The following is a 46,781-nucleotide window of genomic DNA, read 5'->3' on the forward strand; positions in this document are numbered from 1 at the left end:
CTGGACAGAGGATGGTCTTTCCGGTAAAGCAATGTTCATTAAGGTAATCAGTGAAAGCGTTCATTATATTTTAAGCAAATACTGCAGTTTTAAACAACAAAAAGGCGGTTCTAATTAACAGAACCGCCTTTTTTAAACAACTTATTTTTAATTACTGAAACTTAATTACATAATAACTATCCGGAGCGCCTTCACTGATTACCTTAATGAACATTGCTTTACCGGAAAGACCATCCTCTGTCCAGAGGTTTACAAAGCCTTTTTCACTCCAGTTTACATCAAAGTTCGGCGTGCCTTCAAAGTATTCGTTTTCTCTTGCATCGCAGTTTACTGCTAAAGCTTCATAGTCTTTGCTTTCAGGTGTATCAGTTGCTTCGCCGATTGCATACTCAAATTTTATACCGTCATCATCAACCGGTCCTTTACCCCAGAGACGCATATACTTTTCTGATGAATCAGGTGTTACTGTATATTCTTTTGTTTCCGGCGTAAAGCCTTCAATTTCAAAACCTGATGTTTCAAAGTAAGAAACCTCTGCTGCAGGAAGAACAATTTCAAATGAATAAATGGTTTCTTCACCTGCTGCATTCGTCAGCTTAATTTTAACTGACGTCATCTTACCTCTTTCTAAATCGAAGTAGAACGCATTTTCTTTATTTGCAGATTCAAATGCACCATTATCAATGCTGTATTCGATTTTTACGCCCGCATCAGCATATCCTGCAATTACATAATTATCATAACCAATTGATGCTTTAATGTCTTTATATTCTTTCGTATCCGCATCAAAGTCTGCTACTTTAAAGCCATCTGTAAAGATTGCATTCAGTTTCGCATCGCCTGTGGAAATCGGTGTGTAAACCGCATTAACCGTTGTTGTTGTTGTAATGTCTTCTTTGACATCCCAAGCTCCGGTGAATCCTGCTTTAGCAGGTACTTCGGGGAACTCGGATACTGCTACTGTTTCACCAACATTCTTTGTAATTGTGTCTACCGTCACGCCGTCGGCCACAAAAGTTACCGTAAACTTCTCTGCCGGCTTCGGTGTAGAATTTGGATATACAAAGTTCACTGTCATCGGTTCTCTTTCTTGCAAACTGTCTGTTACACCAAACTTACGCTCACTTCCATCTATCTTTACATTGAAAGATAACGGTGAACCGCCCGATGCCAATCCTGCTGTTATGTCTGCCGATGTCTGTCCCTCATACAGTTTAAATGTATTTTCATCAAAATCATCCACTGTTACGCCATCATTTGTCTTAAATACATAGCAACCTAATTCTGCATCTCTACTTTTTCCCTTTATTGCATCAGTATCAAATTCGCCCTTCATCGCTGCCCATGCCGTATATGCATAGCCACGATTATCTTCTGTTCCAAAGCCTGACTTTACACCACTTGCACCCGTCACTGATGAGTGTGCACTTGAATACCAAATCTCTGAATCTGACGTCGCTTCTGACCATACTTCGTCAATATCATCATAAGCCATCAGCGTTACTTTCGACTTGTCGTATGTAATTACAAACGTTCCGCCCAAAGCTGCTGTCGTATTGTCTGCCACCGCTGCTAATGGGAACAAACCGCTCTTAAAATCTGCCCATTCTCCACTATACAACACTACTCCGGCAGCCTTATTACCTGCACTAAATCCATTGCCTTTACCTGCTACAAAATTGTAAATCGGTGCGTCGGCACTGGGCACTACAGATGCCGGGGTATATACTGCTGTTACTGTTTTTGTTGCTGTAACTGCTTCTGTTGTATCCCATGCACCTGTGTAACCGGCTTTTTCCGGCACTGCCGGAAACTCAGATACTGCTACTGTTTCACCAACATTTTTTGTAATTGTATCTACCGTCACGCCGTCGGCCACGAATGTCACTGTAAACTTCTCAACAGGAATCGGTGTGTAAACCGCATTAACCGTTGTTGTTGTTGTAATGTCTTCTTTGACATCCCAAGCTCCGGTGAATCCTGCTTTAGCAGGTACTTCGGGGAACTCGGATACTGCTACTGTTTCACCAACATTCTTTGTAATTGTGTCTACCGTCACGCCGTCGGCCACAAAAGTTACCGTAAACTTCTCTGCCGGCTTCGGTGTAGAATTTGGATATACAAAGTTCACTGTCATCGGTTCTCTTTCTTGCAAACTGTCTGTTACACCAAACTTACGCTCACTTCCATCTATCTTTACATTGAAAGATAACGGTGAACCGCCCGATGCCAATCCTGCTGTTATGTCTGCCGATGTCTGTCCCTCATACAGTTTAAATGTATTTTCATCAAAATCATCCACTGTTACGCCATCATTTGTCTTAAATACATAGCAACCTAATTCTGCATCTCTACTTTTTCCCTTTATTGCATCAGTATCAAATTCGCCCTTCATCGCTGCCCATGCCGTATATGCATAGCCACGATTATCTTCTGTTCCAAAGCCTGACTTTACACCACTTGCACCCGTCACTGATGAGTGTGCACTTGAATACCAAATCTCTGAATCTGACGTCGCTTCTGACCATACTTCGTCAATATCATCATAAGCCATCAGCGTTACTTTCGACTTGTCGTATGTAATTACAAACGTTCCGCCCAAAGCTGCTGTCGTATTGTCTGCCACCGCTGCTAATGGGAACAAACCGCTCTTAAAATCTGCCCATTCTCCACTATACAACACTACTCCGGCAGCCTTATTACCTGCACTAAATCCATTGCCTTTACCTGCTACAAAATTGTAAATCGGTGCGTCGGCACTGGGCTCCGCAGATACAAGATTTAAACTGCACATGGTGCTCAAAATCATCATGAACGCCAATAAAATTGCAAGTTTTTTCTTCATTTCATTACCTCTCCTTTACTAATTTAATTTTAATAAAATAATTGTGTGGCTTTTTTGCCGCAACTCGTCCGAAAGGACGAAAACATTTTTACGCATCACTCTCTTTTCGCTTTTGTAAATTTTATTTCATTTTCATATAAAATTTTGAAAGCCATTATGGATACGCTTCGTACAAATATTTCTAAAATAAATATGATATATTTATACAATATTAATTATAACTGGTAAAATCAAAAAAATCAATAGTAATATGAAAGATTTTTTGATTTTTTTTTTGTGCAAGTTGTATAAAACTACATATAGTATATTTATGACAATATATTCACAAATTACATGCAAAAAAATAAAAAAAAGTCTTTACATTTCGCTGAGATTGTGGTAAAATAACATTCGTCAGTAAAAAATGCTGCTGTGGCACAGTAGGTAGCGCAACGCCTTGGTAAGGCGTAGGTCGGCGGTTCAAGTCCGCTCAGCAGCTCCATCGGCGAATGCCGCATTTTTAACGCATCTGCTTTTAAGCAGATGCGTTTTTTATTGCAAAAGGGAGAACCCTTGCGGTTCTCCCTTTTCTTTATAACGCAACTACATCAGTTTTTTCGGATAAACGCCGGCTTCAACCAGCTTTTTAAAGGATTCAACCACAACCGACGCATCTTCTTTATATGTAACGCCAAACCACTTATCGTTCGTTTCCAAAAGCTTAACGCTGGCCTTTCCAGATTTTATCATATCGTCAATGATAGTCGGAAGCAAGTATTCAGATTTCAAATCTCCCGGTTTCACCTTTGACAAAAAGTGAATAAAGTCCTCCTCCAGGCAGTCAATAAACTCCGGTGTAAGCCCCCAAAAATTCATAGACACATAGCTTTCAGCATCAATGGGAACAAGCGTTCCGTCCTCTGCCGGCACCGCTGCGCCGCCGGGGATTCTGGTGATATCAGAAGTTTCCACAACATCTACCAGCATATTATTATCATCAACCGTGCAAATGCCGCGGGTAACGCCGCCATTGTCGCTGAGCGTGTTTTTCAAAATGAAGCCGGCCATGCAGTAACTAGACGGATTTTTTCTTGCTTCTTCAGAAACCAGGTAATCATGCACCCGGACAAAGGCCTCTTTTCCATAGTAGTCGTCTGCATTAATTACGACAAAGGGAGTTTTTACAATTCCTTTGCAGGAAAGAATTGCGTGGCCGGTTCCCCATGGCTTTTTCCGTTCTGCCGGCGTTTTATAACCTCCGGGAAGGTTTTCCAGTTCCTGAAATGCATAGGAAACATCACAAATTTTTTCAATTCGATTGCCGATAACCTCACGAAAATCCTTTTCTAAATCGTGGCGGATGATAAAGACAATTTTATTAAACCCTGCCTCCAATGCGTCATGAATTGAGTAATCCATAATAATTTCACCGCTGGGGCCCACAGGTGCAAGCTGTTTGATTCCGCCCCCGAACCGGGATCCGATGCCCGCTGCCATAATTACTAATGTTGTGTCCATTAATTTGCCTCTTTTCTCATTAAATTTCGGATTCTATTATACCACAGCACAACGCCGTTTTCAAGTTAATTTTTCCAGCGAAAAAGAAAAACTGCATTGCGGAGTGTACACCGCAATGCGATTATATGATACTTTATTTTACAATCCAGTTGTCGTCTGTGTTTAAAACCGTAATATTTTTTACAAAAGGCGTAACGTCCGTCAGATTGTTCCAAACAAACAGCTTTGCCGAATCCGGCTGACCGCCGGTATAGGGCACGGTTTCTGAAACAGCTGTGTCCTCCTCTGTTACCGGAATTGAAACAACGCCCACCAATTCCTCGCCGCTGTAAACTGCCATAACCACAACGCCCTCGGCAGGTGCTTCTATAGCGAAATCAAAGGTACAGGTGCCGGCAGAAGCGTTTATCATTACAGCGTTGCGGCTGTCCGCCTTTTCAAATTCAACGGCTGCAATCCGCGTTGTGCCGGCCGCAGGATTTGCGGCAATGACTTGAACCGTATGATAGCCCGCCGGCAAATAGACGGTTTCATCAAACGTTTGTGCTGTGTATGCTGCTAACGGGCAGGAATAGCTGATAGAATTTGAAGCCGCCCCGCCGTCCACACTTAATTTTATTCCGGTTGCAGTTTTTGCGTCGCCGCTGTTGTCATTGTTCAGCAAGAGGCGGACGTTATAAAAACCGGCTTTTTCTACATTCAGCGCATAGGTAAAAGCCACGCCGGAATGGAACACGGCATTGTCGTAGGTTTCGCCGTCTACCTTATATTGGTCACCCCAAACCTGGTAGCCAAACCACCAGCCCTTGTTGTTAATATTTCCGGTTTTATATTCCCTTGCGCCAAAGCGCGTAATGCCGCTTGGCGATAAAATCTTATCAATTCTTCTGATTTCAAGCTTAGAAAAGACGCCGCCGTTTGCATATTCCAGCCGAAACGTATGCTCGCCCTGGTCCAACGTTACAGAATCCTCAACGATTCTCATCTCGCGTCTATCGGTGTGTGTAGCCAAGTTCCCCGTTTCTGCATACATGGGGTCAGTTTTGTTAACCCCGTCCACAATCGCCTGCGCGCTTCCCGGGGCACCCTGTGTGGAAGTCAGGAAAAACATATAGTCGCCCTTTTCCGAAATATTGAGTTTAAACTCTGCAAAACCATTGCTTTCAAACACAACGTCTACGCCGGAAATAGAGGTGCCAGAGCTGTTCACTGCCGCCGCAAAGGGAATTTTCGTTTTTCCGCTGGCTGCTACGTCCACCGCAGCAGCGGGAACTTTTTCAAGTTCAACTGCAAACAGTCTGGTGTCCGCCTGCACACCGGAGGTCTTTTTAAACGTGAGTGCGTGCGTTCCTGCCGTTAAATAAACCGCATTGTCAAATGGGTGTTTTGTCACCGCCGCGGCGGTTGTAAAGGTTGCAGTTCCTGACTCCGCGTCTGATCCGTCTGCATAAACAGACCAAACCAGGCTTTTGCCGGCCGAACCGTTTAGGTATAGGCTCATGTCATACCAGCCTGTCTCATTCACATTTACTTTATAGGTAATTAATGCTCCCGATGTATTATTGCAGGCAATAATATTATAATAGGTGCTGCCTGCAATGTTGAAACTACCGCCTTGAAGGGCCTGTCCGGCGGGCGACCACCAGTCGTTGCCGGATACGTAATCAATAAAATCATATCTTGCTGCAATCACTGTCTTACCGGTTGGTTTTACGGCAATGTCCGTGCGTTTTACGCAAACCTGCCAAACTTCCGTGTCAACCGTGAAAGAAAGTGTTATGCTGTGGGTGCCTGCTTCAAGCTCTTTTCCTGAAACGAGCGTCCAGGGCATTTGTTTCGTCATCTGGCTGCTTGCCGCATTGGTCATATACATTGCATGTGTATCGTTCTGAGTACTTCCGTCAAAATACATCTCGATACCGCCAAGAGCAGATTTCGCCTCCAGCAGCACGGAATAGGTTCCTGTTTCCAAAATATCAAACGTATATGTCACATCTGTCCCGGCGAGAAATTTTAACGCTTTGCTTTTTCCGCCCACCAGACCGTTTGCCGTGTAGCTTGAAGCAGATCCAACCGAAACATTTTCCTGTGGTGTGACGTCTGCATATTCATTTAACGCCAAGAACGTAGACCCTTCAGCGTTTACCGTTAAAACGTCTGTCCGTTCGGCAGTCAGTCCGTCAAAATAGCCTTCGCCGGATAAATTCAGAAAATAAATATCATTTGCGCCGGCGTTTAAATAAACTGCCGGGAACGATTTCGACACAACGCCCGTGTCGCTGTCTTTCAAATAGCAGATTTCACCGACCCTGTCGGAGTCTTCTAAACCATTGGCGTACAGCGAAACCATGTTGCTGTTGTTATAGATGCTGAGGCTGGGCGTGAACATATAGTAGCCTGCTGTTTGCACGTCTAAGGTATATTTTAAATATTTAGAGCCAGTAAAATATACGCCTCTGAATGTTTTCACCGGGCTAGTCAACTGGGAAGAGGTATAGTCGCCCACCAGTGGATATCCTTCCGGAACGGCTTTCCGTCCGCCGGACATCTGCTGGTCAACGTGCACGGTTCCGACATCTGCATCAATCCAGTCTGACGGGGAAAGAGATACCTTGTCAGATAAAATGGAAAGCTCAAGCTTCCTGACATCAATGTAATTTACCGTTGTATTTTCAGAAAACGAAAGGCTTATAGTATAGAGTTTGCCCGCTTCAAGGGCAAGATTGTTTTCACCAGTAACCAATTCCGATGTCGTGTCGCTTGTAGTTTTCTTGCCGTAGAGTCGCACATAGGCCGGATTACTGTAGTTTTGCACACAGTAGTGCGTAAAGCTGGCAATTGCTGAGGAGCCATCCGACACCTGAACCGTTGCTGTTGATGCGCCATTGTTTTTTAACGCAAAGAGCGCATAGGTTCCACTTTCGGCCGGGGTGAATGTAAAGGAACGCGCCGTGTCTTTTGCAAAAGCACCGTCAGAAAGTTCAATTCTTAAAAAGCCGTTATCCAGGGTTTTCACCGTGTCCCCCTCCGCGCTTATCTGCATAGAAACCATCGCATTCAGCACAAGAATTGCCGCAGCCGTAAAAATTGTAAAAAATCTTTTTTTCACAGTAATTTCTCCTCTCTCCCTATAGTGAAACAAACAGGAGGAAAAGGCCCTCCTGTTTGTTTCTTTTTGCGTACTAAATATATAAAAACTTAGTTTAAAATTGCAAGTTCTGTTTCCTTATCAAATAAGTGCACCCGGTTCATGTCAAACGCAACTTTAATATCGTCTCCAGCTTTTGCTGTAGATCTCGGATCAACTTTGGCAATAAAGGATGCGCCTTCAATCGTAAGGTGAAGCAGGGTTTCTGAACCCATCAGCTCTGTTACCTCTACATGTGCGTTTACAACGCTGGTAGGAGCGGAACTTAAATAAACCTCTTCATCGCGGATATTTTCCGACCTTACGCCCATAACAACCTGCTTGCCGATATATCCCTTGTCAATAATTTTTGAAGCTCTGCCGTCAGGGAATTTAACGGAAGCTTTCCCAAACGTAAAGTAAACGCCGTCTTCTTTCTTTTCCAATGTGCCATCAACAAAATCCATAGTCGGGCTACCGATGAAGCCGCCGACAAACATATTTACAGGATTGTCGTAAAGCACCTGAGGCGAATCAATCTGCTGGATAATACCGTCTTTCATAACAACGATACGGCTTCCCATTGTCATAGCCTCTGTCTGGTCGTGGGTAACGTAGATAAAGGTTGTTTGCAGTCTTTTATGTAATTTGTTGATTTCTGCTCTCATCTGTCCGCGGAGTTTTGCGTCAAGGTTTGAGAGCGGCTCATCCATTAAGAACACCTTCGGTTCACGGACGATGGCACGTCCCAATGCAACCCTCTGGCGCTGACCGCCTGACAAAGCCTTCGGCTTTCTGTCTAACAAATGTTCAATGTCCAGAATTCTTGCTGCTTCTGTAACTCTTTGCTTAATCTGCTCTTTCGGCATTTTACGAAGTTTTAAACCAAACGCCATGTTGTCAAACACCGTCATGTGCGGATACAGGGCGTAGTTCTGGAAAACCATTGCAATGTCCCTGTCCTTCGGGGGCGTTTCATTCATCAGTTTGTCGTCAATATAAAGTTCGCCTTCAGATATGTCTTCCAAACCGGCAATCATACGAAGCGTTGTTGATTTACCGCAGCCGGAAGGGCCAACAAGAACGATAAATTCCTTGTCTTCAATATCTAAATTGAAATCACCAACAGCGGTAACACCACCTGGATATCTTTTGTAAATGCCTTTGAGATTAAGTCCTGCCATTTTTTAACTACCTCCAAATTTAACTTTCACTTTATTTCACATAAAATTAGTAACAAATTAATTATACCATAATTCCAGCCCGATTGTTAGGCCATTATTGAACAAAATTTTGGCAATTTATTTGGTTAGTTTGCATAAAAGCATAAAACTAATCAAATTAACTAAGCCTCCTTCATAGACAGTGAAATTCTGTTTTTAACAAGGTCTACGGCTAGCACCTTAACAGAAACCACATCACCTACACTCAAAACTTCCTTGGGATGTTGAATGTAACGTGCGCAAATTTGCGAAATATGCACCAGTCCATCCTGGTGGACGCCAATGTCAACAAACGCGCCGAAATCAATCACGTTCCGAACGGTTCCGGTAAGAATCATTCCGGGCTTTAAGTTTTCAATGGACATCAGTTCCGATTTCAAAATGGGTTTTGGCAACTCGTCCCGCACATCGCGCATAGGCTTCTTAATTGCTTCGATAATGTCCATTATGGTAATTTCACCAGTATTGGTTTCTTCTGAGATCCGTTTTAAATCCAGTTTTTTTATTTCTGCGTCAAACTTACCCCGGTCAAGGGACACCACAGATGCGCCGGTTTTTTCTAAAATCAGTTTGGCGGTTTGATACGATTCCGGATGAACAGGTGTTGCGTCCAGCGGATTTTTCCCGTCTGTAATGCGCAGAAATCCAGCGCACTGCTCAAACGCTTTTGCTCCCAGCTTTTTTACCTTCATCAGCTGTTTGCGCTCGGTAAATTTGCCCTCGGTTTCCCGATAGGCCACAATGTTTTTCGCAATGGATTTATTAATTCCGGAAATATACGAAAGCAGCGGCACCGATGCCGTGTTCAAATCCACGCCCACGGCGTTCACGCAGGCTTCCACCGTTCCCGCAAGGGCCTCGCTGAGCCGTTTCTGGTTCATATCGTGCTGATACTGCCCCACGCCGATGGATTTCGGTTCAATTTTCACAAGTTCGGAAAGCGGGTCCTGCAGCCTGCGGGCAATGGAAACCGCACTGCGCTGCGCAACGTCGAAATCCGGAAATTCCTCCGTACCCAGTTCTGATGCGGAATAAACAGACGCGCCGGCTTCATTCACCACTGCATATTTCACTTCGTGCTTTGTTTCTTTTATTAACTCAGAAATAAATAACTCAGACTCTTTTGACGCGGTGCCGTTCCCAATGGAAATTACATCCACGTTCCACTTTTCAAGCATGTTAAGTAGCATTTTTTTTGCTTTTTTCTTGTCGTGGTGCTCCAGTGTAAAAAAGGCCACGGTTGTGTCGAGCACTTTCCCCGTTTCGTCCACCACCGCAATTTTGCAGCCCGTCCGGTAGCCCGGGTCTACCCCCATGACGATTTTCCCCTTCACCGGCGGCTGCATGAGCAGGCGGCCCAAATTATCGGAAAACACATCAATGGCAGATTCCTGCGCCCGGTCTGTTAGCTCCACGCGGATTTCGTTTTTCACAGATGGGGCAATCAGCCGTTTTAATGCGTCCTCCACGGCAGAAACCACCATTTCGGTAAGGCGGCCGGTGCCGTCTTTTTTCACATACAGCCTGGAAATACCCTGCACGATATCTGCGTCTTCAACGTCTAACGATACCTTTAAAAAGCCTTCATTTTCACCGCGGTTGATTGCCAAAATTCTGTGATTAGCAATTTTCCGCACCGGCTCTTGAAAGTCGTAATACATGGCGTAGGTACTGTCTTCATCTTTTGCTTTTTTCACCGTCATAAATCCGTCGTTCCAAATTTTTCTCCGGACAAAGGCCCTCACCTGGGCGTTGTCGGAAACGGTTTCTGCGATGATATCAAGCGCGCCGGCAAAGGCCTCCTCTGCCGACTCCACGGACTTGCCCACCAGCGCTGACGCGGCCTTTTCCACTTCCGCTACCGTGGCAGTTTGTGCCAAAATCAGCTCTGCCAACGGCTCCAAACCTTTTTCTTTTGCTATAGAGGCCCTGGTTTTGCGTTTCGGACGGTATGGCCTGTATAAATCGTCCAGCTCTGTCTGGGTCAAAGCCTTTTCAATCTTTTCTTTTAATTCATCGGTGAGCGCGCCCTGCTCACCGATAAGCCTCAATATGTCGTCACGCTTTTCTTCCAGGGCGCGAAGCTGTTTCAGACGCTCATAAAATTTTCTAAGCAGTGCATCGTCGGCAGAATTTGTCAATTCTTTCCGGTAACGCGCAATAAAAGGAATGGTGTTGCCCTCGTCAATTAAAGTGACTATGTTAGAAATCACCTTGTCTGACAGGGAAAACTCCTCTTTTAGCTGCTTAAATATTTTATCCAATGCAAATTACTCCTTTAATGAATTGACATATGCCGTCAGCATGCCATAAACCATCTTGGCTGCTTCCTGTCTTGTTGCGAACTGGTTTGGATTAAAGTTTCCGTTGTCGTCGCCCGAGATGATGCCCAGTCCAAAAATTGCAAGGACGTGGTCTTTCGCATAGTCGCTGATGGTTCCGTAATCTTTAAACACAGAACTGCTTGCCTTGTCTGCACGGATTCCGTTTGCTTCCAGCACAGTATTAATAATTTTTGCCATATCCTGACGCTTAATCTTCTGGCCGGTTCCAAACATGTTTTCACCAATACCGCTTACAATGTTGTTTTCATACGCGCTGGCAACATAGGAATAGTACCACGCTCCCTCAGCTACGTCTTTAAAATCAACCTTTAATGCTGTGTCGTTTAAATCAAACAGCTCAACCACCAGCTTTACAAATTCTTCCCTGGTGATGCTGGCATCCGGCTCGAAGGCGGTTTCGCTCTTGCCGTTGATAATGCCGCGGTTATAAAGCGCCGCAATAAAGCTTTTTCCCCAGCCGTTTGCATCTGCAAATGGATAGGATAGCGATTTTACAACATAAACGCCGTCTGCCTTCACCTGTGCTAATATTCCTTTTTCCGACGGAACGGAATATTTCACCGGAACAAGCTTTCCGCCGCTGAATTCATAAAGCATGGGGCTTTGTGCCTGTGTGGAAATTTCAATCACATTGGCGGTGTCTGCTTTGGTTTTAATAATAAATCCGCCACCCAAAAGCTCGTCCGTAATACCGTCATAAGATTCTAAAACGGTGTAGTTGCCGGTTTCTTCTTCTGTCGGCTTTGTGTCATCCGGCTTGTTGTTATCTGAAGTTCCGCCATTTCCACCGCCGCCCGTGCCGCCATTTCCGCCGCCGGATTGGGAGGAGGATTCTTTCTTGCAAACGCCAAGGTCGTCAAGGGCCGTTGCCACCGAGGACTTGTCGCTTTGCGGAACTTTACTGTTTAAAAAGGTAACTAACGTGTCAACCATCTGCTGGTAGGTCACGGTTTTGCCTGTCTTGCTGATATAGCCGTCCCAAACCGCATCGAAATCATCAGCAAATGTTTGGCTGACGAAATTTACATCAAATTCGCCGTCTTTAAATTTTAGCATCGGTTTGCTTTCGTTAATTTCCGGTATTATGGTAAACAGATTTGCAACAACACCGGCAGTAATTCTGTCCTCGGTAAAGATTTTTTCTGCCGCCGGATAACGCTTATACAAAACATTCATCAATTTTTCCATGCCCTTAAGCGTTGCATCCGAAGCATTTTCTAACTCAATTTTCTTTTGAAGAATGTCAGCGTAAGTGAGCCGAATCCCTGTTTCATCTTTAATACAGGTAAAGGACTGAAACACCCTCCTTAACGTCGGCTTGTCCACGGAATCACCGACAATTTCTTGAATAATACCGTCCATAGCACCGGAATCTAAGTTAAGCAAGGCCGCGCTTACACCGGTATCGGTTGTAATAAATGGCCGAAAATAACTAATGTAACCGTCACGCTGTTCCGTTGTATATTGTGCAAGTTTATTTAAAACCGAATCTAAAATTCCGGAATCTTCTCCCGAAATAACGCCAGCCGGCATGATAACCAGCACAACAGCAAGTATAATAGAAATAATTCTTTTCATAATTTATCCTTTCTGCTAATCCTATTTCATATATTTGTTTCATCTGGCAAAAAGACCGCAACTAAATATGAAACGTCATTGCGTTTTCAATCCGTTGCGGTCTCATTCATTTAAAATTCAGCTATTATTTGCTCATAAAGGTGTAATATTCTAAACCATTGTAGAGCATCTTAGCGGCTTCTGCCCTTGTTACATCATTAAAAGGCTTAAAGGAGCCATCCGGATAACCACCGACAATTCCAAGGTTGGTTGCTTTGCCTACATATTCTCTTGCATAGCCTTGAATGTCTGCTGCATCTGTATAGGTCATAGATGTTGAAGCGTCTGAGTCTTCGGTGAGTCTCATAATAACAGTAATCAGTTCCTGTCTGGAAATTGTGCGGGTGGGTTTAAATTCCCCGTCATCATAACCGGTGAAGAGCTTCTTTTCAACTGCAATATTTACATAACCTCTTGCCCAATCTGCGATCGTAGCATCATCTGAGAATCCGGAGTTTGCATCTGCCATTGCAGCGTCAGGTGACAGTCCCATCGCACGAACCAGAGCAACCGCAATTTCCTGACGGGAAATGCTGATGTTCGGTCTAAACGAACCGTCTTCATAACCAATAAAGATTTTTCTCTCTGTCAGGTTCATGACATACGGTACTTCCCAGCTGCCTGATGTCATATCGTTAAACAGTGGTTTTGATGTGTTGTACGTCGGTGTTGTCAAAACAAACTCATCACCCGTAGAAGTGCCCGGTCTGTTCGGTCTTGTTGAACCACCGCCGGGGCGTGTAGGATCCGTATCATCCGTATCATCCGGATCTTCTTCATCAGCCGGTCTTTCTGCCGCTGACTGACCTTCTTTGTAGAGATTAATATCTTCATTTGCAAGAACAATCTTTAAATTGTCTTTCTGTTCGTCAGAAAATGAGTTAAACATTTCTACAACACCGGTAAGAATATCGAAACCTTTCTGAAGGTCGGTGCCTCTTGATTCTACATCTACACCGTTAATTGAAGAATACTCCAATGTACTTCCAAGATCCTTAGCAAAGGTCTTGCTATATGTAGAAAGCACAAAATCGTCGTTTCTGTCATTTGTCATTTTAAAACGGCCGTTAAACGGTGTAATCAGGTTCAAGAAATTTGCACTGTCAATTTCATGAAAATCTAAGCCTGTTTCTGCATCGTCAGTGATATATGCGTCAAACAGTGCATCTGCCGCAGCTTTTTCTTCAGCATTTAACTCAAGAGGCGTTTTCTCGAACACCCCGTTTACAGGATCTTTGCCAAAATTGTCGAGAGATTCTTTTCTGGCACTTAAACTGGTGTTTTTATAAAGCTCCAGTAAAAAGATAAACTGATCGCTGTACTTATCTTTTACCTGGTCAACAAACTTATTAAAGATAATTTGCATGTCATCGTTTGCCGGTAAATCTTGTTCGCCTTTCAAAGCGGCAATAATTGTGTCAATGCCGTTTGTTCCGTCAACCATATATGCTTTAAATACCATCCAAATTCGAATGCGCTGGCCTGGATCCTCTGGCATATACTTACAAAACTCAGTTACAATCTCTGAAATTTTGCTTTCGGGCACATCAATTGAACCTGCCGCAAACGCCGGAGTTACTGACGTAAGCAATAAGGCAGATGTCAAAATGGCACAAAGAAACTTTTTCATTTTTAACACTCCTTCGTATTTTTGTAATATTATATTTTTATTTTAACCATGAGCAAAATACTGATATACCCCAATCGATTTTGCGAGGCATGGTTACCTCCTAAAATTATTCCTCCAACAGATACAGGTATTTTGAATAATATTGTTTAATTTGTTCTTTGTTTTCATCCGTTAGGTTCTCCTGCAGAATTTGCATTGCCTGCGTAAGCTCTTCCTGACTGATTCCGTCCTTTGCAAAAGACAAAAGCCGGGAATATTCCTCAGAGGGCAGCGCCTTTGCCAGAAGGGACAGCACTGCAAACTTGTCGCTCACAGAAATTTTCGACTCTAATCGTTTCATTGTTTCGGCGTCAAGCTTTATTTTAAGATTTTCTGCCGGGTCTGCATCATTCCCCTCGGTAACCACCGGAAGCTCCACGCTGCCATTGTCTTTCAGCAGGTCGCTGTCGCTGATGGTCTGTGTCACTTTTGAAAACATTTTGTTTACGGCCACATTAAACGCAACAACACCGCCAATGACCAAAACAGCAAAAACAATACCTGCAATAAGGAGTCTTTTTTTCGTAGATTTTTTCACGCTGGGCCTCCTTAAGTGCATAAACAAATGACACTGTTTTATGTTATTATATCGCGAATTGCTGCAATTGTCAATTCTTATTCCATATTTTTTTATTATTTTTCTGTTACAGCCATGCAGAGCACTGTTTTTATTAATAGTATATATTATGACTATGAAATTATCAAGTATAATTTGAAAATTTGTTGATTTTTTTTTGAAATTATGGTATGATAAAGACAAATGATAATATGTGGTGTTGTATGCAGTTTGTTTGCATGCATCTCCCGGCTCCGGAGGTAACTTAAAATGTACCGTTTCTTTTTTAAACGCGTGCTTGATATAATTGTTTCTCTTATTGCTTTGCCCTTTGTTTTGGTCATTTCTCTAATTCTGTCTGTCGTTATTTTTTTTAACGACGGCGGAACGCCTTTCTATTTTGCAGAACGGCTGGGCAAAAACGGCAAAGTTTTTAAAATGTATAAACTGAGAACCATGAAAAAAAATATGCCCGATCTGCGCAATCCCGACGGCTCTACATACAATTCAGAAGACGACTATCGCTTAACTTCCTGCGGCAAATGGATTCGGCGGTTTTCGTTAGACGAGCTGCCCCAGGTTTTGAACGTGCTGAAAGGTGAAATGAGCCTTGTAGGGCCCAGGCCGGATTTGCCCTCTCAGGAAAAATTCTATGTGGGCAATGAGCGCGACAAGCTTTTGGTGCGGCCCGGCATTACGGGTTATTCCCAGGCCTATTTCAGAAACTCCATTAGCTGGAAGGAACGGATTGAGTTTGATATTTTTTATATCCAGAATGTTTCCTTTATAATGGATATGAAAATTATGTTGAAAACCGCTACAGCTTTGTTTCAATCAAAAAATATTTACAATACAGCCGTTCCATCTCCCTGTCCAACGGTGGAAACTGTTGTGAAGGGGTGAAAAAATGTCATTTGCAGTTCACGGTCTTGCGTGGGACACAGAATATTTCGGCTTTCCCTGTGCAAACATTGATATTTTGGGGACGCTGTCGGATAACGACGCAAAAGAACTGGTTCGGCTATCAATGCAATACCGGTTTGTCACCATCCACAACCCGGATGCATTGATTGGCAACGAAAAAACAATTTTAAGCTTACCCAATACGATAAAAACAGATGTCAATATCCGGCTGTGCAGCTCAGACCCTGCGGGCATTGAGGGGGCTGTTTCTGCACTGCCGTTAGAAATAAAAGAGGGATATTCCGTTGTTTTGGACAATAATATGCCCCTTAGTCCCGATGTGTTTGACGCTGTGCAGGGTTCGTTCGTCCATTCCCGTTTTTATCAGGACAAGCATATTACAATGGAAAAGGCCGACGGCGTGTTTTATAACTGGCTGAAAAATGCTCAGAACAGGCCGGACAAGTATTTTTGTATTTGCAGATATCAAGGCCGCTGCGCCGGTGTTATGCTGCTTTCTTTCATCGACAAAAAAAGCATAGTCATTGAGCTGTTGTCCGTCTGCAAAACGTTTCAGGACATGGGAATCGGAACCTTAATGATGCGCCGGCTGGGCGTGTTTCGTGCTGAAAAAAACGTGACAAAAATTTTAGTTGGCACACAGGAGCGCAACAGCGCGGCTTTGGCCTTTTATAAAAAAAATAATTTTAAATCAGACAGAAAAACCCATATATATCATATGTGGAATGATTGAAGGAAATGAAGTCTGCATGAATATACTTTATCTTACATCCGTTTTCCCGCGTCCTGAAGACGGCGCCACCATATATACTGACCTTGCCTGCGAGCTGTCCCGCAGGGGACACAGTCTGACGGTGGTGGTTGCGGATGGAAAAAAAACGCAGGAACAGGCGCAGTTGGGAACCGAGCGCGGTTTGGAAGTTCTTCGCGTCCGCACCGGAAACCTGTATAATGTGGGCTTTTTAAAAAAAGGTCTGGCAACCCTTTTGCTCAGTCATCACTTAAAAAGAGGCATAATGCGGTTTTTGAAAAACAGGACGTATGACCTGATTTTGTATGAAACGCCGCCCCTTGCCGTTTATAAAACGGTTCAATATGCGAAAAAAAGATTTGGTGCATCGTCCTTTTTAATGCTAAAGGACATTTTTCCGCAAAACGGCGTAGACCTGGGAATTTATAAAAAGAACAGCTTCATATTTCAATATTTTAGAAGACAGGAAAATGCGCTTTACCGCGTGTCGGACAAAATTGGCTGCATGTCGAAAGCCAATATGGAATATATGAAAAAACACAACCCGGCGGTATCCGGCAAGGTAGTTTTTTTCCCCAATACCAAGGCGGTTTCTGAAATGCCGGCAATTTCGAAAGCGTCTGTCAGGGAAAAATTCCATCTGCCAGCGGACAAAACCATTTTTGTATTTGGCGGAAACATTGGGCTTCCTCAGTCGCCAGACGCCTTAATTGCGTGCGCGAAAAAAATTTGCGAAATGGAAAAGGCCTTTTTTCTCGCCGTCGGGCGGGGAACGCACACCGAGTACGTGCGCCATGCGCTGAGCAACGCGGACAATTTTATGGTTTTAAACGAATTGAAGCGGTGTGATTATGAGGAATTGCTGTCTGCATGTGATGTCGGTCTGATTTTTTTAGACAGCCGGTTTACGGTTCCCAACTTCCCCTCCCGAATTCTTTCCTATATGAATTTTTCTCTGGCAGTTTTGGCCTGCACCGATAACGTCAGCGATATAAAAGACTTACTTTCGGAGTCCGGCTGCGGTTTTTGGTGTAAGAACGGTTGCCTTGCGCAATTTAAACAGCTTGCGGGGAAACTGTGCGAAAATTCTCAAATGCGGGAAGAGATGGGCCGAAAGGGCTATTTATTTTTTAAAGAGCGTTTGAACCCAGGCATAAGCGCAGATTTGCTAGAAACATATATGGGAAATTGAATGGGTGAAATTTGATGAACGTGTTATACCTTACGAACCTCCCGGCGCCTTACCGTGTAGATTTTTTTAACGAGCTGGGGAAAGAGGTGAACCTGACTGTTTTATATGAACGCCAAACCGCCGGCGACAGGGACGCGCGCTGGCGCAGCAGAAACGCTGAAAACTTTCGCGAACTCTATTTAGGCGGTGTAAAAATCAGCGCGGCGGCTTCTTTTTCCCGAAACGTCCTGCACTATTTGAAAGACAATTCTTTCGACGTGCGAATCATCGGCGGATATAGCACACCAACCGAAATGCTTGCAATCCGGTATATGAAACGGCATAACATGCGGTATATTTTAAGCATAGACGGCGGTTTTCCTGCAAAGGAGCATCCGCTTTTAAAAAAGATAAAAACCTATTTTATTTCGGGCGCCGCACTGTATTTGGGAACCGGGAAAAACGCAGCCGGCTATTTTACTCACTATGGTGCAGACCGAAATAAGATTTTACAATATCATTTTACGTCTCTTTTTAAAAATGACATGTTAGCGGCGCCGCCCACGGAGCCGGAAAAAATAAAATTAAAAAAAGAGCTGGGCATTTGCGCAAAAAAAATGGTTTTGTCCGTTGGGAGGCTGCTGCCTTTAAAGCGCTACGATTTATTAATCGAAGCGGCGAAAGACCTTCCCGATACGGAAGTCGTCATTGTGGGGGGAACGGCCGACCGTTACCATATGGAGCTTATTGACCGCATGGGGGCAAAAAACGTGCGGTTTATAGACTTTTTGCCCTACAGCGGCCTGGTTCGTTACTTTCGCGCGGCAGACGTGTTCGTAATGCCGTCTGATTCCGACGTTTGGGGAATGGTTTTGGTTGAGGCAATGGCAAACGGGCTCCCGGTAATTGCCACAGACAGCTGCGGCGCCGCGCCCGACTTGATTTTAGAAGGGAAAAACGGGATGATTGTGCCAAAGGGCAATATGATGAAAATTCGTGAAGGGCTTGCATTTTTATTATCTTCAGACCACACACGATATTGCTTTGGAAAAAAAAGCCTTTCTGTTATAAAGGAGTATACGATTGAAAACGAGGTACGCGACCACATACAGGCGATTGATACATTCATGGGCAGATAACATCATATCCTTATTAGATGTGTTTGCCGCTTTTCTGCAGACCAGGCTTGCCCCTGCCGTAAACGGCGTTACCAGGCGGTTCCCCCGGATTGCAGAATTTTTTAAGAACCTTACACCAAAAAAACTGTTCGCCTTTTTGTGTATGGTGTCTGTTCTGTCGCAGATTGATTTTTTGTCTGAAGTCTGGCTTATCCGTGCCGCGGTTATTTTACTATGGTTCATGGCGTTTCTTTTTTTTGCCGCAAAGTCGCGCCTTAAGCTGCAGCGGGAAACGTTGTTTTTCCTCTGTCCCATTTTGATTTTTGATTTACTCACATTTTTAACCGGGCTGGTGAAAGGAAACCTTTCCGGTTATTTGTGTTCGCCAATTACCTATTCGGCAAACCTCTCCGCGTTTGTATTCCTAACAGGGTCGCTGGCCGGCGCTGTTTCGGAAAAAAAACTGATTCTTACCGGCGCTAAGGTTTATGTTCTCTGTGCCACTTTCATATCCATTTACACCATCATAACCAGTTTTTCAGGAATTTGGCTTTCGGCTGAAACCTATGTTTATTCCCGCAAAAACTCCCTGGCCCCGATCATTTTAACAGCGGTTTGCTGTATCATGTTTTTAAAAATTATTAAAAATGTAAAACTGAACACACTGCTTTTAGTGTTGTTTATCGGCTTTATGGTGCTTTTAAAAAGCCGCGCGTCCATCATTGGACTCGCGGCCGCTTTGGTTGTGTGGTATGTGTGTGTGATAAAGAATAGGCGAAAACGCCTTTACATTATCATTGCTGTTCTTTTGGCAGTTCTGCTTGTCCTTGTCATACCGGCCTTGCGCGAACTGGTAATTGGAAACATTATTTTTAACAACCGCGCATCTTTAGGCGTAAACGAAATTACCTCCGGGCGTTCAGAACAGTTTACTCTCATATTTCTGGCAAATTTTCCAAATGCCCCGTTTTTCGGAAGCGGAAGCACTTACATCGAGTCGCTGCCATTAGCTGCCCTGCTCTCTTTCGGAATTGTATCCGCTCTGCCGCTTCTCATTTTTGCGGCTGTCCCCCTGCGCACGGCGACTCTGTTTAAAAATGGCCCGGTTCCAAAATCGTATGTATTGTTTTTAAAGGCAGCCTCCATTGCATTTTTAATCAACTGCCTTTTTGAGGAACGCGCGCCGTTCGGCCCCGGTATCACATATTTTTTTCTCTGGTTCACCAGCGGTTTTTTCATCGGCTGTAAAAAAAATCTTTCCGTTTCCATCCGCTGACGAAAAACTGCTAAAAAAAGCTACATTATCGTGGTTAAATAACTGTAAAACTCAATCAATGCAATTTTTACCCTGGGCTCTGCATTGCTGAGGTCCAGCTTGTCCCCGAAGTCTAAAACGTTGCCAATCTGCTGCAGCTTAAACATTTCGTCACTGTCGGGTACAGTCATCTTCACTGAGCTTCTTCCCAAAAGAAAATCGATGCTCACATCAAAATAATCTGCAATTTTCCGAATCATTTCGTGATCGGGCTGTCTTTTCTCTGATTCATAATTTGCAATGCAGCTTCTGGAGATATTGAATCTCTTTGCCAGTTCGCCTTGCGTCATACCACGTGACATCCTCAGCTTTCTTAAATTTGCCGAAAAGACAGTGCTCTCTAATTCTTTCACAATCCCTTTTTACTCCTTTCTGAAAAATTTGTCAAAAATGATAAAATTCTAAATCATTTTGATGATTTTAAGTATATCAGTAAAATTGTATAAAATCAATACGAAATCCGCTAATTTTTTGTTCATCTTAAAATTGAAACATTTTATGTTTTTTTCGTGACATTGCCTATTTGCCCCTTCGCCGCCTTGACATCATATTGCCGAGATGATAAAATAAAGATGTGTAAAGTACCAATTCTGTTTCGTTGTTTTTTCACATATAATGTTAGATATATATTAATTTCTAAAGGGGCAAACAGCATGACATTGGATAAATTAAAACCGGGTGAAAGCGGCACGATTGTGGCAACAAACGGCGAGGGTGCCTTAAGGCGCAGACTGCTGGACATGGGCCTTACGCCGAAGACGAAAATAACCGTCCGCAAGGTTGCACCCTTAGGCGACCCGGTTGAACTTTATTTGCGCGGCTATGTGCTGACCATCCGGCATGAAGACGCGGCGAAAATTGAAATCACAGAGGTGATAAATTCATGAACTATCTCGCCTTAGTCGGCAACCAGAACTGCGGAAAAACCACGCTGTTTAACCGGCTGACCGGCTCAAACCAGCACGTGGGGAACTTTCCCGGCGTGACGGTGGAAAAAAAGGAAGGTGTTTTATTAAAATATAAAGATTACAGCGTTGTGGATTTGCCCGGCGTTTATTCACTTTCCCCCTATACCTCGGAAGAAATTGTCACGCGGGACTTTGCTTTAAAAGAACACCCGTGCGCCATTATTAATATTGTAGACGCAACAAACTTAGAGCGCAACCTCTATCTTTCCCTCCAGCTTATGGAACTTGGAATTCCCATTGTAATTGCTTTAAACATGATGGACGAGGTGCGCCACAACGGAAACACCATCGACATTTTAAAGCTTTCGCAAAACTTAGGCGTGCCGGTTGTGCCCATTTCCGCCGGGAAAAATGAAGGCATTACCGAACTTGTGGAAACCATAATTAAAGTTGTTGAGAAAAACGAGCCCCCAAAAAAATTCGACTTCTGCGACGGCGCCGTTCACCGTGCGCTGCACGCCATTGCACATTTAATTGAAGATCACGCAGAAAACAGCGGCTATCCCCCGCGGTTTGCGGCCACGAAGCTCATTGAGGGGGACGAGCTTATAAAATCGGCTTTAAACCTCCCGGCAAACGACGCACACGTAGTCGAGCACCTCATCCGCGAGATGGAGGAGGAACTGGGCACCGACCGCGAGGCCGCTTTGGCCGATATGCGCTATAACTATATCGAAAAGCTTTGCGCCACCTGTTCGACGAAGGCCGGCGAAACACAGGAACAAATCCGCTCAGAAAAAATCGACCGGGTCTTAACCCACAAGCTGTTTGGCATTCCCATCTTTTTGTGCGTAATGCTGTTAATTTTTTATCTGTCCTTCACCCTGATCGGAGCGCCATTGCAAAATCTTTTAGAACAGCTGATCGGCGTTGCCTCAGGCTGGCTGGACAACCTGCTGTCTTTCGCCGGTGTCAGCAGCTGGGTTCATTCCCTGGTAATTGACGGGGCGCTGGCGGGCATTGGCAGCGTTTTATCCTTTATGCCGATTATTGTTCTGCTGTTTTTCTTTTTATCAATTTTAGAAGACAGCGGTTATATGGCCCGGGTAGCCTTTGTGATGGACACGCTTCTTCGCAAAATCGGCCTGTCGGGCCGGTCTGTGGTGTCCATGCTCATTGGATTTGGGTGCAGTGTTCCGGCAATCATGTCTACGCGAACGCTCTCCTCTGAGCGGGACAGAAAAATGACCATTGTGCTAACGCCTTTTATGTCGTGCAGCGCCAAGCTGCCCATCTATGGCATGATTACTGCAGCATTTTTTCCCGGCCATGCGGCGCTGGTGCTTTTAAGCATGTATGTACTGGGAATTTTGGTGGCAGTTTTGTCGGGCCTTTTGCTGAAAAACACCGTGTTCCGCGGAAAGCCCACGCCCTTTGTGCTGGAGCTTCCGGCCTACCGGCTGCCCTCTGCCAAAAGCGTTTTCATTCACATGTGGGAAAAGGCCAAGGACTTTCTAAAAAAGGCCTTTACGATTATATTTGCTGCCTCCATTGTCATTTGGTTTTTGCAAAACTTTGACGCGCGGCTTAACATGGTAGAAGATGCGTCCCAAAGCATGATTGCCTCCATCGGCTCATTCTTAGCGCCCATCTTTGCGCCGCTGGGATTTACCGACTGGCGGGCCTCTACCGCGCTCATCACCGGCCTTTCCGCAAAGGAAACCGTGGTGAGCACGCTGACGATTTTAACGGGAAGCGCCACAGACGCGCAGCTTTCCGGCGCGCTTGCTGCAATGTTTTCTCCGGCTGCTGCCATTGCGTTTTTGTCGTTTACCATTCTTTACATGCCCTGTGTTGCGGCCTTTGCCGCGTCAAAACGGGAAATGGGCTCTTTAAAAGGCGCGGTTTTAGCGGCGGCATATCAGACCGGAATTGCATATCTGGTGGCATTTATTGTTTATAAAATTGCAGGAATTCTGTTTTCCGGCGGCGGCTCCACCACCGCAGACATTGTTGTGGTCGGCTTTATTGCTGTGCTGTTGGCCGTGGCTGTGGTGTCGTCTGTCAGAAGCAAACGGCACGGCTGCGGCGGCGACTGCAGCAAGTGCGGAAAGGGCGTTACCTGTCAAAAATAACGGATTAAAAGGGGTGTAACATATGGGAATGACCATAACACAGAAAATTCTTGCTGAAAAATCCGGCCAAAGCCAGGTGCGGCCGGGGCAACTGATTATGGCGGAAACCGACCTGGTTTTGGGAAACGACATCACCGCGCCGGTGGCCATTGACGAATTTTATAAAATCGGCTGTGAAACCGTGTTTGACAAAACCAAAATTGCGCTGGTGGCCGACCATTTTACACCCAATAAGGATATTAAATCGGCCCAGCTGAACCAAAAAATGCGGGAATTTGCCCGCAGGCACGCGATAACAAACTATTTTGACGTAGGCCGCGCAGGCATTGAACACGCACTGATTCCCGAGCAGGGACTGGCCCTGCCGGGCGACCTGATTATCGGCGCCGATTCCCACACCTGCACCTACGGCGCTTTGTGTGCGTTTTCAACAGGCGTTGGCAGCACCGACATGGCCGGGGCCATGGCCACGGGGAAAGTGTGGCTGAAGGTGCCCGAAGCCATTCGGTTTCACTTAACGGGCAGTCTGCCTGAATTTGTCAGCGGCAAAGACCTTATTTTAACCATTATCGGACAAATCGGGGTGGACGGCGCACTGTACCGGTCAATGGAATTTTCAGGCGGCGGCATAGCCTCCCTGTCCATGGACGACCGCTTCACGGTGTCGAACATGGCCATTGAAGCCGGGGCGAAAAACGGAATTTTCCCTGTGGACGAAAAAACAGAGAACTATCTGTTCGAGCACGCAAACGGCAAACCATACTGCAGGGTTGCTCCGGACAAGGATGCAGAATATGTTTTAGAATATGAAATCAATCTGTCCGCTTTAGAGCCTGTGGTTGCGCTTCCACATCTGCCGGACAATGTGCGCAAAGCGTCTGAGCTTGGCGCCATTTCCATTGACCAGGCGGTGATTGGCTCCTGCACCAACGGGCGCATCAGTGATTTGCGCACGGCAGCAACCATTCTTTCCGGCAATCACGTTGCTGTGCGGACAATTATCATTCCCGCCACCCAGGAAATTTATTTGCAGGCCGTAAAAGAAGGGCTTGTTCAAACATTTATAGAAGCAGGCGCAGTGGTGAGCCCTCCCACCTGCGGGCCTTGTTTGGGCGGACACATGGGGGTTTTAGCCAGCGGAGAACGGAGTGTATCCACCACGAACCGAAACTTTGTGGGACGGATGGGACACCCGGACAGCGAGGTTTATCTGGCTTCTCCGGCGGTTGCCGCGCAGTCTGCCATAGAAGGCAAAATTGCAGTTCCCGGCAGAAAAACGATATAAAAGGCGGTGGTCAAATGGAATTTCAGAGCAGAGTAATCCGGTATGGCGACAACATTAACACCGACGTCATCATCCCGGCGAGGTATTTAAACACCAGCGACAGCGGCGAGCTTGCGCTGCACTGCATGGAGGACCTGGATTCGGAATTTCAGGAAAAACTGAAGTCGCGCAAAATGATTGCCGGCGGTAAAAATTTCGGCTGCGGCTCATCGCGGGAGCACGCACCCCTTGCCATTTTGGCCAGCGGCGTTTCCTGCGTAATTGCCATCAGTTTTTCCCGAATTTTTTATCGGAACGCCTTTAACATTGGGCTTCCCATTTTAGAGTGCGCCCGGGCAGGAGAAATAAACGACGGCGACGAGCTTTTTGTTGATGTAACCTCCGGGAAAATAAAAAATTTAACCCAGAACACAGAATATGACACCGCGCCGTATCCTGATTTCATGCAGGAAATTGTAACGTGCGGCGGTTTAATTGGATATTTAAAAAACCAAAAGTAAGCGAGCTGATATTTTATGCAAATGCACATTGCAGTGATTCCGGGAGACGGCATCGGCCCGGAAATTACCCAAGCCGCAAAAATGGTGCTCGATAAAATTGCTTCCGTGTTCGGCCATGAAATTGCCTATACCGAGGTGTGTGCCGGCGGCGCGGCCATTGACCGGTTTGGCGCCCCGTTGCCGGCGGAAGAGCTAAAAAAATGCCAATCTTCCGACAGCGTTTTATTGGGCGCCGTTGGCGGCCCAAAGTGGGACAGTGCACCCCGCCGGCCGGAGGACGCACTGCTTGCATTGCGAAAAGCCTTGGGGCTTTATGCAAATCTGCGGCCTGCGCTCTTAACCCCCTGCCTTGCACAAGCTTCCCCATTAAAACAGGAACTGGTGCAAAACGGGCTGGATATTTTGGTGGTGCGGGAGCTTACCGGCGGCATTTATTTCGGCAAACGGGGAAACGACGCCGTTTCGGCCTTTGACGTTGAACAATATTCAGACTTTGAAATAGAGCGCATTGCGCGCAGAGCTTTTCTTTCCGCCCGCGGGCGGAAAGGGCGCGTTGTATCCGTGGACAAGGCAAACGTGCTGGAAAGCTCAAAGCTGTGGCGCAGAATTGTAAGCCGGGTGCAGCAGGAGGAATTTCCCGACGTTGCGCTGTCCCACATGTACGTGGACAACGCCGCCATGCAGATTGCCACGAATCCGTCGCAGTTTGACGTGATTGTGACAACGAACATGTTTGGCGACATCTTATCCGACCTTACTTCGGTTATCACCGGCTCTATCGGGCTTTTGCCCTCTGCCAGCTTAGGAGACAGCCGCCCGGGCATGTATGAGCCCATTCACGGCTCTGCGCCGGACATTGCGGGAGAAAATAAAGCCAATCCAATTGCCACAATTTTGTCCTGCGCCATGATGCTGGAATTGGATTTTGGCCTGGCGTCAGAGGCAGAAGCAATCGAACGTGCGGTAAACGGCGTGTTAGAAGACGGCTGGCGCACGTTCGATATAAAAGAAAACGATAAACCATATATCGGCACAGCCGAAATGGGCAGGCTCATTGCAGACTGCATCAAATAATTATTGCGGAGAAAAGACATGCTGAAAAAAATTGTCATATCCTTGGCCCTTGCTCTGTCTATCATCACGTTTTCAGAGTTTGACACAGAACGCTTTCTATATGAATTAAAACAGAATTTTGCAGGAGATACCGTTCAGAAAAACAACGCAGCAGACGTTTTGTATGAGGGAAACCGAAGCGTATCCATCGGCATGTCTTATGACGACGTTTTGTCCGCTTTCGGCGACCCCGTGGACACACAGATAAGCGAATATGGGTTTGTGTGGAATATTTTTCATGAAAATTTTAAAAACTATATGCAAATCGGCATTCAAAACGAACGGGTTGTGGCCATTTACACCAACTCGCCGCGGTTTTCGTTCCGGGGCATTTGTGTTGGTTCAAGCGCCGCCGACGTGAACTTAACCTTTGAAAAGCCCATTGATTATATTATCAAGGGCAACACAAAATATATTATGAACGGCTTAAACGCGGATAAGACGAACATGGAGCTGTTTCACACCGGAAGCCTGTATGTTACCTTTTTTTATGACGTATTCAAGAATAATTCGGTAACGTCTGTCAATATAATAGAATATAACACCGAGCTGAGCTATGACCGTTTATATGCGAAACAAAGCCCGGAACTTAAGGAAAGCTTTGAAAAGCAAAATTTTTATGTAACGAACGCGCTTCGCGTTCGGGAGGGGCTGCCCCCCTTTTCGTTCCATCAGGGCATGGCTAACGTTGCGCTTTTGCATTCTCAGGAAATGGCGGAAAACAACTATTTTAACCACACCGACCTTTCCGGCGGAACCGTTGCAGACAGAGCGCACGCCGGCGGCGTAAGATTTAAGGTGGCGGGTGAAAACATTGCAATGGGCGCGCAAAACACCCTTTATATGCACGAACTTTTGATGAATTCAGAGGGACACAGAAAAAACATCCTGGCGGACTACACAGCACTTGGTACTGGTGTTGCATTTTCTAAAGAGGACGTTCCCTATCTTACGCAAAACTTTTTCAGATAATTTTTGGAGGGCTTATGAACAAAAACATTGTTTTAGTCGGATTTATGGGCACCGGTAAAACGACCATTGGGCGCCGGGTTGCAAGCAGGCTGGGACTGGATTTTTACGATACGGATGAATATATTAAAAGGTGTGAAAACATGCCGGTAGCCGACGTGATTACGAAAAAGGGCATAAAATATTTTGAGGGCGCCCAGCGGTTTGCCGTTACAAATATATGTGAAAACAAAAATGTTTTAATTGCCACAGGCGGCTCAACCCTTTCCGATGAACGGAACAGGGTGCTCCTTTCTGAAAACGGAATTTTGGTTTGGCTCAGGGCAAAGCCCGAAACCATTTATGAAAACACGAAAAATTCGCACAATAAACGTCTGGAAATTTCAGGAAAATCAGTTGACGAAATCTCACAAATTCTGGCCCAGCGGGAAAAGGATTATTCCGGCTGTGACATCACTGTTGACGTTGACGGCAGCCGAAACATAGACGTTGTTGTGGAAACTGTGATTGAAAAAATTAAACCATTGATGAACTGACAAGGAGGACAACAAAAGATGAGCGACACAAACTGCATTTTCTGTAAAATTATTCACGGTGAGATCCCGTCAACCAAGGTTTATGAGGACGATTTGGTCTACGCGTTCCGGGACATCTCACCCGCCGCGCCGGAGCATATTCTAATTGTTCCCAAGGAACACATTTGCTGTGCAAATGAATTAGAACAAAAACATGAAGCCTTAGTTGGACATATCATTTTAACCGCGGCGAAAATTGCAAAGGATTTGGGTTTTGCAGACGACGGATATAGAATTATCAACAACTGCGGCGAAAACGCAGGACAAACTGTGTTCCACCTGCATTTTCATCTTCTGGCCGGCAGCGAATTTACAAACTTAGTATAAAATGAGGGATTGAATATGTTTACAATTGGATGTCACCTTTCTGCTTCAAAAGGGTTTTTGGCAATGGGGAAAACTGCGGTGAGTATCGGCGCCAACACCTTTCAGTTCTTCACCAGAAACCCCAGAGGGGGAACGGCGAAAGCATTAGACCAGTCAGACATTGACGCATTTTTAGAATATAGCCGGGAACATGGCATCGGCATTATTTTAGCCCATGCCCCCTACACGTTAAACGCCTGCTCGAAGGACGAAAAGATCCGCGAATTTGCAAAAAACACCATGGCAGACGATTTGCGGCGCATGGAAGCCGTTCCCGGAAACCTTTATAACTTCCACCCGGGAAGCCATGTGGGACAGGGCATTGAAACGGGGATTGAACAAATATCCGCCCAGCTAAATGAGCTGTTAACGCCTGAGCTAACCACAACAGTTTTGCTGGAAACCATGGCCGGCAAGGGAAGCGAGGTAGGCAGCCGCTTTGAAGAAATTAAAGCAATTATCGACCGGGTGGACTTAAAGGACAAGCTTGGCGTGTGCTTAGACACCTGCCACGTTCATGACGCAGGGTATGACGTTGTGAACGATTTAGACGGCGTGCTGTCTGCGTTCGACCGGGTGATTGGAATTGACCGTCTGCGGGCCGTTCATATAAACGACAGCAAAAATCCCTTTGAGAGCCATAAGGACCGGCACGAGGTAATTGGCGGCGGGTCGATTGGAACAGAGGCGTTTGCCCGCATCATCAACCACCCCCAGCTTTGTGGGCTGCCCTTTTATTTGGAAACGCCAAACGAGCTGGAGGGCTATGCAAAAGAAATTGCCATGCTGAAAGATTTAAGGGCGGACAAGCCCGCTGCAAAAGCATAAGGAGAAACAAAATGAAGGAACAAACCATTGAACATGTGCTTGCTCATAAAATTATTACCATTGTGCGCGGCGTTGACCGGGAGAATATATTTAAAACTGCTGAAGCGTTTATTTTGGGCGGAATTGCCTGTATGGAAATTACCTACGACGCAGCAAGGCCCGAAACCCATGCTGAAACGGCTGAAACCATTCGGCAGCTTAACGAACGCTTTTTAAAAGATTTAATGATTGGGGCGGGAACCGTTTTAACGCCGGAGCAGGTTGTGATGACGAAAGAGGCCGGCGGGCGCTATATTATCTCGCCCAACGTGAATAAAGACGTTATTCAAAAAACTGCCCAGTGTGGTCTGGTGTCCATGCCGGGGGCGTTTACGCCCACCGAGTGTGAGGAGGCCCACCGCTGGGGGGCCGACTTCGTGAAGCTTTTCCCTGTGGGCGGAATGGGGCCCGGATATGTAAAAGACTTAGCCGCCCCCCTTTCCCATATCCGTTTTTTGGCTGTGGGCGGCGTTACTGCTGAAAATTTGCCTGCCTTTTTAAAAGCGGGTGCAATTGGTGCGGGAGTTGGCAGCGATTTAGTGAACAAAGAACTTATTTTATCCGGCGCGTTTTCAAAAATTACCCAGCGGGCAAAACAATATGTTCAGGCCGCGTCACAGGAGTGTTAACATGTTTCTTACAATCGACACAGGCACCACCAACACCAGAATTTACTTAGTTGACGGCGAAACGGTAAAAGACAGCATAAAAATAAACGCCGGGGCCGGCGACACTGCAAAAACAGGAAGTAATCAAATTTTAAAAGAAAGCATTCAGAACGGAATTTGCAGGCTTCTGTCCGATAATACGTTAAAAGAACAGGATATCTGTGCGGTTTTTGCCTCCGGCATGATTACCTCGGAGCTGGGGCTTTGCGAGGTGCCCCACGTAACCGCGCCGGCAACGCCTTTGTGCCTGAAAGAACATGCAAAAACTGTTCTGCTTTCCGATGTTGTGTCCATTCCCATTACGTTTATCCCGGGTGTAAAAAACAATACGGATTTTAAAAACCTTGTCAATTTAAATGAAATGGACATGATGCGCGGCGAAGAAACCGAGCTGTTTGGCTTGATGAAGCTCTTAAAAGTAAAACCGCCGTTTACGGCTGTTCTGCCTGGCTCCCACACAAAATTTGTGGCGGTGGGAAATGAGGGGCAAATTTTATCTTGCCGCACAACCCTAGGCGGCGAGCTTTTGGCCGCTTTGTCGGAACACACCATTTTGAATAACAGCTTACCTAAGCCGCTCATTTCTAACATTGTGCCCGAATGCTTAAATGCCGGGTTTGAATATAGCAGGGCCCACGGGCTGAGCGATGCCGCTTTCCGCGTGAGGCTGATACATAACTTTACAAATTTGACAGAAAACGAGCGGGCAAACTTTTTTGCAGGCGCTGTGCTCGCCTCAGACATTCAGGCGCTGGGTGAAATTACACCGGAAACTAAGGTTTTGGTAGGAGGCAGCGACCCGTTAAGAGGCGTTTTTATACATCTGTTAAAAACTTATACCCGCTGTGAGGTAATTGCGGCAAGCGATGAAGCGGTGAAGCTTTCCACCGTTTATGGAGTACTAGAATTATTTTATTTAGAATAAAAAATAGGAGGGAAATCAAATGAAAAAGAAACTATCCGTTATGATTCTGGCGCTGACACTTTTGCTGCCCGGCACAGGCGCTTTCGCTATAGACGGCAGCGAAAGCCCCAACGGCGGCGTTATTGGCCACATTTATTCCACCGACATTTTGACCTACGTGAACGGCGAGCCCATTGACGCTTATAACATTGGCGGCAAAACCGTTGTAATTGCAGAGGATTTGGGCGACTGGAATTATGGATATACATACGATTATAACGACGAAGATCGGCTTTTATCTGTAGAATCATATTTTTATCTGCCGTGGCAGGAGCACGGTGCAATTCCCCGGGGCCAGACCGGTCAAATTCTGGGCGACGTTTATCAGACCGACATTAAGGTGACGTATAACGGAATAGAAGTTACAGGCTATAACATTGGCGGAAGAACCGCAATTTGCATTGAAGAAATCGGCGACACTGCGGGCAGCCCCCACGAAACTTACGGCTATTCAAAACATTTAGCATATCATGTTTGGAACCCGGCGGAAAAGACAATTTCGCTTTATAGCTATTTTAACAACATTGACGACATGCTGGGCAACCACATTTCCCGTGTGGCGTTTACCTTTGCTGACAATGTGCTTTACGCTACGGCGGACGACGACGTTCCCTGGGGTTCTATTTTTCCGTCGGTGAACGGAATTCGAACAGATTCAGGCGAAGACGCCTATACCTATTATTACACGGAAGAATTTGGCGATCAAAAATATGTAATGTCGCCCCTATACTTGGACATTGGCGGCAGCCGGACTGAAATCGGCACCTGCGTTGCCGTTTGGGAAGAAGACATAGAAACTGACAGAACCTATCTGCAACTTGACGACCCTGCAGCCGCAATTTCCCTTGCCGCATCTGTAAAGACACCTGCTAAGACCTATGATGAGGCAATGGCGTTCTTAACCGAAAAATATGAATTGAAGGACAGAATTGACAACGACAACTATACCGTCCTTTTGTTGAATGACGAAAATAAAAACGACCTCGTCTATGCAGTGAAAAAGACCGGCGGCTATGCAAAGCTTAGCGAATGGGCGGCAGAATACGATAAAACCGTTGGAATTTTGTTTGGTGAAGATGAACATGAGGTGATTGTAACCGTTCATCCATATACAGACCCTCACGGAAAACCGACCACATTGCATGAATCTCACAGGCTTGATTTATGGTATAATTTTGATTAAAAAACAGGAGGGGTTAACATGAAAAAGTTTTTTGCGGCATTTCTTGCGGCGCTTCTCGTGCTGGGTACAAGTCCAGTATTTGCAGAAGACTCATTTAATTACACCATTACCGTCGACGGTGTTACTGTTCCCAGCGAGCCGGGGTATAACGGCAGCCTTTACCGCTACACCTCCATTGCCGATGCATTGGGATATGAAACAGCGTTTCATGCTGAAACCGGCATAGTGGAGTCAAAAAAAGGCGATATAACCGTTACTTTTGCAGTTTCCGGCTACGGTGGTGCAACTGTTGTACAGGAAGATGAATTTAAAGACTATCTCGGTTATTTCTATGCCCAAAATATTTATGATAAACTGTATATTTCCTATTATAATGCAGAAGCACTCGCTTCTGTTGTAGATGCAGGGCTTGTCGTAGATGAATCTGCCAGCACTGTTTCCATTTACTCTTCCGCCGGCAAGCAGGCGTTAGCGGAGCAAACGGACGCGCGCCTGACGCTGTTTAACGAAATGATGGGCTTAACCAGGGACAAAAACTACACCTCCCAGGGAACGGGTAACATGACAATGAACCTTTCCAGCAAGCTGTTTGGCCTTTCGGGAACCGGAGAAATTAACTTTAAAACGGTTTCTGCTAAAAGCGGAAATAAAACATATTCAAAGGTCATCACATCCAACAGCGGTCTGATGAATTTGCTCCACCTCAACATTGATGACGATGAAATTTCCAAATCCGAAACGATAGAAATTTATACGGACGGGCAGCAAGTTTATTTGAAAAGCAAAACCCTGACAAAGGCGCTGCTGCAGGAAGAGGATTACGCTTTTTCCTACGAATACCCGGAACAAACTGAACTGTTAATGGACCAATGGGTAACCACAGATAACTTTCCCCCATCTTATCGGCTGTTGCTGAACAACGGCATAACCTTAGGCAATTTTATTGTGGATTATTGCTTTGAAACCGCAACTTATTACGCCAACCCAATTGACATGATTGACATGTTTGTTACGCTTATGTCAGATGAAAACATCACCGTTACGGAAAACAACGGGCTGAAAACATATGCCTATAAAATTGACAAAAATACATACTTAAAATGCTTAGAACCGATGCTTCCTGAAATGAGCGAGGAGGAGCGCGCGGAATTTGACGCCGTGATGGACGGCTTTGAAATGGAAATGACCGCTGCAGAAACGGTAACGGCCGATGGAATTAAGTCGGTCTCCGGCGGAAAAATTTCGCTTTCCAATGTGCCGAATCCTTGGAATGAGGACGTATTCTCCGGCGAAATTCTCTTTTCAGCAGAAGAAACCGCAGCATTTTTAGAAAACGTGGAATATGCATTTCCCGATGTGTCCGGTGCGGTAAATCTAACTGACTTTGTAAAATCAGTTACAGACGCGGACATATTCGAACATTGATTAAGCCATGAAACGAACAGAAAAATCGCTGCTGAACCGGCTGACGGAATATAACGAAACTGCTGCCCCCATGCACATGCCGGGTCACAAACGAAATACGCGCTTATTAAAAGCACCCCTTCCGTATGAGATTGACATAACGGAAATTGACGGATTTGACAACCTACACGACATGAACGGCGTTTTAAAGGAAACGGCTGCTTTGGCGGCCTCGCTTTACGGCTCGAAAGCGGCCTTTCCCTTAGTCGGCGGCTCCACCTGTGGAATTTTGGCCGCAGTGCATGCTTTGGCAGCCTTCGGTTCTCATGTTTTAATTGCGCGGAACTGCCACAAATCTGTGTTTCATGCAGTGGAGCTGATGGGCCTTTATCCGCACTATGTGTGTCCGGAAGCCGATGGGTTCGGAATTTGCGGAAAAATTACGCCGGAAGCCATTAAAAGCGCTCTGTGTGCGGAACGCAGCATTCGGCTTGTGATTGTAACCTCCCCCACCTATGAAGGGGTTATAAGCGACATAGCAAACATTGCCGCAGTCTGCCACGAATATGGTGCTCTGCTATTGGTGGACTCTGCCCACGGGGCGCACTTAGGATTTTCACCCCGGTTTTGTGCAAGTGCTGTTTCCTCCGGCGCAGACGCCGTTGTAATGAGCCTACACAAAACCATGCCCGCGCTGACGCAAACCGCTCTTTTACACATCTGCACCGATGCCGTTGACAAAAACAAAATAAGCGAGGCGCTTTCTATTTTTGAAACCTCAAGCCCCAGTTATGTTTTGATGTCGTCAATCGATGCGTGCCTGCGGTTCATTTCGCAGGACGGGGAAGCTTTGTTTTCAGCTCTTTATGAAAACCTGTCGTTCTTTTATAAAGAAACAAATGATTTAAAGGCGCTGTCTGTCCTCCAATATGACGATTTCAGCAAACTGATTATATCCACAAAAAGCACCGCGCTTACCGGTATCGGACTTGCAGACATTTTGCGCAATCAATTTCACATCGAAGTGGAAATGACAGGAATTGATTATATTTTAGCCATATCCAGCATCTGCGACAGTAAAGAAAACCTGATGAAATTTGCCGCGGCACTAAAGGAAATTGATGCAGAAGTTCCGGTTTTGCAGACCGAAGTTGGCGCAAAAAAAGAGATTGTGCTTCCCCAAATGCAGGAAACGCCCTCCGCCGCCCGCCAAAGGTGCGGCGAGTTTGTGCCGCTTTCCTGCAGCGAGGGGCGGGAATGTTTAGAATATGTTTGGGCCTATCCCCCGGGCATACCGCTGATTGTGCCCGGCGAGCGGATTGACCGGCGCTTTATTGAAACAGCAGAGGACTTTTCACAGGCAAAAATATCGCTGAAAAGCACAAAAGGATTGTTAGACAATAAAATATGGGTACGAAAAAAGTAAAGGCCGCTGCAAAACAAACTGCCCCAGTTTCTACAGGCAGCGCAACTACCCTTACAATTATTGTATCAGAACCTTGTAAGCGTCGGAAATTTGAAGCCGAACTATTAAATTTTCGTGTAAGCAACTGTCAGTTGCGGAATAGTTGGTGGCATGCAACCGGGTTTTTGGTGTATTATGAAAGCAAAAGGAGGCCTCCATCATGGCATTAAACGAAAATATTAGAGCCCGGCGCATGCAGCTAAAGTTATCTCAAGAATATGTTGCGGATCAATTGGGTATCAGCAGACAGGCTGTGGCAAAGTGGGAGTCGGGAAAAAGCACCCCGACAGCGTCAAATTTGGCAGAATTAGCCGCTTTGTTTGAAATGAACATTTCTGAACTGGTTGAGCCGGAAAATTATGTTCTGAAACAGAAAAAACAAGAAGAACAGGTTAAAAAAACACAGAAAAATATTAAAATGCATGTAGGTCGTGCAGGAGCGGTTATATTGATAAACACCGGTTGGGACGGTTATTCTTCCGGGTTATATAGTGCAATGCCTTATTTTTGGCTGACAATTCTAACAGCTGGTCTTATACTGCTCCTTGTCACGTCGGTTGATATGTATAAAAAACATAAGATAAAAAAGTTACAAACAACGATTGGTGCGCTTATGATTTTTTCAATATTCATCTTGCCCCAGTGCCTCCCTATTCATCAGACGGGCATTCGCTATCTTTTGTCAGACGCAGTTACTGCCGTTTGTCTTATAATATTAAATCTGAAATACTGGCGGTATATTTGGAAACCGCTATAACGTTTCTTGTTTCGTTCCATATAAAAAATTTACTTTATAAAATGAGGAATTTTATGCAAAAGATATTACAGGATATGCTTTTCAATCTTTTACGTAAATATAAAAAACACGATTAACTGAAATCAGTTAATCGTGTTTCGTGTCTGTTTTACCGGAAAGCCTTGTTTCAAGCGGCTTTCAAAGCTTATTTAATCCTATCTGTTTGTATTTGCGATTAGCCAAAATATCTTTTGAGCATACCCTCAAAGCCTTTTCCGTGTCGAGCTTCGTCTTGAAACCGAGTTTTCAAATTCCGCATAAACACTGCTGTTTCGGGGCTTTTTTACACTCCTTATTTTGTGATTTCCCACGGATTTCCCACGAGATTTTCTTTCCCACAAAAACATTTCTTTTTGCATTATTTAGTGTGGTTTGAAGCTATTATCTCATCAAAATTCAATCCATCATTTTCCTCTAAAAATTCTATCAATGCTTTTCGTGTTACTTTCCTACATCCGAGCTTGGTAGATCTTAGCAACCCCTTATTTATTAAAGCATAGACATAATTTTTATTAACCTTAAGTAATTCTGCCACTTCTTTTATAGTATACACCAAATCCTCATTTGTGTCAATGATTCGAGGGTTCTTCTGCATCATGTTATTTCACCTCTTCGTATTTTAATATTCCATAGTGAAAGTATTCGTCTAATTCCTTTCGTAATTTGTTTAATGCATTTTTCTTTTGAACATATATACTATTTAAACTTGTATCCACTAAAAAAGCTATTTCAAATAGAGCAATATCATTCAAAATATTTAATATAATGACAATTCGTTCTATTTTAGACAGTTTTTGCTTCGTCTTCGTCCGAATACCAGTTATAAATATTTTTGTTCATTATTTCTCCGAAATCAGGAAGATTTGTGAAATCAAAGCCTTCTGCAATGGCTTTTTCAAAAGCAGTCCAATCACCTTTGAAATATTCATTTAATATTCGTCCTGCATGTCTACCTACCATTGGAATGCCCAAAGCGGCAATAAACTTATCCAATGTGCATTTACGGCTCTTTTCAATAGCATTATGCAGTATAATATAGGATTTTTCACCAAACCCATCGGTATTTATTATTTCATCCTTGTGTTTTTCGAGGTCATATAAATCCCCAAAGTTATGAATCCATCCATGTCCGATGAATTTTTCCAAAGTGATCTCTGAAAGCCCTTCAATATTCATGCGTGTTTTTTCGCAGAAATGAGCAAACTTCTGTACCAATCTGGCAGTGCAATGCTGATTTTCACAAAATAAAAACATGGTTCCGCCGGAACTGGCTTTCATATTTAAAGGCTCTCCACAGCACGGACAAATCATAGGTAGTTTATATGTATTACTCATTGTTGCATTCTCTGCAATTTGAGGAATAATCATATTGGCCTTATATACTTTAACTGTATCTCCTATACCGAACTTAAAACTATTGAAAATGTCTACATTATGCAGATACGCACGTGTAACAACTGTTCCTTCAATAGTTACAGGCTCTAAAATTGCAGTGATGCTTACCATACCCGTTCTTGTAGTAGCAAGTTCGACACCAAGAAACTTTGTTTCATAAAGTTCGTCCTGCCATTTAAGTGCGATTAACAATAATTTTCTTGCACGATTAAAATACGCGGAATCCACACTTGGAATATCCCAATAACAAAAGTCCACAAACTCTTTTTCACTTGGATCATAGGATGGATCGACGGATTTATAAATTCGTGTATAAGCTTCTTCCTTTGCTTTTTCATAACTTAACACACCGGTTTCTACTGCAGTAATTAAATCTGAAATTAATACTTTAACCTGTTCTTCTGCTGCGGAATAATAATCCGAACGCAGATATAAATCTCTGTATTCGAATAAAGCATTATTTGCAATGATTGTAAGTAATCCGTAACTGTATCCGTTTGTTTGATTGTTCAAAAACGCATTAAAAAGAATCTTATTTGTTTCAGCTCTTGCATCAGCATAACCCAAACCGTTTTGTACTTTTATTAGCGTGTCCTTAATAAAGGACTCTGCTGTATTTACAGCTTCCTGAGGTGTATTTTCAGGAATTGACTCCCTAGGGATTAGTTCTGCGTGTACCGGTATGACTGAAAATACAGTCATTACCGTGATCAGAATCGGTATGACATGTCTTATTAATTTTTTCATACAGAAAACCTCCTTTTTATGTCTTCAATATAATTACACGAACAAATTAAAATAATTACAACAAATAAATTTTTTAAAAACACTTGATATTATTCCTGTTTGGGAATATAATATAGATATACTAATCGGGAGGTTGTTTCACCATGAGATATCTTTCTACATCAGAGACGGCGGAAAAGTGGGGGCTTTCATCAAGAAGAGTAGTTGTTTTATGTAATGAAGGGCGGATTGATGGCGCTCAGAAAGCGGGTTCTACATGGATTATCCCTGAAAACGCACAAAAACCGGGTGATGCTCGTATAAAAAGCGGAAAGTATATCAAGAAAGGCGATGAAAATTAAAATGGGTATACCAACTAACATAAAAACATTATTAAACGGAGATGTTGTTGAATGGGCTCGAATTGAATTTAAAGAAACTTGGGATCCTGAGGCTTCTCTAAAAACAATATGTGCATTCGCAAACGATATAGATAACTGGGGCGGCGGTTACTTGGTAATCGGTGTGTCTGATAAGCATGGTGAACCTGACAAATTGAAAGGTGTACCTGCTGAAAAAATAGATGGTTATCTAAAAGATATGCTAAATAAATGTAAGTTGATCCAGCCGGAATATATGCCTATCACAGAAGTTGCCGACTATAAAGGCAAAAAATTTATTATTGTTTGGGCTCCGGGCGGAAGTGTAAGACCATACTCTTCTCCGAAAACAATGATAAAGGGTGGAAAAGAGCGTATCTATTATATTCGAAAGATGGCCAGTACTGTTGCACCTACAGAAGAAGAAAAGCGAGATTTATATAATCTTTCAAATAATATTCCATTCGATGATCGTGTCAATCATAACGCAAACATGGAAGATTTGAATATTACCCTGATTCAAAATTATCTTAAAGAAGTGGGCAGCTCATTATTTGAAGCCTCTAAAAAAATGGATTTTGTTGATTTATGCAAAAGCATGAATATTATAAGCTCGCTTCCTGAATATACAAAGCCTAAAAATGTAGGTCTGATGTTTTTCTGCCTTAATCCGGAAAAATTCTTCCCATATGCACAGATTGATGTTGTTGAATTTCCTGACGATTTAGGCGGAGACAAAATTATAGAAAAAACTTTTAAAGGTCCATTACATCAACAACTTCGAGAAGCTCTGTTATATATACAGAATTCTGTCATTCAAGAGCAGGTCATTAAGCTTCCTGATGTTGCAGAAGCACGCAGATTCTTTAATTATCCATATGCGGCGATTGAAGAGTCACTCTCGAACGCAGTATATCATAAAGGATACGATGTAAGAGAACCTATTGAGGTTCGAGTATTACCGGATCGTATTGAAATTGTAAGCCATCCAGGTGCAGATCGTTCTATATCATTGGAAGGTCTAAAAACTTACAGAGTTTTTAACAGAAGATATCGAAACCGCAGGATTGGCGAATTTCTTAAGGAGATGCACTTAACAGAAGGACGTAATACCGGTTTTAGAAAAATATTAAATGCGTTGGAAAAGAACGGTTCTCCAAAACCAATATTCTACACTGATGAAGAAAGATTGTCGTTTACAACAACCTTATTCATTCACCCTGAATTTAAAAATGACACTGTAAATGAAGGTGTAAATGAAGGTGTAAATCATCTTTCATCAAGACTGTCGGCAAAAGAAAAAGAAGTTTATGAAATAATAAAAAAAGATCCATCATTATCCATGTCTAATATGAAAACAGTGCTTGGCGTTTCTGAATCTACTATTTATAGAGCAATTAAACAGCTAAAAGCACAAGAATATATTCGCCGAGAAGGTTCTGATAAAAAAGGAAAATGGATGATATTGAAAGAAATTTGAGGTGACCGTATATGATATATATGCTTGTGAAGCTTGCAGATTTTTGTTTGAAAAATTTGATGAAGAAGGACGATGCCCGGATTGTGGCAAAATGAGTGTAAGATTAGCAAATGAAGATGAGATTAAAGAATATAATAATCGATATCCAGAAAAAAAGAATGATAATTATAACAACATGAAATAATTGCAAAGTATAAGATATTTTTATTAAATGAAGGAGGTATGAGAAAATGTCAAGACAATTTAAGGCGGCTCGAAGAATGAATCATTTAAAGTTAAATGAAGCTGCAGACAAGCTTGGCGTTTCTCAGCCTACACTAAGTTCTTGGGAAAGCGGCAGAAAGACTCCGACAGTCGATAATTTAATTAAGATGGCAGATCTGTACGGAGTTACAACAGACTTTTTATTAGGACGAAATAATAGTAAGCCGCTTAAGCAAGAAGGCTCAGTATCATATCAAAATTTACCAGCCATGCACGGTAATCCGGTATGGTCAGAAAAGTATGGTTGGATGATTGTTGACGCTGTGTCAAAACGCTTGATTATTGATTATGAAACAAGTATTTCATTTGCGGATGCAGGTGAACTCTTTGCAACTTCACCAGCGTTTTCTTACGCTACTGCTCCGGTTAAAACACCGATTGAACATTCGGATTTGAAACAGTTTAAGGAAATTTGGGTAGAACCAATATCAACAGATACCTATCTTAGAAATGAACTTCGAGGTTGGTATCGAGTTAAAGACCGTTTTGTAGAAAATGAATTTGGCAATCGATTCTATCTGGATGCATATGGAGCAAGATGGCTTGCTTTTACAGATTCCATAGACTCATAACAAAAAATGATTTACTCTAAAAAGATATATACAATATTGGTCAAAAAATAAAACTCAGAGGTGATGAAGGTGAAGCGTTGTATTGTAATGACCGATATAGTTAAATAGAAAAAACAAATGGAGGTTTTACTTTATGACTATATCGGAGAAAAAAATATATCCACGCACAAATGATACTCATACTGTTTATTTAAAAAATGTAATTACTGATCCCAATATAGATGTTGGTGATTACACTATGTACAACGATTTTGTTTATGACCCGAGGGATTTTCAAAAAAACAACGTGTTATACCATTATCCAATTAATAGTGACAGATTAATTATCGGAAAATTTTGTTCCATTGCGTGTGGTGCAAAATTTATTTTTACAAGTGCTAATCACACACTAAGTTCATTGTCTACCTATCCATTTCCTCTGTTTTTCGAAGAATGGGAGCTGGATAAGAAAAATGTAACGGACTCATGGGATAACAAAGGCGATATTGTAATTGGCAATGATGTATGGATTGGATACGAAGCTGTCGTAATGCAAGGTGTAACGATAGGTGATGGAGCTATTATCGGTACACGTGCAATTGTAACTAAGGATATTCCACCCTATACCATTGTCGGAGGTGTTCCGGCAAAACCTATTAGAAAAAGATTTTCAGACGAGGTTATATCACAGCTTCTTAGCATTAAGTGGTGGGAATGGTCTAATGAAAAAATTAAGAAGAATATTTCTGCAATTCAAAACGGAAACATACATGAATTGCAATAGGCAGATAGTTGGCATTACAGGGGTAATTCCCCTGTAATGCATAACTGTTTGATATTGTGCAAGGAGGTGCTGTAATGAAGATAGAGATAGACAAAGTTTTTCCTGATTATTTTAAGGCATCTTATCCGGAAGAATTTGAACTGTTTTCTCATTTTGAGGTAGCTGCTGGAATACCAACAGCTTTATTTGCCATAACCACTTGGAAAGAGAACGGAGAACCAAACGTGTGTTTTCACGCATGGAGCTGTTTTCACGGCGACAAGACTGCGTTCTTTGCCGTGATGGGAAATCTATATCGGCATACGCACACCTATGCTAACATTAACAGGGAGAAATGCTTTTGCATCAATTTCCTTCCGATAAGTTACTACGATAGACTGGTCAATACGATCAACCATAACAGCTATGAAGAAAATGAATTTGCAGTCGGAGGTTTTACATTGTCTCATGCCAAGACGATAAATGTACCTGTTATTGACGAGGCATTTATCTGTATGGAATGCACGTTAAAAGAAATACAGGATTTAAGTGGTGCAGGAATCACAGCGATGGTCACAGGACAGGTTCTACATATCTCTGTTGAAGAAGAATATGCCCAGGGGTATGAGAAACGGTACAGCAAGGACGGCTTTATGATGCTAATACCAGCACCTCAGGATTTGGTTACCGGTGAGCCGAACAAGTCTGCAATTGCAACTATAGATATAAAAAATATGATTAGAAATTGATTATGTCTGCAAAGCAGATATATTATCAGGTTTTCATTACGGAGGGTTTACTTGATATGATTACTGAAATAATTCTTGCCATTATGGCACTCTTATTTTTAATGGCCGGCATTTTATTGTTTAAAGGGAAGGCTTCATGGCTTATAGCCGGATATAATTCGTTATCAGAAGAAGAAAAAAAGAAATATGATATAAAAACTATATGCAAAGCAGCTGGTTTCATATGCTTCGTATGCTGCGTGATACTCTTTGTCATTACATATATAGCTCACAAAGCCAATTCAAATATGATAGATGAAACCAGTATGATAACGGTGGCTGTCGTTTTGTTAGCCGTACTTATAATAGCTATTATTACAGTTGGTTTGTATGTCACCAAAAGAAATAAAAAAAATGAGAGGCAGTAATAAAATGAATCAGAAATATGATGCACACAGCGGATTAAATTATTATGAAATCAATAATGATCGGCAGCCTCTTGTTTTGATTCATGCACAAGGCGTAGACGGAACAAGTTATGCTAATGTGTCAAAACGGCTTTCTAAAAAATTTCATATTTATTCGATTGATTGCTATGGTCACGGAAAAAGCAGTCATGCTGCTGAAAGTTACAATATCGTCGATATTAGTAACGCTATCATCAGCTTTATCGAGAATGTCGTTAAAAGTAATGTATGGCTGTTAGGTCATTCTTCCGGAGGTTTGATTGCTGCATTTATAGCCTCTAAGACCACTTTGTGCGATAAACTGATATTGGAAGATCCTCCGTTCTTCTCTTCGCAGGGTGATAGCAGAAAAAACACCTTCAACTATGTTGACCTGTCAACAATATGCCACAATTACATTATGCAGGATGAGCAAAAAGATTTTGTACTTTATTATTTTACAAATCAATATGCATGGAATCTATTTCCGGAGAAATCACGAAATAAAGTTAGGGCTAAACTCGTTAAGATAGCAACAACGTATAGGAAAAAGCATCCCGATAAGGATTTAAAGGTCTTGTTTTGGCCTAAATCCGCTCTTGCAGGCTATAAAGGGATGAACAACTATGATCCGCTTTTCGGCGAAACTTTTTATAACGATAGTTTTCACTGCGGAATACCACATGAGGATATACTAAGCAAAATCAGCTGTGATACAATCTTTATGAAAGCGAAAACCAATATCGGTAACAATGGTTTGTTACTGGCAGCTTTAAGCGATGACGATGTCAGGCATGTTGCTGAGGTTATCCCAAAATGCAAAATAGTTCATTTTGACTGCGGTCACGGTATTCACATTGAAAAGCCGAAAGAATTTATACGGTGCTTAATAAATTTAAAATAAAGGTTAAATAACCAAATATAAAAAAGTATATAGATAAAAATAGTAATTATAATTTCACTTCATATTACAGAACATATTGGAGGTACATAACTTATGAAAGATATGATTGGATACTGCGAACTTGATTGTGAAAACTGCGACGCATATATTGCAACAGTAAATGACGATAACGCTCTGCGTGAGAAAACAGCGAAGCTGTGGGCAGAGTTAAATAACGCCCCTATTCTGCCCGAACATATTAACTGCGAGGGCTGCCGTATGAATGGAGCGAAAACGGTATTTTGCGAGCATATGTGCGAAATTCGGAAATGTGCGTTAAATAAAGGTGTATCCACTTGCGGTGACTGTCCTGAATTGGACACCTGTCCGACTGTCAGAGTAATTATTTCAAATAATCCATCTGCTTTGGAAAAATTGAAAGAATAAAAATACATATATAAAAAAATTAAATTATGCTGTTTAATATATGACGAATAATAAAAAAATAGGAAAGATCTCTTTTCCTGAGAAGGCATAAATTATGATCAACCAGATAAATTATCTAATTTTCTGTATGGAACAGTATAAGCTGCATAATCATATAAGTGATAAATAGATTGCAGAGCTTTTTAATAATACAATGTGTTTAAATATATCTTAAGTTGCTTTGATGCACTACACATTGCCCGAACCGAATATGTGATTAGAGATTTAATCGTATATAAACGCCAAAGCGGCTGTGACGGTGCACTAAAGTGGCACATATAGAATAGGGGAGGTAAAGTGGGATATCACACCAAATTGAGATGAATAAAGATATTGGTCAGGCAATGAATAATTTAATTACAAAGAGGTTTTTAGATGAATGAACAACTTTTTAACAATTTGGGGATAAAAATTATTACAGAAAATGGGGTCTGTCCCGGATTTTGTGTAAAGTTCAAACAAATGTAAAACAGATGTTGACAGAGAGGATACTCTCCCTGCATTTTCAATATAGCAGAAATAAGGCAAAAAATCAAGTCTTAATATGGCAGCCGGTCGGCGAAAAATACCTCAAGCCGGGAATGGATAACGCCCCAATCCCGGCGCTTGCCTGTCCATTTTTTTGTAATGTCCATCATGGCTAAATAAAGCATTTTGAGCAGGCTGTCATCGGTTGAAAACACAGATTTCGGCCTGGTAACCTTGCGAAGCTGCCGATTAAATCCTTCTATGGCATTAGTGGTGTAAATCAGTGTCCGAACCTCCTGCAGATATTTAAAATAGGTGGATAATTTCGACCAGTTGGCTTCCCATGACTGCGCAATTTTCGGACATTTCCCGTTCCATTTTTTCCCGAAGCATTCTAGCTCATATAAGGCGGTTTCCTCATTGATTGCGGCGTAAACACGCTTCAAATCTGCCATCAGCGTCTTAATGTCTTTGTAAGACACAAACCGTGTGGTATTGCGGATTTGGTGGATGATACACTGCTGTATTTCCGCTTTGGGATACACTGCTTCTATTGCGTTGTCAAAGCCCGTTAAGCCGTCCACACAAGCAATCAGGATGTCCTCCACACCTCGATTTTTCAGTCCGTTTAGGATGGATAGCCAATATTTCGCACTTTCATTTTCACCGACCCACATACCTAAGACTTCTTTGATACTGGACATATTAATGCCAATGGCGATGTATACTGCTTTCTTCACAATTTGCCCTTCACTGCGGGCATGATAGTGGATGATATCAAGAAATATAACCGCATAGACCTCTTCAAGCGGTCTCTGCTGCCATTCTTTTACCACAGGCAATATCTTAACTGTTATGCGACTAACCGTGCTGTCTTATACCTCTATTCCGTAGATTTCACGGATATGCGCGTCAATATCCCGTGTTGTCATACTGATATGCAAGAAAACCATTTGGTATATCGAGAAACGGTAAGGAAGTATTGGAATACTGAAAATCGTAGCCAAGAAGATTTATATCTAAAGACCATCAAACGGTGGGAACGCATATTCTTAGAAGAAGGAGCCGAAGGTCTAATGAAAGAGAGATGAGGCAAAGGTATTGTATCAGAAGGCAAGAAACGCGGTGCCCACCTAAGCTTGATAAAAAAGTTGAGGAAGATTTAATTGCTGAAAATCAGCGATTAAGAATGGAGAATGAATACTAAAAAAATTGCAAGCCTTAGTTCAGGAGCGAATAGAGCGAGAAAACAAGAAAAGATAACAATTATAGCAGAACTAAGGCAGAAATACCCAATTGATGAATTCTTAAAGTTATCAGGTATAAATTTCAATATAAAAAGTGCCACATTTTATCAAATAAATATGCACAATAATTGTAAATGCTTTACGGAGGACGAATGGTATGAGTGATAATCATTTTCCGTCATCTCCGTAATAGTTCTGTAAGCGATACGATTTACCTTTAATAGTTGCAAACGTGGCATGGTGAAACAATCTGTCAATTATTGCATTCGCTATCATTGCATCTCCAAAAATTTCATCCCACTGTGAAAAATTGATATTTGTAGTTATTACAGTGCTGGATTTTTCGTATCTCCGATCAATTAATTGAAACAACAGTTTGGAGTCGTTTTTGGATATTGGCAGATACCCTAATTCATCAATGATCAAAAGCTTGTATCCACTGAATTTCTTGATTCGTTCGCTGAGCCGCTCCTCTGCCTGTGTTTTATGCAGTGCTGTCATAAGATCTGCACATTTGATAAAATATGTTGAATTTCTGTTTTGGGCTGCAGTTACTCCTATTGCTGTTGCAAGATGTGTTTTCCCTACTCCGCTGTTTCCGTAAAATATTAGATTTTCCCGGTGTTCAATAAATCTCAAAGAGTTCAGCTCTTGTATTTGCTGTTTATTGATTGATGGCTGATACTCAAAATCAAATTCTGCCAATGATTTGATTTTAGGAAATCCTGCCATCATAACAGAATGATTGATTAAGTTTATCTTTTTCTTCTCAACTTGCTGCTCTGTAAAATACAGAAATCCGTCTATGAATGATAGATTGTTTTTGCTTACATGGTTGATTGTATCATCTATTACGGCAAGTGATTTTTTACTCTTTAGAAACGTCAAGTTATCTCTGATTTTTGCATATGTGCCTGTACTATTCACAGCTGAATACACTTCCGATCACATTAAGATTTTCTTTCGCCATGTTCAATATATCATCTTTATCCATTCCGATAAAATGACTGCTTAAAACATCTATATAATGTTCCCGATGATAATTCAGTTTTCTTTCTGTCTGTATATGTACACAAATCAGCTTATGATCAAAACAAACATATATCTTTCCGTCAACAATCCAATATGATACATACATACCGATATATTTTTTTGGTACAGAATACTGCTTTGACTGAACTGTAATCATTGCAGCAGTATTCACCTTAACAGTCTTGGAAGGTATTTTGTATTGACTCCGTATGCTGTCATTTGGTAACGGCAGCAGATGTGCACACTCCTTTTGAAATTCAATAATAGGTACCTTTCCGGTCCCTTGATGTATCGAACTGTTGATTCGCATATTAATTCTCTCGATTAACGATGCTAATTCTGTAAGATTGAGTTTGCCGCTGTAAGCTTTAATTTCATCGAGAAACTTCATCTGTGTTTCTACCTTACCCTTTGTTTGAGGTGTTGCAGCAATACAAGGTTTAACACAAAATCCATAATCATCAGCAAAAGCTTAAAAAAAAAAATTTATGTTGCCGTTATTGTAAGCTGTACGTGCACAATCCATAACCGATTTCATATTGACGGTTACAATTTCTTTTGGTACACCCCCAACAA

General features: G+C 43.1%; 41 protein-coding genes, 1 tRNA gene and 1 pseudogene. 29 read left to right on the top strand and 14 right to left on the bottom strand.

Annotation, left to right across the window (positions count from 1 at the left end; translation table 11 throughout):
- Positions 1 to 151: 151 nt before the first annotated feature.
- Positions 152 to 2,845 carry a hypothetical protein gene (locus WIG73_RS02905; RefSeq protein ID WP_337399215.1) on the bottom strand — a complete coding sequence of 898 codons (2,694 nt, stop codon included), beginning with the start codon at positions 2,843 to 2,845 and terminating at the stop codon, positions 152 to 154.
- 405 nt (positions 2,846 to 3,250) lie between these two features.
- Here WIG73_RS02905 and WIG73_RS02910 point away from each other — a divergent pair.
- Positions 3,251 to 3,326 (top strand) — tRNA-Thr (locus WIG73_RS02910).
- A gap of 101 nt (positions 3,327 to 3,427) precedes the next feature.
- Here WIG73_RS02910 and WIG73_RS02915 read toward each other — a convergent pair.
- The 7 genes from WIG73_RS02915 to WIG73_RS02945 all read right to left on the bottom strand — a co-directional run bounded on the left by WIG73_RS02915 (position 3,428) and on the right by WIG73_RS02945 (position 14,861).
- Positions 3,428 to 4,342 (bottom strand): sugar phosphate nucleotidyltransferase, encoded by a 915-nt coding sequence (locus WIG73_RS02915; protein WP_337399216.1) that lies wholly within the window; start codon positions 4,340 to 4,342, stop codon positions 3,428 to 3,430.
- A gap of 133 nt (positions 4,343 to 4,475) precedes the next feature.
- Positions 4,476 to 7,451 carry a hypothetical protein gene (locus WIG73_RS02920; protein ID WP_337399217.1) on the bottom strand — a complete coding sequence of 992 codons (2,976 nt, stop codon included), beginning with the start codon at positions 7,449 to 7,451 and terminating at the stop codon, positions 4,476 to 4,478.
- An 89-nt stretch (positions 7,452 to 7,540) separates the two neighbouring features.
- The gene (gene ugpC / locus WIG73_RS02925) at positions 7,541 to 8,653 is read right to left on the bottom strand and encodes a sn-glycerol-3-phosphate ABC transporter ATP-binding protein UgpC (protein ID WP_337399218.1); all 1,113 of its coding nucleotides are present in this window, start codon (positions 8,651 to 8,653) and stop codon (positions 7,541 to 7,543) included.
- Between the two features lie 161 nt (positions 8,654 to 8,814).
- Positions 8,815 to 10,956 carry a Tex family protein gene (locus WIG73_RS02930; RefSeq protein ID WP_337399219.1) on the bottom strand — a complete coding sequence of 714 codons (2,142 nt, stop codon included), beginning with the start codon at positions 10,954 to 10,956 and terminating at the stop codon, positions 8,815 to 8,817.
- A 6-nt stretch (positions 10,957 to 10,962) separates the two neighbouring features.
- Entirely contained in the window at positions 10,963 to 12,615 is a 1,653-nt protein-coding gene (locus WIG73_RS02935; protein ID WP_337399220.1) for an S-layer homology domain-containing protein, read from the bottom strand.
- A gap of 124 nt (positions 12,616 to 12,739) precedes the next feature.
- Entirely contained in the window at positions 12,740 to 14,284 is a 1,545-nt protein-coding gene (locus WIG73_RS02940; protein ID WP_337399221.1) for an S-layer homology domain-containing protein, read from the bottom strand.
- Between the two features lie 106 nt (positions 14,285 to 14,390).
- The gene (locus WIG73_RS02945) at positions 14,391 to 14,861 is read right to left on the bottom strand and encodes a hypothetical protein (RefSeq protein ID WP_337399222.1); all 471 of its coding nucleotides are present in this window, start codon (positions 14,859 to 14,861) and stop codon (positions 14,391 to 14,393) included.
- Between the two features lie 288 nt (positions 14,862 to 15,149).
- On the opposite strand from WIG73_RS02945, the gene WIG73_RS02950 reads away from it, so the two are divergent.
- From WIG73_RS02950 to WIG73_RS02970, 5 genes are read left to right on the top strand one after another with little or no spacing between them, the layout of a single operon-like run.
- Positions 15,150 to 15,782 carry a sugar transferase gene (locus tag WIG73_RS02950; protein ID WP_337399223.1) on the top strand — a complete coding sequence of 211 codons (633 nt, stop codon included), beginning with the start codon at positions 15,150 to 15,152 and terminating at the stop codon, positions 15,780 to 15,782.
- Positions 15,783 to 15,786: 4 nt separating this feature from the next.
- A complete protein-coding gene (locus WIG73_RS02955; RefSeq protein ID WP_337399224.1) occupies positions 15,787 to 16,536 on the top strand; it encodes a GNAT family N-acetyltransferase in 750 nt (249 codons plus the stop codon).
- A 16-nt stretch (positions 16,537 to 16,552) separates the two neighbouring features.
- The gene (locus WIG73_RS02960) at positions 16,553 to 17,746 is read left to right on the top strand and encodes a glycosyltransferase family 4 protein (RefSeq protein WP_337399225.1); all 1,194 of its coding nucleotides are present in this window, start codon (positions 16,553 to 16,555) and stop codon (positions 17,744 to 17,746) included.
- A 14-nt stretch (positions 17,747 to 17,760) separates the two neighbouring features.
- Positions 17,761 to 18,864, top strand: a complete 1,104-nt coding sequence (locus tag WIG73_RS02965) for a glycosyltransferase (RefSeq protein WP_337399226.1) — start codon at positions 17,761 to 17,763, stop codon at positions 18,862 to 18,864.
- Entirely contained in the window at positions 18,809 to 20,119 is a 1,311-nt protein-coding gene (locus WIG73_RS02970) for an O-antigen ligase family protein (protein WP_337399227.1), read from the top strand. The genes WIG73_RS02965 and WIG73_RS02970 overlap by 56 nt, the downstream gene beginning before the upstream one ends.
- Before the next feature lie 20 nt (positions 20,120 to 20,139).
- Here WIG73_RS02970 and WIG73_RS02975 read toward each other — a convergent pair whose 3' ends face one another.
- Positions 20,140 to 20,511, bottom strand: coding sequence for a helix-turn-helix transcriptional regulator (locus tag WIG73_RS02975; RefSeq protein WP_249313696.1), 372 nt, complete (start codon positions 20,509 to 20,511; stop codon positions 20,140 to 20,142).
- 300 nt (positions 20,512 to 20,811) lie between these two features.
- Here WIG73_RS02975 and WIG73_RS02980 point away from each other — a divergent pair, with 300 nt between their 5' ends.
- From WIG73_RS02980 to WIG73_RS03050, 15 genes are all read left to right on the top strand, one after another.
- Positions 20,812 to 21,045, top strand: coding sequence for a ferrous iron transport protein A (locus tag WIG73_RS02980; RefSeq protein ID WP_177680232.1), 234 nt, complete (start codon positions 20,812 to 20,814; stop codon positions 21,043 to 21,045).
- Positions 21,042 to 23,201, top strand: a complete 2,160-nt coding sequence (feoB, locus tag WIG73_RS02985; protein WP_337399229.1) for a ferrous iron transport protein B — start codon at positions 21,042 to 21,044, stop codon at positions 23,199 to 23,201. The genes WIG73_RS02980 and feoB overlap by 4 nt, the downstream gene beginning before the upstream one ends.
- A gap of 22 nt (positions 23,202 to 23,223) precedes the next feature.
- Entirely contained in the window at positions 23,224 to 24,486 is a 1,263-nt protein-coding gene (leuC, locus tag WIG73_RS02990; protein ID WP_337399230.1) for a 3-isopropylmalate dehydratase large subunit, read from the top strand.
- Positions 24,487 to 24,500: 14 nt separating this feature from the next.
- Complete coding sequence (locus tag WIG73_RS02995; RefSeq protein WP_337399231.1) at positions 24,501 to 24,986, top strand: 3-isopropylmalate dehydratase small subunit; 486 nt, start codon at positions 24,501 to 24,503, stop codon at positions 24,984 to 24,986.
- Between the two features lie 15 nt (positions 24,987 to 25,001).
- Complete coding sequence (leuB, locus tag WIG73_RS03000) at positions 25,002 to 26,060, top strand: 3-isopropylmalate dehydrogenase (RefSeq protein ID WP_337399232.1); 1,059 nt, start codon at positions 25,002 to 25,004, stop codon at positions 26,058 to 26,060.
- Between the two features lie 18 nt (positions 26,061 to 26,078).
- The gene (locus tag WIG73_RS03005; RefSeq protein ID WP_337399233.1) at positions 26,079 to 27,071 is read left to right on the top strand and encodes a CAP-associated domain-containing protein; all 993 of its coding nucleotides are present in this window, start codon (positions 26,079 to 26,081) and stop codon (positions 27,069 to 27,071) included.
- Between the two features lie 14 nt (positions 27,072 to 27,085).
- Positions 27,086 to 27,604, top strand: a complete 519-nt coding sequence (locus WIG73_RS03010) for a shikimate kinase (RefSeq protein WP_337399234.1) — start codon at positions 27,086 to 27,088, stop codon at positions 27,602 to 27,604.
- An 18-nt stretch (positions 27,605 to 27,622) separates the two neighbouring features.
- Positions 27,623 to 27,970 carry a histidine triad nucleotide-binding protein gene (locus WIG73_RS03015; RefSeq protein ID WP_177680225.1) on the top strand — a complete coding sequence of 116 codons (348 nt, stop codon included), beginning with the start codon at positions 27,623 to 27,625 and terminating at the stop codon, positions 27,968 to 27,970.
- Positions 27,971 to 27,985: 15 nt separating this feature from the next.
- The gene (locus WIG73_RS03020) at positions 27,986 to 28,837 is read left to right on the top strand and encodes a deoxyribonuclease IV (RefSeq protein WP_337399235.1); all 852 of its coding nucleotides are present in this window, start codon (positions 27,986 to 27,988) and stop codon (positions 28,835 to 28,837) included.
- A gap of 11 nt (positions 28,838 to 28,848) precedes the next feature.
- Positions 28,849 to 29,505, top strand: coding sequence for a bifunctional 4-hydroxy-2-oxoglutarate aldolase/2-dehydro-3-deoxy-phosphogluconate aldolase (eda, locus tag WIG73_RS03025; RefSeq protein ID WP_337399236.1), 657 nt, complete (start codon positions 28,849 to 28,851; stop codon positions 29,503 to 29,505).
- Position 29,506: 1 nt separating this feature from the next.
- Positions 29,507 to 30,469, top strand: a complete 963-nt coding sequence (locus WIG73_RS03030; protein WP_337399237.1) for a 2-dehydro-3-deoxygalactonokinase — start codon at positions 29,507 to 29,509, stop codon at positions 30,467 to 30,469.
- A gap of 19 nt (positions 30,470 to 30,488) precedes the next feature.
- Entirely contained in the window at positions 30,489 to 31,691 is a 1,203-nt protein-coding gene (locus WIG73_RS03035; protein WP_337399238.1) for a hypothetical protein, read from the top strand.
- Between the two features lie 18 nt (positions 31,692 to 31,709).
- Entirely contained in the window at positions 31,710 to 33,116 is a 1,407-nt protein-coding gene (locus WIG73_RS03040) for a hypothetical protein (RefSeq protein WP_337399239.1), read from the top strand.
- 7 nt (positions 33,117 to 33,123) lie between these two features.
- On the top strand, positions 33,124 to 34,521 hold the full coding sequence (locus WIG73_RS03045) for an aminotransferase class I/II-fold pyridoxal phosphate-dependent enzyme (RefSeq protein WP_337399240.1): 1,398 nt from the start codon (positions 33,124 to 33,126) through the stop codon (positions 34,519 to 34,521).
- A 199-nt stretch (positions 34,522 to 34,720) separates the two neighbouring features.
- A complete protein-coding gene (locus WIG73_RS03050) occupies positions 34,721 to 35,317 on the top strand; it encodes a helix-turn-helix transcriptional regulator (protein WP_337399241.1) in 597 nt (198 codons plus the stop codon).
- Between the two features lie 397 nt (positions 35,318 to 35,714).
- Here the strand turns inward: WIG73_RS03050 and WIG73_RS03055 are convergent, their stop codons facing one another.
- The gene (locus WIG73_RS03055; RefSeq protein WP_337399243.1) at positions 35,715 to 35,954 is read right to left on the bottom strand and encodes a helix-turn-helix domain-containing protein; all 240 of its coding nucleotides are present in this window, start codon (positions 35,952 to 35,954) and stop codon (positions 35,715 to 35,717) included.
- Between the two features lie 185 nt (positions 35,955 to 36,139).
- A complete protein-coding gene (locus WIG73_RS03060) occupies positions 36,140 to 37,498 on the bottom strand; it encodes a hypothetical protein (protein ID WP_337399244.1) in 1,359 nt (452 codons plus the stop codon).
- 143 nt (positions 37,499 to 37,641) lie between these two features.
- Here WIG73_RS03060 and WIG73_RS03065 point away from each other — a divergent pair, with 143 nt between their 5' ends.
- The 8 genes from WIG73_RS03065 to WIG73_RS03100 all read left to right on the top strand — a co-directional run bounded on the left by WIG73_RS03065 (position 37,642) and on the right by WIG73_RS03100 (position 43,419).
- Complete coding sequence (locus WIG73_RS03065) at positions 37,642 to 37,839, top strand: DNA-binding protein (protein WP_337399245.1); 198 nt, start codon at positions 37,642 to 37,644, stop codon at positions 37,837 to 37,839.
- Between the two features lies 1 nt (position 37,840).
- Positions 37,841 to 39,337 (top strand): RNA-binding domain-containing protein, encoded by a 1,497-nt coding sequence (locus tag WIG73_RS03070; RefSeq protein ID WP_337399246.1) that lies wholly within the window; start codon positions 37,841 to 37,843, stop codon positions 39,335 to 39,337.
- Positions 39,338 to 39,567: 230 nt separating this feature from the next.
- Positions 39,568 to 40,173 carry a helix-turn-helix transcriptional regulator gene (locus WIG73_RS03075; RefSeq protein ID WP_337399248.1) on the top strand — a complete coding sequence of 202 codons (606 nt, stop codon included), beginning with the start codon at positions 39,568 to 39,570 and terminating at the stop codon, positions 40,171 to 40,173.
- Between the two features lie 133 nt (positions 40,174 to 40,306).
- Entirely contained in the window at positions 40,307 to 40,936 is a 630-nt protein-coding gene (locus tag WIG73_RS03080) for a CatB-related O-acetyltransferase (protein WP_337399249.1), read from the top strand.
- A 74-nt stretch (positions 40,937 to 41,010) separates the two neighbouring features.
- Positions 41,011 to 41,664: a flavin reductase gene (locus WIG73_RS03085; protein ID WP_337399250.1), complete on the top strand. Its 654-nt coding sequence runs from the start codon at positions 41,011 to 41,013 to the stop codon at positions 41,662 to 41,664.
- Positions 41,665 to 41,720: 56 nt separating this feature from the next.
- Entirely contained in the window at positions 41,721 to 42,071 is a 351-nt protein-coding gene (locus WIG73_RS03090) for a DUF3784 domain-containing protein (protein ID WP_337399251.1), read from the top strand.
- A gap of 4 nt (positions 42,072 to 42,075) precedes the next feature.
- The gene (locus tag WIG73_RS03095) at positions 42,076 to 42,993 is read left to right on the top strand and encodes an alpha/beta hydrolase (RefSeq protein ID WP_337399252.1); all 918 of its coding nucleotides are present in this window, start codon (positions 42,076 to 42,078) and stop codon (positions 42,991 to 42,993) included.
- A 93-nt stretch (positions 42,994 to 43,086) separates the two neighbouring features.
- A complete protein-coding gene (locus WIG73_RS03100; RefSeq protein WP_337399253.1) occupies positions 43,087 to 43,419 on the top strand; it encodes a DUF3795 domain-containing protein in 333 nt (110 codons plus the stop codon).
- 578 nt (positions 43,420 to 43,997) lie between these two features.
- Here the strand turns inward: WIG73_RS03100 and WIG73_RS03105 are convergent.
- From WIG73_RS03105 to WIG73_RS03115, 3 genes and pseudogenes are all read right to left on the bottom strand, one after another.
- Positions 43,998 to 44,858 (bottom strand): annotated as a pseudogene (locus WIG73_RS03105) (IS256 family transposase); the annotation flags it as partial.
- Between the two features lie 483 nt (positions 44,859 to 45,341).
- On the bottom strand, positions 45,342 to 46,100 hold the full coding sequence (gene istB, locus WIG73_RS03110; RefSeq protein WP_337399254.1) for an IS21-like element helper ATPase IstB: 759 nt from the start codon (positions 46,098 to 46,100) through the stop codon (positions 45,342 to 45,344).
- Positions 46,093 to 46,596 (bottom strand): hypothetical protein, encoded by a 504-nt coding sequence (locus WIG73_RS03115; RefSeq protein WP_337399255.1) that lies wholly within the window; start codon positions 46,594 to 46,596, stop codon positions 46,093 to 46,095. The genes istB and WIG73_RS03115 overlap by 8 nt, the downstream gene beginning before the upstream one ends.
- Positions 46,597 to 46,781 lie beyond the last annotated feature (185 nt).

Source organism: Congzhengia sp. (genome assembly GCF_037235575.1).
Classification (GTDB): Bacteria; Bacillota; Clostridia; order UBA1381; family UBA9506; genus Congzhengia; species Congzhengia minquanensis.

Excerpts from the sequence above, each read along its gene's own strand:
- WIG73_RS03115 (WP_337399255.1), bottom strand. The coding sequence starts at position 46,596 with ATGAAGTTTCTCGATGAAATTAAAGCTTACAGCGGCAAACTCAATCTT.
- WIG73_RS03045 (WP_337399240.1), top strand. The coding sequence starts at position 33,124 with ATGAAACGAACAGAAAAATCGCTGCTGAACCGGCTGACGGAATATAAC.
- WIG73_RS02965 (WP_337399226.1), top strand. The coding sequence starts at position 17,761 with ATGAACGTGTTATACCTTACGAACCTCCCGGCGCCTTACCGTGTAGAT.
- WIG73_RS03020 (WP_337399235.1), top strand. The coding sequence starts at position 27,986 with ATGTTTACAATTGGATGTCACCTTTCTGCTTCAAAAGGGTTTTTGGCA.
- WIG73_RS03005 (WP_337399233.1), top strand. The coding sequence starts at position 26,079 with ATGCTGAAAAAAATTGTCATATCCTTGGCCCTTGCTCTGTCTATCATC.
- eda (WP_337399236.1), top strand. The coding sequence starts at position 28,849 with ATGAAGGAACAAACCATTGAACATGTGCTTGCTCATAAAATTATTACC.
- WIG73_RS03090 (WP_337399251.1), top strand. The coding sequence starts at position 41,721 with ATGATTACTGAAATAATTCTTGCCATTATGGCACTCTTATTTTTAATG.
- WIG73_RS03065 (WP_337399245.1), top strand. The coding sequence starts at position 37,642 with ATGAGATATCTTTCTACATCAGAGACGGCGGAAAAGTGGGGGCTTTCA.
- feoB (WP_337399229.1), top strand. The coding sequence starts at position 21,042 with ATGAACTATCTCGCCTTAGTCGGCAACCAGAACTGCGGAAAAACCACG.
- WIG73_RS02905 (WP_337399215.1), bottom strand. The coding sequence starts at position 2,845 with ATGAAGAAAAAACTTGCAATTTTATTGGCGTTCATGATGATTTTGAGC.
- WIG73_RS02980 (WP_177680232.1), top strand. The coding sequence starts at position 20,812 with ATGACATTGGATAAATTAAAACCGGGTGAAAGCGGCACGATTGTGGCA.
- WIG73_RS02950 (WP_337399223.1), top strand. The coding sequence starts at position 15,150 with ATGTACCGTTTCTTTTTTAAACGCGTGCTTGATATAATTGTTTCTCTT.
- WIG73_RS03100 (WP_337399253.1), top strand. The coding sequence starts at position 43,087 with ATGAAAGATATGATTGGATACTGCGAACTTGATTGTGAAAACTGCGAC.
- WIG73_RS03035 (WP_337399238.1), top strand. The coding sequence starts at position 30,489 with ATGAAAAAGAAACTATCCGTTATGATTCTGGCGCTGACACTTTTGCTG.
- WIG73_RS02995 (WP_337399231.1), top strand. The coding sequence starts at position 24,501 with ATGGAATTTCAGAGCAGAGTAATCCGGTATGGCGACAACATTAACACC.
- WIG73_RS03070 (WP_337399246.1), top strand. The coding sequence starts at position 37,841 with ATGGGTATACCAACTAACATAAAAACATTATTAAACGGAGATGTTGTT.
- WIG73_RS03075 (WP_337399248.1), top strand. The coding sequence starts at position 39,568 with ATGTCAAGACAATTTAAGGCGGCTCGAAGAATGAATCATTTAAAGTTA.
- WIG73_RS03055 (WP_337399243.1), bottom strand. The coding sequence starts at position 35,954 with ATGATGCAGAAGAACCCTCGAATCATTGACACAAATGAGGATTTGGTG.
- WIG73_RS03080 (WP_337399249.1), top strand. The coding sequence starts at position 40,307 with ATGACTATATCGGAGAAAAAAATATATCCACGCACAAATGATACTCAT.
- ugpC (WP_337399218.1), bottom strand. The coding sequence starts at position 8,653 with ATGGCAGGACTTAATCTCAAAGGCATTTACAAAAGATATCCAGGTGGT.
- WIG73_RS02940 (WP_337399221.1), bottom strand. The coding sequence starts at position 14,284 with ATGAAAAAGTTTCTTTGTGCCATTTTGACATCTGCCTTATTGCTTACG.
- WIG73_RS03050 (WP_337399241.1), top strand. The coding sequence starts at position 34,721 with ATGGCATTAAACGAAAATATTAGAGCCCGGCGCATGCAGCTAAAGTTA.
- leuB (WP_337399232.1), top strand. The coding sequence starts at position 25,002 with ATGCAAATGCACATTGCAGTGATTCCGGGAGACGGCATCGGCCCGGAA.
- leuC (WP_337399230.1), top strand. The coding sequence starts at position 23,224 with ATGGGAATGACCATAACACAGAAAATTCTTGCTGAAAAATCCGGCCAA.
- WIG73_RS02935 (WP_337399220.1), bottom strand. The coding sequence starts at position 12,615 with ATGAAAAGAATTATTTCTATTATACTTGCTGTTGTGCTGGTTATCATG.
- WIG73_RS03095 (WP_337399252.1), top strand. The coding sequence starts at position 42,076 with ATGAATCAGAAATATGATGCACACAGCGGATTAAATTATTATGAAATC.
- WIG73_RS03085 (WP_337399250.1), top strand. The coding sequence starts at position 41,011 with ATGAAGATAGAGATAGACAAAGTTTTTCCTGATTATTTTAAGGCATCT.
- WIG73_RS03015 (WP_177680225.1), top strand. The coding sequence starts at position 27,623 with ATGAGCGACACAAACTGCATTTTCTGTAAAATTATTCACGGTGAGATC.
- WIG73_RS02960 (WP_337399225.1), top strand. The coding sequence starts at position 16,553 with ATGAATATACTTTATCTTACATCCGTTTTCCCGCGTCCTGAAGACGGC.
- WIG73_RS02915 (WP_337399216.1), bottom strand. The coding sequence starts at position 4,342 with ATGGACACAACATTAGTAATTATGGCAGCGGGCATCGGATCCCGGTTC.
- WIG73_RS03040 (WP_337399239.1), top strand. The coding sequence starts at position 31,710 with ATGAAAAAGTTTTTTGCGGCATTTCTTGCGGCGCTTCTCGTGCTGGGT.
- WIG73_RS03010 (WP_337399234.1), top strand. The coding sequence starts at position 27,086 with ATGAACAAAAACATTGTTTTAGTCGGATTTATGGGCACCGGTAAAACG.
- WIG73_RS03030 (WP_337399237.1), top strand. The coding sequence starts at position 29,507 with ATGTTTCTTACAATCGACACAGGCACCACCAACACCAGAATTTACTTA.
- WIG73_RS02955 (WP_337399224.1), top strand. The coding sequence starts at position 15,787 with ATGTCATTTGCAGTTCACGGTCTTGCGTGGGACACAGAATATTTCGGC.
- WIG73_RS03060 (WP_337399244.1), bottom strand. The coding sequence starts at position 37,498 with ATGAAAAAATTAATAAGACATGTCATACCGATTCTGATCACGGTAATG.